Source organism: Micromonospora sp. NPDC051300, assembly GCF_044455315.1.
GTDB lineage: Bacteria > Actinomycetota > Actinomycetes > Mycobacteriales > Micromonosporaceae > Micromonospora > Micromonospora robiginosa.
This window is the reverse complement of the sequence record NZ_JBITEP010000014.1, coordinates 53,785-107,690: the sequence shown is the minus strand read 5'-3', so window position 1 is coordinate 107,690 and position 53,906 is coordinate 53,785. Positions and strand designations below refer to the sequence as shown.

The 53,906-nt window shown below is 73.6% G+C and carries 59 protein-coding genes and 1 riboswitch (1 of these 60 running past the window's edge); of the genes, 34 read left to right on the top strand and 25 right to left on the bottom strand.

The genetic code is table 11. The features are described 5' to 3' along the window. Positions 1 to 135 precede the first annotated feature (135 nt). Positions 136 to 1,242, bottom strand: coding sequence for a citrate synthase 2 (locus tag ACIA5A_RS17705; RefSeq protein ID WP_396762972.1), 1,107 nt, complete (start codon positions 1,240 to 1,242; stop codon positions 136 to 138). Positions 1,243 to 1,461: 219 nt separating this feature from the next. Here ACIA5A_RS17705 and pdxH point away from each other — a divergent pair, with 219 nt between their 5' ends. The 7 genes from pdxH to ACIA5A_RS17670 all read left to right on the top strand — a co-directional run bounded on the left by pdxH (position 1,462) and on the right by ACIA5A_RS17670 (position 7,400). Then, the gene (gene pdxH / locus ACIA5A_RS17700; protein ID WP_396762969.1) at positions 1,462 to 2,145 is read left to right on the top strand and encodes a pyridoxamine 5'-phosphate oxidase; all 684 of its coding nucleotides are present in this window, start codon (positions 1,462 to 1,464) and stop codon (positions 2,143 to 2,145) included. After that, positions 2,142 to 3,434 carry an MFS transporter gene (locus ACIA5A_RS17695; RefSeq protein WP_396762966.1) on the top strand — a complete coding sequence of 431 codons (1,293 nt, stop codon included), beginning with the start codon at positions 2,142 to 2,144 and terminating at the stop codon, positions 3,432 to 3,434. The genes pdxH and ACIA5A_RS17695 overlap by 4 nt, the downstream gene beginning before the upstream one ends. A gap of 15 nt (positions 3,435 to 3,449) precedes the next feature. Further along, complete coding sequence (locus ACIA5A_RS17690) at positions 3,450 to 4,376, top strand: aldose 1-epimerase family protein (protein WP_396762963.1); 927 nt, start codon at positions 3,450 to 3,452, stop codon at positions 4,374 to 4,376. 2 nt (positions 4,377 to 4,378) lie between these two features. Beyond that, positions 4,379 to 4,981, top strand: a complete 603-nt coding sequence (locus ACIA5A_RS17685) for a nitroreductase family protein (protein WP_181571418.1) — start codon at positions 4,379 to 4,381, stop codon at positions 4,979 to 4,981. A 54-nt stretch (positions 4,982 to 5,035) separates the two neighbouring features. Further along, positions 5,036 to 5,341 (top strand): type II toxin-antitoxin system VapB family antitoxin, encoded by a 306-nt coding sequence (locus ACIA5A_RS17680; protein ID WP_091062625.1) that lies wholly within the window; start codon positions 5,036 to 5,038, stop codon positions 5,339 to 5,341. A gap of 31 nt (positions 5,342 to 5,372) precedes the next feature. Continuing rightward, positions 5,373 to 6,533, top strand: a complete 1,161-nt coding sequence (locus ACIA5A_RS17675) for an acyl-CoA dehydrogenase family protein (RefSeq protein WP_396762959.1) — start codon at positions 5,373 to 5,375, stop codon at positions 6,531 to 6,533. Between the two features lie 99 nt (positions 6,534 to 6,632). Then, complete coding sequence (locus ACIA5A_RS17670) at positions 6,633 to 7,400, top strand: DUF4230 domain-containing protein (RefSeq protein ID WP_396762956.1); 768 nt, start codon at positions 6,633 to 6,635, stop codon at positions 7,398 to 7,400. A gap of 54 nt (positions 7,401 to 7,454) precedes the next feature. Here ACIA5A_RS17670 and ACIA5A_RS17665 read toward each other — a convergent pair whose 3' ends face one another. Both ACIA5A_RS17665 and ACIA5A_RS17660 read right to left on the bottom strand, forming a co-directional pair. Then, positions 7,455 to 7,658, bottom strand: a complete 204-nt coding sequence (locus ACIA5A_RS17665) for a PspC domain-containing protein (RefSeq protein WP_181571422.1) — start codon at positions 7,656 to 7,658, stop codon at positions 7,455 to 7,457. A 166-nt stretch (positions 7,659 to 7,824) separates the two neighbouring features. Beyond that, on the bottom strand, positions 7,825 to 8,754 hold the full coding sequence (locus ACIA5A_RS17660) for an alpha/beta hydrolase (protein WP_396762953.1): 930 nt from the start codon (positions 8,752 to 8,754) through the stop codon (positions 7,825 to 7,827). 106 nt (positions 8,755 to 8,860) lie between these two features. Between ACIA5A_RS17660 and ACIA5A_RS17655 the strand changes: the two genes are divergently transcribed. From ACIA5A_RS17655 to ACIA5A_RS17625, 7 genes are all read left to right on the top strand, one after another. Beyond that, positions 8,861 to 9,274 carry a MarR family winged helix-turn-helix transcriptional regulator gene (locus tag ACIA5A_RS17655; protein WP_396762951.1) on the top strand — a complete coding sequence of 138 codons (414 nt, stop codon included), beginning with the start codon at positions 8,861 to 8,863 and terminating at the stop codon, positions 9,272 to 9,274. 172 nt (positions 9,275 to 9,446) lie between these two features. Beyond that, positions 9,447 to 10,817 carry an L-serine ammonia-lyase gene (locus ACIA5A_RS17650; protein ID WP_396762948.1) on the top strand — a complete coding sequence of 457 codons (1,371 nt, stop codon included), beginning with the start codon at positions 9,447 to 9,449 and terminating at the stop codon, positions 10,815 to 10,817. 66 nt (positions 10,818 to 10,883) lie between these two features. Beyond that, positions 10,884 to 11,711 (top strand): ABC transporter permease, encoded by an 828-nt coding sequence (locus tag ACIA5A_RS17645; RefSeq protein WP_396762945.1) that lies wholly within the window; start codon positions 10,884 to 10,886, stop codon positions 11,709 to 11,711. Then, positions 11,712 to 12,455 carry an ABC transporter ATP-binding protein gene (locus ACIA5A_RS17640; protein ID WP_396762942.1) on the top strand — a complete coding sequence of 248 codons (744 nt, stop codon included), beginning with the start codon at positions 11,712 to 11,714 and terminating at the stop codon, positions 12,453 to 12,455. 113 nt (positions 12,456 to 12,568) lie between these two features. Further along, a complete protein-coding gene (locus ACIA5A_RS17635; RefSeq protein ID WP_396763098.1) occupies positions 12,569 to 14,416 on the top strand; it encodes a DUF5941 domain-containing protein in 1,848 nt (615 codons plus the stop codon). 16 nt (positions 14,417 to 14,432) lie between these two features. Beyond that, a complete protein-coding gene (locus ACIA5A_RS17630) occupies positions 14,433 to 16,616 on the top strand; it encodes a CDP-glycerol glycerophosphotransferase family protein (RefSeq protein ID WP_396762939.1) in 2,184 nt (727 codons plus the stop codon). Positions 16,617 to 16,772: 156 nt separating this feature from the next. Beyond that, positions 16,773 to 18,095 (top strand): ABC transporter ATP-binding protein, encoded by a 1,323-nt coding sequence (locus ACIA5A_RS17625; protein ID WP_396762936.1) that lies wholly within the window; start codon positions 16,773 to 16,775, stop codon positions 18,093 to 18,095. A 47-nt stretch (positions 18,096 to 18,142) separates the two neighbouring features. Here ACIA5A_RS17625 and ACIA5A_RS17620 read toward each other — a convergent pair whose 3' ends face one another. Further along, on the bottom strand, positions 18,143 to 18,475 hold the full coding sequence (locus ACIA5A_RS17620; RefSeq protein WP_396762933.1) for a hypothetical protein: 333 nt from the start codon (positions 18,473 to 18,475) through the stop codon (positions 18,143 to 18,145). Between the two features lie 158 nt (positions 18,476 to 18,633). Between ACIA5A_RS17620 and ACIA5A_RS17615 the strand changes: the two genes are divergently transcribed. Continuing rightward, entirely contained in the window at positions 18,634 to 19,434 is an 801-nt protein-coding gene (locus ACIA5A_RS17615) for a Scr1 family TA system antitoxin-like transcriptional regulator (protein ID WP_396762932.1), read from the top strand. Continuing rightward, positions 19,425 to 19,613, top strand: coding sequence for a DUF397 domain-containing protein (locus ACIA5A_RS17610; RefSeq protein WP_396762929.1), 189 nt, complete (start codon positions 19,425 to 19,427; stop codon positions 19,611 to 19,613). The genes ACIA5A_RS17615 and ACIA5A_RS17610 overlap by 10 nt, the downstream gene beginning before the upstream one ends. A gap of 282 nt (positions 19,614 to 19,895) precedes the next feature. Here ACIA5A_RS17610 and ACIA5A_RS17605 read toward each other — a convergent pair whose 3' ends face one another. Together ACIA5A_RS17605 and ACIA5A_RS17600 are read right to left on the bottom strand one after the other, a co-directional pair. Continuing rightward, positions 19,896 to 20,225, bottom strand: coding sequence for a hypothetical protein (locus ACIA5A_RS17605; RefSeq protein ID WP_396762926.1), 330 nt, complete (start codon positions 20,223 to 20,225; stop codon positions 19,896 to 19,898). Between the two features lie 84 nt (positions 20,226 to 20,309). Beyond that, entirely contained in the window at positions 20,310 to 20,834 is a 525-nt protein-coding gene (locus ACIA5A_RS17600; RefSeq protein WP_396762924.1) for a hypothetical protein, read from the bottom strand. An 82-nt stretch (positions 20,835 to 20,916) separates the two neighbouring features. On the opposite strand from ACIA5A_RS17600, the gene ACIA5A_RS17595 reads away from it, so the two are divergent. Genes ACIA5A_RS17595 through ACIA5A_RS17585 form a run of 3 tightly spaced genes read left to right on the top strand, consistent with a single transcriptional unit; the run spans position 20,917 to position 24,553 of the window. After that, the gene (locus ACIA5A_RS17595) at positions 20,917 to 21,384 is read left to right on the top strand and encodes a DUF4442 domain-containing protein (protein ID WP_396762921.1); all 468 of its coding nucleotides are present in this window, start codon (positions 20,917 to 20,919) and stop codon (positions 21,382 to 21,384) included. A 47-nt stretch (positions 21,385 to 21,431) separates the two neighbouring features. Then, positions 21,432 to 22,184: a beta-phosphoglucomutase family hydrolase gene (locus tag ACIA5A_RS17590; protein WP_396762919.1), complete on the top strand. Its 753-nt coding sequence runs from the start codon at positions 21,432 to 21,434 to the stop codon at positions 22,182 to 22,184. Next, positions 22,181 to 24,553: a glycoside hydrolase family 65 protein gene (locus ACIA5A_RS17585; protein ID WP_396762916.1), complete on the top strand. Its 2,373-nt coding sequence runs from the start codon at positions 22,181 to 22,183 to the stop codon at positions 24,551 to 24,553. The genes ACIA5A_RS17590 and ACIA5A_RS17585 overlap by 4 nt, the downstream gene beginning before the upstream one ends. Positions 24,554 to 24,601: 48 nt before the next feature. On the opposite strand, the gene ACIA5A_RS17580 is transcribed toward ACIA5A_RS17585, so the two are convergent. The 3 genes from ACIA5A_RS17580 to ACIA5A_RS17570 form a co-directional block, all read right to left on the bottom strand. Continuing rightward, complete coding sequence (locus ACIA5A_RS17580) at positions 24,602 to 24,781, bottom strand: hypothetical protein (protein ID WP_091062591.1); 180 nt, start codon at positions 24,779 to 24,781, stop codon at positions 24,602 to 24,604. Between the two features lie 64 nt (positions 24,782 to 24,845). Next, entirely contained in the window at positions 24,846 to 25,193 is a 348-nt protein-coding gene (locus ACIA5A_RS17575) for a thioredoxin family protein (RefSeq protein WP_396762913.1), read from the bottom strand. Continuing rightward, on the bottom strand, positions 25,163 to 25,555 hold the full coding sequence (locus ACIA5A_RS17570) for a MerR family transcriptional regulator (protein WP_278108135.1): 393 nt from the start codon (positions 25,553 to 25,555) through the stop codon (positions 25,163 to 25,165). The genes ACIA5A_RS17575 and ACIA5A_RS17570 overlap by 31 nt, the downstream gene beginning before the upstream one ends. A gap of 147 nt (positions 25,556 to 25,702) precedes the next feature. Here ACIA5A_RS17570 and ACIA5A_RS17565 point away from each other — a divergent pair, with 147 nt between their 5' ends. Beyond that, the gene (locus tag ACIA5A_RS17565; RefSeq protein ID WP_396762910.1) at positions 25,703 to 26,401 is read left to right on the top strand and encodes a dienelactone hydrolase family protein; all 699 of its coding nucleotides are present in this window, start codon (positions 25,703 to 25,705) and stop codon (positions 26,399 to 26,401) included. A gap of 11 nt (positions 26,402 to 26,412) precedes the next feature. Here the strand turns inward: ACIA5A_RS17565 and ACIA5A_RS17560 are convergent, their stop codons facing one another. Next, positions 26,413 to 27,642: an AI-2E family transporter gene (locus ACIA5A_RS17560; RefSeq protein WP_396762908.1), complete on the bottom strand. Its 1,230-nt coding sequence runs from the start codon at positions 27,640 to 27,642 to the stop codon at positions 26,413 to 26,415. Between the two features lie 129 nt (positions 27,643 to 27,771). On the opposite strand from ACIA5A_RS17560, the gene ACIA5A_RS17555 reads away from it, so the two are divergent. Continuing rightward, a complete protein-coding gene (locus ACIA5A_RS17555) occupies positions 27,772 to 27,954 on the top strand; it encodes an antitoxin (protein ID WP_396762905.1) in 183 nt (60 codons plus the stop codon). A 58-nt stretch (positions 27,955 to 28,012) separates the two neighbouring features. On the opposite strand, the gene ACIA5A_RS17550 is transcribed toward ACIA5A_RS17555, so the two are convergent. The 5 genes from ACIA5A_RS17550 to ACIA5A_RS17530 all read right to left on the bottom strand — a co-directional run bounded on the left by ACIA5A_RS17550 (position 28,013) and on the right by ACIA5A_RS17530 (position 30,981). Continuing rightward, positions 28,013 to 28,624, bottom strand: coding sequence for a C39 family peptidase (locus ACIA5A_RS17550; protein ID WP_396762902.1), 612 nt, complete (start codon positions 28,622 to 28,624; stop codon positions 28,013 to 28,015). 144 nt (positions 28,625 to 28,768) lie between these two features. Then, entirely contained in the window at positions 28,769 to 29,182 is a 414-nt protein-coding gene (locus ACIA5A_RS17545; RefSeq protein WP_396762900.1) for a pyridoxamine 5'-phosphate oxidase family protein, read from the bottom strand. A gap of 43 nt (positions 29,183 to 29,225) precedes the next feature. Beyond that, entirely contained in the window at positions 29,226 to 29,570 is a 345-nt protein-coding gene (locus ACIA5A_RS17540; RefSeq protein WP_396762897.1) for a hypothetical protein, read from the bottom strand. A 40-nt stretch (positions 29,571 to 29,610) separates the two neighbouring features. After that, complete coding sequence (locus tag ACIA5A_RS17535) at positions 29,611 to 30,435, bottom strand: hypothetical protein (protein ID WP_396762891.1); 825 nt, start codon at positions 30,433 to 30,435, stop codon at positions 29,611 to 29,613. A 138-nt stretch (positions 30,436 to 30,573) separates the two neighbouring features. Further along, the gene (locus ACIA5A_RS17530; protein ID WP_396762882.1) at positions 30,574 to 30,981 is read right to left on the bottom strand and encodes a hypothetical protein; all 408 of its coding nucleotides are present in this window, start codon (positions 30,979 to 30,981) and stop codon (positions 30,574 to 30,576) included. 205 nt (positions 30,982 to 31,186) lie between these two features. On the opposite strand from ACIA5A_RS17530, the gene ACIA5A_RS17525 reads away from it, so the two are divergent. Beyond that, positions 31,187 to 31,789 carry a lipocalin family protein gene (locus ACIA5A_RS17525; protein WP_396762879.1) on the top strand — a complete coding sequence of 201 codons (603 nt, stop codon included), beginning with the start codon at positions 31,187 to 31,189 and terminating at the stop codon, positions 31,787 to 31,789. 66 nt (positions 31,790 to 31,855) lie between these two features. Here the strand turns inward: ACIA5A_RS17525 and ACIA5A_RS17520 are convergent, their stop codons facing one another. From ACIA5A_RS17520 to eccB, 3 genes are all read right to left on the bottom strand, one after another. Further along, positions 31,856 to 33,139, bottom strand: a complete 1,284-nt coding sequence (locus tag ACIA5A_RS17520) for a WXG100 family type VII secretion target (RefSeq protein WP_396762876.1) — start codon at positions 33,137 to 33,139, stop codon at positions 31,856 to 31,858. After that, positions 33,132 to 33,503: a hypothetical protein gene (locus tag ACIA5A_RS17515; protein ID WP_396762874.1), complete on the bottom strand. Its 372-nt coding sequence runs from the start codon at positions 33,501 to 33,503 to the stop codon at positions 33,132 to 33,134. The genes ACIA5A_RS17520 and ACIA5A_RS17515 overlap by 8 nt, the downstream gene beginning before the upstream one ends. A 118-nt stretch (positions 33,504 to 33,621) precedes the next feature. Beyond that, positions 33,622 to 35,091 carry a type VII secretion protein EccB gene (eccB, locus tag ACIA5A_RS17510; RefSeq protein ID WP_396762872.1) on the bottom strand — a complete coding sequence of 490 codons (1,470 nt, stop codon included), beginning with the start codon at positions 35,089 to 35,091 and terminating at the stop codon, positions 33,622 to 33,624. A 160-nt stretch (positions 35,092 to 35,251) separates the two neighbouring features. Here eccB and ACIA5A_RS17505 point away from each other — a divergent pair, with 160 nt between their 5' ends. Next, entirely contained in the window at positions 35,252 to 36,427 is a 1,176-nt protein-coding gene (locus tag ACIA5A_RS17505; protein WP_396762870.1) for a type VII secretion protein EccE, read from the top strand. Here ACIA5A_RS17505 and eccD read toward each other — a convergent pair. Then, positions 36,411 to 37,808: a type VII secretion integral membrane protein EccD gene (gene eccD / locus ACIA5A_RS17500; RefSeq protein WP_396762868.1), complete on the bottom strand. Its 1,398-nt coding sequence runs from the start codon at positions 37,806 to 37,808 to the stop codon at positions 36,411 to 36,413. The genes ACIA5A_RS17505 and eccD overlap by 17 nt on opposite strands. Positions 37,809 to 37,963: 155 nt before the next feature. Between eccD and eccCa the strand changes: the two genes are divergently transcribed. The 3 genes from eccCa (at position 37,964) to ACIA5A_RS17485 (ending at position 42,752) form a co-directional block, all read left to right on the top strand. Next, complete coding sequence (gene eccCa / locus ACIA5A_RS17495) at positions 37,964 to 41,929, top strand: type VII secretion protein EccCa (RefSeq protein ID WP_396762865.1); 3,966 nt, start codon at positions 37,964 to 37,966, stop codon at positions 41,927 to 41,929. Between the two features lie 204 nt (positions 41,930 to 42,133). Further along, positions 42,134 to 42,442, top strand: coding sequence for a WXG100 family type VII secretion target (locus ACIA5A_RS17490; protein ID WP_396762862.1), 309 nt, complete (start codon positions 42,134 to 42,136; stop codon positions 42,440 to 42,442). Between the two features lie 28 nt (positions 42,443 to 42,470). After that, complete coding sequence (locus tag ACIA5A_RS17485) at positions 42,471 to 42,752, top strand: WXG100 family type VII secretion target (RefSeq protein WP_396762859.1); 282 nt, start codon at positions 42,471 to 42,473, stop codon at positions 42,750 to 42,752. A gap of 88 nt (positions 42,753 to 42,840) precedes the next feature. Here the strand turns inward: ACIA5A_RS17485 and mycP are convergent, their stop codons facing one another. After that, entirely contained in the window at positions 42,841 to 44,079 is a 1,239-nt protein-coding gene (gene mycP / locus ACIA5A_RS17480; protein WP_396762856.1) for a type VII secretion-associated serine protease mycosin, read from the bottom strand. Positions 44,080 to 44,135: 56 nt separating this feature from the next. Next, on the bottom strand, positions 44,136 to 44,474 hold the full coding sequence (locus ACIA5A_RS17475) for a helix-turn-helix transcriptional regulator (RefSeq protein ID WP_396762853.1): 339 nt from the start codon (positions 44,472 to 44,474) through the stop codon (positions 44,136 to 44,138). A gap of 171 nt (positions 44,475 to 44,645) precedes the next feature. Here ACIA5A_RS17475 and ACIA5A_RS17470 point away from each other — a divergent pair, with 171 nt between their 5' ends. After that, positions 44,646 to 45,299 carry a carbonic anhydrase gene (locus ACIA5A_RS17470; RefSeq protein WP_396762850.1) on the top strand — a complete coding sequence of 218 codons (654 nt, stop codon included), beginning with the start codon at positions 44,646 to 44,648 and terminating at the stop codon, positions 45,297 to 45,299. Between the two features lie 63 nt (positions 45,300 to 45,362). Here the strand turns inward: ACIA5A_RS17470 and ACIA5A_RS17465 are convergent, their stop codons facing one another. From ACIA5A_RS17465 to ACIA5A_RS17450, 4 genes are all read right to left on the bottom strand, one after another. Then, positions 45,363 to 46,388: a coiled-coil domain-containing protein gene (locus ACIA5A_RS17465; protein ID WP_396762846.1), complete on the bottom strand. Its 1,026-nt coding sequence runs from the start codon at positions 46,386 to 46,388 to the stop codon at positions 45,363 to 45,365. Between the two features lie 4 nt (positions 46,389 to 46,392). Then, positions 46,393 to 46,523, bottom strand: a riboswitch (cyclic di-AMP (ydaO/yuaA leader). 154 nt (positions 46,524 to 46,677) lie between these two features. Further along, complete coding sequence (locus ACIA5A_RS17460) at positions 46,678 to 47,946, bottom strand: YibE/F family protein (RefSeq protein WP_396762844.1); 1,269 nt, start codon at positions 47,944 to 47,946, stop codon at positions 46,678 to 46,680. A gap of 205 nt (positions 47,947 to 48,151) precedes the next feature. Further along, entirely contained in the window at positions 48,152 to 48,274 is a 123-nt protein-coding gene (locus tag ACIA5A_RS17455; RefSeq protein ID WP_396762842.1) for a hypothetical protein, read from the bottom strand. Positions 48,275 to 48,429: 155 nt separating this feature from the next. Continuing rightward, a complete protein-coding gene (locus ACIA5A_RS17450; RefSeq protein ID WP_396762839.1) occupies positions 48,430 to 48,729 on the bottom strand; it encodes a metal-sensitive transcriptional regulator in 300 nt (99 codons plus the stop codon). A gap of 79 nt (positions 48,730 to 48,808) precedes the next feature. On the opposite strand from ACIA5A_RS17450, the gene ACIA5A_RS17445 reads away from it, so the two are divergent. The 7 genes from ACIA5A_RS17445 to ACIA5A_RS17415 all read left to right on the top strand — a co-directional run. After that, on the top strand, positions 48,809 to 49,015 hold the full coding sequence (locus ACIA5A_RS17445; RefSeq protein WP_396762836.1) for a heavy-metal-associated domain-containing protein: 207 nt from the start codon (positions 48,809 to 48,811) through the stop codon (positions 49,013 to 49,015). 34 nt (positions 49,016 to 49,049) lie between these two features. Further along, positions 49,050 to 50,024: a hypothetical protein gene (locus ACIA5A_RS17440; protein ID WP_396762833.1), complete on the top strand. Its 975-nt coding sequence runs from the start codon at positions 49,050 to 49,052 to the stop codon at positions 50,022 to 50,024. Positions 50,025 to 50,040: 16 nt separating this feature from the next. Next, positions 50,041 to 52,296, top strand: a complete 2,256-nt coding sequence (locus ACIA5A_RS17435) for a heavy metal translocating P-type ATPase (protein WP_396762830.1) — start codon at positions 50,041 to 50,043, stop codon at positions 52,294 to 52,296. A 69-nt stretch (positions 52,297 to 52,365) separates the two neighbouring features. After that, positions 52,366 to 52,539, top strand: coding sequence for a CsbD family protein (locus ACIA5A_RS17430; RefSeq protein WP_013283784.1), 174 nt, complete (start codon positions 52,366 to 52,368; stop codon positions 52,537 to 52,539). 160 nt (positions 52,540 to 52,699) lie between these two features. After that, positions 52,700 to 53,125, top strand: a complete 426-nt coding sequence (locus ACIA5A_RS17425) for a YbaB/EbfC family nucleoid-associated protein (RefSeq protein ID WP_396762827.1) — start codon at positions 52,700 to 52,702, stop codon at positions 53,123 to 53,125. Beyond that, on the top strand, positions 53,125 to 53,448 hold the full coding sequence (locus tag ACIA5A_RS17420) for a hypothetical protein (protein WP_396762824.1): 324 nt from the start codon (positions 53,125 to 53,127) through the stop codon (positions 53,446 to 53,448). Before ACIA5A_RS17425 ends, ACIA5A_RS17420 begins: the two co-directional genes overlap by 1 nt. Positions 53,449 to 53,451: 3 nt before the next feature. Beyond that, positions 53,452 to 53,906, top strand: partial view of a hypothetical protein gene (locus tag ACIA5A_RS17415; RefSeq protein ID WP_396762821.1) — the 5' portion only. It continues 40 nt past the right edge of the window; the window shows 455 of its 495 coding nt (coding positions 1-455); the start codon lies at positions 53,452 to 53,454; its stop codon lies off the right edge, out of view.

Below are 53,906 nucleotides of genomic sequence, written 5' to 3'. Positions count from 1 at the left end.
CCCCCATCCTCGCACCCACCGGACCGGACCCACCCGCTGGTCCCACGCCGGCCGCTGAGGCGTACGCCACAGAGCGGGTGTTAAAAGGGGCCCCCGCCTATGCGGAATGCGTTAAGCGGGGGCCCTTCCTTACTCTCAGACGCCGTGCGGGATGGCGTCCCAGCCCTCGACCTGCTGCGGCTTGCGGGTGCCCGGGCCGACGTAGGTGGCGGACGGGCGGACCAGCCGCTGGAGCTTCTTCTGCTCCAGGATGTGCGCGGACCAGCCGCCCATCCGGGCGCAGGTGAACATCGAGGTGAACATGTGCGCCGGCACCTCGGCGAAGTCCAGCACCACGGCCGACCAGAACTCGACGTTCGTGGCGAGCACGCGGTCCGGGCGGCGGGCCTGCAGCTCGGCCAGCGCGGCCTTCTCCAGCGCCTCGGCGACCTCGAAACGCGGCGCGCCCAGCTCCTTGGCGGTGCGCCGCAGCACGCGGGCGCGCGGGTCCTCGGCCCGGTAGACCCGGTGCCCGAAGCCCATCAGCCGCTCGCCCCGGTCGAGCACGCCCTTGACGTAGCCCTCGGCGTCGCCGCTGCGCTCGACCGCCTCCAGCATGGTGAGCACCCGCGACGGCGCGCCGCCGTGCAGCGGGCCGGAGAGGGCGCCGATGCCGGAGGAGATGCAGGCCGCGGCGTCTGCGCCGGTGGAGGCGACGATCCGGGCGGTGAAGGTGGAGGCGTTCAGGCCGTGCTCGGCGGCCGAGATGAAGTACGCGTCGACGGCCTTGACGTGCCGCGGGTCGGGCTCGCCGCGCCAGCGCTTCATGAACCGCTCGACGATGGTCTCCGCCTTGTCGATCTCCTTCTGCGGCACGGCCGGCAGGCCCAGACCGCGCGCCGACTGGGCGACGAAGGAGAGCGCGGTCACCGACACCCGGGCCAGGTCCTCGCGGGCCTGCTCGTCGGAGATGTCCAGGAGCTGGCTGAGGCCCCAGTAGGGGGCCAGCATGGCGACCGCGGACTGCACGTCGACGCGGATGTCGCCGGAGTGCACCGGCACCGGGAACGGCTCGGCCGGCGGCAGGCCCGGGCCGAACCGGCCGTCGACCAGCAGCGCCCAGACGTTGCCGAAGGAGACCTGGCCGATCAGATCCTCGATGTCCACGCCCCGGTAGCGCAGCGAACCGCCCGCGCGGTCGGGCTCGGCGATCTGGGTCTCGAAGGCTACGACGCCCTCCAGGCCCGGCTTGAAATCGGACATGTCGTCTCCTGGCTTCCGGCTCGGTGCGCCCGGTGGGACCGATCCGGCCCCGCAGCTCAGGCGACCATCAGGGATGTGGTTCGTGACATCTTGCCCGGTGAGTAACCACGCGCGCGACCCGCGGCCACTGTGCGCCACACGACATCCCCGCCGGTGGACGCCGGTGTGGGTGGGGGAAGACTGGGTAGCGGGGCCTGGCCAGCGTCGGGGGACGCCGGCATGCCCGGGAGAGGAACGGCGAGAGTGACAGGCGACACACCCGCCCCGGCCGGCATGCGTAACGAGTACGCGGCCGACCTGGGCCTGACCGAGGCGGACCTGGCAGCGGACTGGCACACGCAGTTCGCCAGGTGGTTCGCCGACGCGGTGGCCCACCCGCTGCCCGAGCCGAACGCGATGGTGGTCGGCACCGCCGACGCCCGGGGGCGGCCCAGCGGCCGCACCGTGCTGCTCAAGGGGTACGACGCGGACGGCTTCGTCTTCTACACCAACCACCTGTCGCGCAAGGGCGCCGAGCTGACCGCCAACCCGTGGGCCAGCCTGGTCTTCCCCTGGTTCCCGATGCAGCGGCAGGTGACCGTCACCGGCCGGGTGGAACAGGTCACCCGGGCGGAGACCGAGGCATACTTCGCGGTCCGGCCGCGCGGCTCGCAGCTCGGGGCGTGGGCCAGCACCCAGTCCGCGGTGGTGCCGGAGCGGGCCGCGCTGGACGCGGAGTACCGGGCGGCGGCCGACCGGTTCGCCGGCGTCGAGGGGGTGCCCGCCCCCCCGCACTGGGGCGGGTTCCGGGTCCGCCCGGAGACGGTGGAGTTCTGGCAGGGCCGGGCCGGCCGGCTGCACGACCGGCTGCGGTTCCGGCTGGCGGACGACGGCGGCTGGGTCGTCGAGCGGCTCGCGCCGTGACGCAGGTCAAGCAGGCCCGGCCGGGTGGACCCCGCCGCTGGGCGATCGACCTGCGCCCGCTGGGCGTGCCCGCGTACCGGCGGGTGTGGCTCGGCAACGCGGTGGCGATGTTCGGCTTCCAGTTCACCGCCGTCGCGGTGCCGGTGGAGATGTTCGACCTCACCGGCGGCTCGTTCTGGGTCGGGCTGCTCGGCGTCGCCGGGTTCGTACCGCTGCTGATCTTCGGCCTCTGGGGCGGCGCGGTCGCCGACGCGCGGGACCGGCGGCGGGTGCTGCTCGCGGCCGGCACGCTGCTCTGGGCCGCGACGCTCGGGCTGCTGGTGCAGTCGCTGGCCGGGGCGCGCAGCCCGGTGCTGCTCCTGCTGCTGGTGGGCGTGCAGGCGGTGGCGTTCGCGATCACCTCGCCGGCCCGCAGCGCGATCCTGCCCCGGCTGGTGCCGGCCGACCTGGTGCCGGCGGCCACCACGCTGAACTACACCACGTTCACCGCCGCGGCGGTGTTCGGGCCGCTGGCCGCCGGGCTGATCTTCGCCGCCTGGCGCGTCGACACCGCGCTGCCCGTCGCGTACGGGCTGGACGCGCTGCTGTTCACCGTCTCGCTCTGGGCGACGCTGCGGCTGCCGGCGATGCCACCGGAGCCGGACCCGGGCGGCGGCGTCCGCAGGGCCGGGCTGGGCAGCATCGTCGACGGCTTCCGCTATCTGGCCACCACGCCGGTGCTGCTGCTCTCCTTCGCCATCGACCTGATCGCGATGATCCTGGCCATGCCGCGGGCGCTCTTCCCGGAGCTGGCGCAGGAACGCTTCGGCGGCGGCGCGGCGGTCGGCTGGCTCTACAGCTCCATCGCGATCGGCGCGATGCTGGGCGGGCTCACCTCCGGCTGGATCGGCCGGGTCCGCCGGCAGGGGCTGGCGCTGGCCGTGGCGGTCGTCGGGTGGGGCGTGGCGATCGCGCTCGCCGGGCTGGCCGGCCGGCTCTGGCTGGCGGTGCTGCTGCTCGGCGTGGCCGGCGCCGCCGACCTGGTCAGCGCGACCCTGCGGCAGTCGATGCTGCTGGTGTACGCGCCGGACCGGATGCGCGGCCGGCTCCAGGGTGTGAACACGGTGGTGGTGGCCGGCGGCCCGCGCCTGGGTGACCTGCGGGCCGGCGCCACGGCCGCCGGGTTCGGCACCGGTGTCGCCATGGTGGGTGGTGGGATCGCCGCCGCCGTGCTGGCGACGCTGCTGGTGGTGGCGTTCCCCGCGCTGGTGCGCTATCGCGCCACCAGCGCCGCCGAAGACCGTCGGTGACGGTAGGGTCGCCGAATGGGGAAAGACGTGCGGGCACCCTCGGGTACACAGTGGACCATCTCGGCCGACGGCCACGAGGCCGTCGTGGTGCAGGTCGGCGGCGGGCTGCGGGCCTACCGGCACGACGGCGTGGACTACCTCGACGGGTACGCCGAGGACGAGCTGAGCCCCGGCTCGGCCGGGCACGTGCTGGCGCCCTGGCCGAACCGGATCCGGGACGGCCAGTACGCGTTCGGCGACCGTTCGCTCCAGCTCGACCTGACCGAGCCGGAGCGGCACAACGCCCTGCACGGCCTGGTCAACTGGGTCCGGTGGGAGCTGGTCGAGCAGTCGGCGGACAGCGTGACGATCGGCTACGACCTGCCGCCCACCCCCGGCTACCCGTGGGCGTTGCGGCTGCGCGGCAGGTGGAGCGTCGGCGCGGACGGCCTGCGCGCCGAGCACGAGGTGACGAACCTGGCCACCGAGCCGGCGCCGTTCGGCTTCTCCGTGCACCCCTACTTCCAGTTGCCCAAGGTCGCCGTGGACGACCTGCTGCTGGGCGTGCCGGGGCGCAACCGGGTGCTGACGGACAGCCGGCTGCTGCCGGTGGCGGCCACCGACGTGACCGGCACCGAGTACGACTTCACCTCGCCCCGCCCGATCGGCGACCTGGTGCTCGACCTGGCCTTCGGCGACGTGCGGCGGGACGCCGACGGCGGCTCGGCGGTGACGCTCGGCGCGCCGGACGGCGGGTCCGGGCTGCGGATCTGGGCCGACCGCGAGTTCGGCTGGTGGCAGGTGTTCACCGGGGACACGCTCGGCGGGGAACGGCACCGCCGTTCGGTCGCGGTGGAGCCGATGACCTGCCCGCCGGACGCGTTCCGCTCCGGCAAGGACCTGATCGTCCTCGACCCGGGGCAGACCTGGCGCGGCGCCTGGGGCGTCCGGCCGGCGGTCTGAGCGTGGAGTTCGCCGACGTCGTCAGGCGTCGCCGGATGGTCCGCAACTACGACCCGGATCGTCCGGTGCCGCCGGAGACGGTGGACCGGTTGCTCGACCACGCGGTCCGTGCCCCGTCGGCCGGGTTCGCGCAGGGCTGGGGCTTCCTGGTGTTGGAGGAGCCGGCCGACCGCGAGCGGTTCTGGGCGGCGACCACACCCGAGGGCGGTGGCCGGGAACGCTGGCTGGCCGGGATGCGCCGGGCCCCGCTGATCGTGGTGCCGCACGCCAACCGGGACGCCTACCTGGACCGCTACGCCGAGCCGGACAAGGGCTGGGCGGACCGCGCCGAGGAACGCTGGCCGGTGCCCTACTGGTATGTGGACACCGGCTTCGCCGCGCTGCTGATGCTGCTCACCGCCGTGGACGAGGGGCTGGGCGCCTGCTTCTTCGGCATTCCGCCGCAGCGGACCGACGCGTACCGGGAGGCGTTCGGGGTGCCGCCGGCACTCCAGCCGATCGGCGCCGTCACCATCGGTTACCGTGCCGTCGACCACAGGTCACCATCGCTGCGCCGGGGGCGGCGTCCGGTGGATGATGTGGTGCGGCGGGGGCGGTGGAGCTGAGCCGCTAGGCTGGCACCCACATCGTCAGCCGGGCCTGGGGGAGGAGAACGCGCCGTGATCTTCAGGGCGGTCCGGGACGGGCGTCCCTACCCGGAGCACAACTACACGCTGAAGCAGTGGGCCGAGATCCCACCGCGTCCACTGCGGCTGGCCGAGCTCATCACCACCAAGCGGGAGCTGGCGCTGGACAAGCTGCTCGCGGAGGACTCCACCTTCTACGGCGACCTCTTCCCGCACGTGGTGCAGTGGAACGGCGGCCTCTACCTGGAGGACGGGCTGCACCGCGCGCTGCGCGCCGCCCTGCAACAGCGCAACCAGATCCACGCCCGGGTGCTGGTCCTCGGCGAACAGGGCGAGTGACGCCCTCCTGAGTCTTGGTTAAGGTGACGCCATGACTCCTCTCGACCTGCTCGACCTCGACGCGTCGCTGAGCGAGGAGGAGCGCCAGATCCGGGCCGTCGTGCGCCAGCTCGTCACCGACCGGGTCCGCCCGCACGTCGCCGGCTGGTACGAGGACGGCGAGGTGCCGGCCCGGGAGTTGGCCCGCGAGTTCGGCAAGCTGGGACTGCTCGGCATGCACCTGACCGGCTACGGCTGCGCCGGCGCGTCCGCGGTCGCGTACGGGCTGGCGTGCCTGGAGCTGGAGGCCGGCGACTCCGGCGTCCGCTCGCTCGTCTCGGTGCAGGGCTCGCTTGCCATGTACGCCATCTGGCGTTTCGGCAGCGAGGAGCAGAAGCAGCGCTGGCTGCCGGCGATGGCGACCGGCGAGGCGATCGGCTGCTTCGGGCTGACCGAGCCGGACCACGGCTCCGACCCGGCGTCCATGGCCACCCGGGCCCGCCGCGACGGCGACGACTGGATCCTCGACGGCGGCAAGATGTGGATCACCAACGCGCCGATCGCCGACGTCGCGGTGATCTGGGCCCGCACCGACTCCGGCGTGCGCGGTTTTGTGGTACCCATGGCAACCCCCGGGGTGGGCGCGCGAGAAATTCGTCGGAAGATGTCCCTCCGTGCCTCACTGACCGGCGAGATCGCGCTCGACGACGTCCGGCTGCCGGCGGACGCCCAACTCCCCGAGGCGGTCGGTCTGAAGGCGCCGCTGAGCTGCCTGACCGAGGCCCGGCACGGCATCGTCTGGGGCGCGCTCGGGGCGGCCCGCGACTGCCTGGAGACCGCCCTGGAGTACGCGACGACGCGCACCCAGTTCGGCCGGCCGCTCGCCGGTTTCCAGCTCACCCAGGCGAAGCTCGCCGACATGGCGGTGGAGTGGAACAAGGGACTGCTGCTGGCGCTGCACCTGGGCCGGCTCGCCGACGCCGGGACGCTGCGCCCCGAGCAGGTGAGCGTGGGCAAGCTGAACAACGTCCGGGAGGCGCTGGCCATCGCCCGGCAGTGCCGCACCATCCTCGGCGCGAACGGCGTCTCCGGTGACTACCCGGTGATGCGGCACGCCAACAACCTGGAGAGCGTGCTCACCTACGAGGGCACCTCGGAAATCCACCAGCTCGTCATCGGGCAGCGGCTGACCGGGCTCTCCGCGTTCGCCTGACCTGCCCTTTTACTCGATCGTGGCACTCGGCGAGCGAGTGTCGCACGGTGCCCGTACCGTCATTGTCAGTCGATGTGTCGGACGAGGACGGTGAGGGCGATGGCCCGCGACGGTGACACCCAGCAGCCCACCAGGGAGTTCCCGGAATACCCGACCAGCGAGTCCCTGCACGACCGGGCGGACTACCGGCACGACCCGGAGCCCGGTGTGCCCGCGCCGGCCGGCGGCGGGCCGGGCCGCGGTCTGCTCTGGGTGCTCGGCGCTGCCGCGCTGGTGGTGGTGGCGCTGCTCGGGGTGCAGGCGACCGGCCTGCTGCCCGACTTCCGCAACCCGTTCGCCAAGGAGCAGACCGACCGCAGTCAGCCGCCGCTGCTCCAGTCGATCCGCGACCTGAGCCGCTACGTGGCGGCGGAAGGCAACTTCCAGGTGGTGGTCGACGTGCAGAAGGACCGGCGCAACGTGCCCGACTTCCTGCTCAACGAGCGCACGCTCTTCGTCGGGGCGGGCCGGGTCGAGGCGTACGTGGACTTCGCCAAGATCGGTGACGGGGCGGTGGTGGTCTCCGACGACGGCAAGTCCGCCGAGATCAAGCTCCCCGCGCCGCAGCTCGGCGAGACCGACCTGAACATGGACAAGAGCTACGTCTTCGCCGAGGAGCGGGGCCTGATCAACAGGCTCAACGACCTGGTGGCCGGCGACCCCAACCGGCAGCAGCAGATCTACAAGCTGGCCGAGGACCGGATCACCTCGGCCGCCCGGGACAGCGGGCTCACCGCCCGCGCCCAGGAGAACACCCGCAAGATGCTGGAGGGGCTGCTGCGCTCCCTCGGCTACCAGAAGGTGACGGTCACCTACACGGCGCCCTGACTCCGCGCGACGCGCCCGCCCTCGCCAGGGGGCGGGCGCGTCGTCGGGTGCGGGTCAGCGGGTGGCGAGGTAGCGGTCCTCGTTCGGCATCAGCACCCACAGGATCAGGTAGACGATCACCTGGGTGCCGGGCAGCAGCAGCGACAGCAGGAACAGCAGCCGGACCATGCCTGCGGACATGCCGAACCGCTTGGCGAGGCCGGCGCAGACACCGGCGAGCATGCGCCCCTCACGGGGCCGGACCAGTTTGCGACTCATCGTCGTCTCCCACTTCTGCGGCGATCCGCCGCGCTGATTCCACGGTAGAGAGGGGTGCGCGTCGCGCCCTCGGCCCCGAGGAGGATCGGCGACCCGGGCACCCGTAGGTGCTTACCCCGGAGCACCCGCACCGACGCACCCGCGTGGGGTCGCCGGCTCGGATGCCCTACAGGTTGTTCGTGTAGAAGCTGGTGAGGCGGTCGACGGCGGCGTCGACGTATTCGGGTTCGTCGTACATCTCGTAGTGGCCGGCGCCGTCGATCACCATGAGGTCGACCGGGTTGGGGGCCAGCTTCCACAGCCGCATGCCGGCGTCGTGGGAGCCGGTGTTGCCGACGCGTCCGGCGAGGATGACCTGGAGTGGCTGGGTCATGAGCCGATCGGCCAGGTGGAACGCGTCGTAGCCCAGCAGGAGGGAGTCGCTGCGCAGGAGGCGCCGGTTCGTGGAGTGTTCGCTACGGCCGCGCCCGGTGCGGTAGTAGGTGACGGCCTGAATGGTGTCGATGTCGGTCAGGCCCGCTGCGGCGGCGTCCTCCAGAGTGTCGGGCAGGAGAGTGTCGGGCAGCCAGTTCACGCGGGTCGTCTCGCCGGAGCGGGCCTCTTCGGTCCGCGCGTCCGCGAGGGCGTCGAGCGCCGCGGCCGGCCCGTCGGGGGTGAAGCCGCGGAACGCCGTGCCGATGTCGACGGGGACGACCGTGCCGACCGCCTTGATCCGGTGGTCCGTGCGGGCGGTGTGCACGGCGTAGCCGCCACCGGCACAGATGCCGAGGACGCCGACGCGCCGCGGGTCGATGCCGGGGGTCGTGGTGAGCACGTCCAGGGCGTAGGAGATGTCCTCACCTCGGCGGTAGGGGTCTTCGAGGTCGCGGGGCTCGCCCTCGCTCCGGCCCTGGTGGGCGGGGTCGAGGACGAGCGCGGCGATGCCGCCGGCGGCGAGACGGGAGGCGTAGTTGGCGCCGATCTGCTCCTTCACGCTGCTGCCCGGGGTGGAGAGCACCACGGCGCGCAGCGGTGCGCCGCTGTCGGCGTCGTCGGGCAGGTGCAGGTCCGCGGCGAGGCTGATGGGACCGCGCGGGATGGTGAGGTGCGTGAGCATGCCTGGCTTCCTCCGTGAGATTATGTTCCATAGGAGTCCAGTACAAGACGACATGTTGTACGAGATGGAACTAGTACGAAACTGTACCACGTGACGGAGGGGTGGCATGTCGGTCGACGGGGCGCAGCTGTGGACGCTGAACCAGCGGCTGCTGGGCGTGGTGATGGATGCCTGCACGGGGGAGCTGGCCGAGGCCGGGTTGGAGACGAAGGAGTTCTTCGTCCTGGCCGAGGTGGAGGCGTCGCCGTACCCGGCCGAGATCGCGACGGCACTGCTGCTGCCCAAGGCGAGCGTGACGGTCTACGTCCGCAACCTCGTCGCCAAGGGGTTCATCCGGCGCGAGATCGACGACGCGGACCTGCGGCGTCACCGGCTCGTGCTGACCGCTGAGGGCACCGCGGCGCGGGATCGTGCACTCGCCGCCCTCGCGGCGGAGTACGACCGCCGGCTGGCGAGGATCACCCCGCGGGACCGCACCGAGCTGCGGCGCATCCTTCAGGAGATGCTCACGCCCGCATGAGTCACCGGGAGCCGGGCGTGGGGCGGGGTCGGGGCGGGTATTGAGCTGGGCGGGTAGGCTCGCCGGTCGGCGCCTCCACCCTTGGCGCCGGCCGTCCGACCCTGGACAGGGGGCGCGGCATCGCACCGGTTCGGAACCGCACAACGGGGACGACGGCGAGGAAAGTGCAGCCATGATCAGTGTTTTCGACCTCTTCAGCGTCGGTATCGGGCCGTCCAGCTCGCACACCGTCGGGCCGATGCGGGCCGCCCGTACGTTCGTGGGTGGCCTGAAGGCCGACGGGCAGCTCGCCGACGTGGCCCGGGTGCAGGCGGAGCTGTTCGGCTCGCTGGGTGCGACCGGGCACGGCCACGGCAGCGACCGGGCGGTGCTGTTGGGGCTGGAGGGCGAGGCCCCGGAGACGGTCGACACCGACGGCGTCGGGTCACGGGTGGCGCGGATCCGGGACGAGCGGCGACTCCGCCTGCTCGGCAGCCAGGAGATCGACTTCGACCCGGACCGTGACCTGGTGCTGCACCGTCGCCGCTCGTTGCCGTACCACCCGAACGGGATGACGTTCGCGGCCTTCGACGCGGCCGGTAACGAGGTACGCACGCGCACCTACTACTCGGTCGGCGGCGGGTTCGTGGTGGACGAGGCGGCGGCCGGGGCGGACCGGATCAAGCCGGACGCCACCCGGGTCCGGTATCCGTTCCTGACCGGCGCGGACCTGCTCCGGGTCACCACGGAGACCGGGCTGTCGATCAGCGAGGTGATGCTCGCCAACGAGCTGTCCTGGCGCAGCGAGGCGGACGTGCGGGCGGGGCTGCTGCACATCTGGCAGGTGATGCGGGAGTGCGTGGAGAACGGCTGCACCCGCGACGGCGTACTCCCGGGTGGGTTGAAGGTCCGCCGCCGCGCGGCCGAGCTGCGCCGCGGCCTGGAGGCGGAGAACGGCGCGGACGACCCGCTGCGCGCGATGGACTGGGTGACGCTGTTCGCGCTGGCGGTCAACGAGGAGAACGCGGCCGGCGGGCGGGTGGTCACCGCGCCGACCAACGGGGCCGCCGGGATCATCCCGGCCGTGCTGCACTACTACACGCGGTTCGTGCCGGGCGCCTCCGACGAGGGGGTGGTCCGGTTCCTGCTGGCGGCCGGCGCGATCGGGGTGCTGTTCAAGGAGAACGCCTCGATCTCCGGGGCCGAGGTCGGCTGCCAGGGCGAGGTCGGTTCGGCGTGCTCGATGGCGGCGGCCGGGCTGGCGGAGGCGCTGGGCGGCATGCCGGAGCAGGTGGAGAACGCCGCCGAGATCGGCATGGAGCACAACCTGGGGCTCACCTGCGACCCGGTGGGCGGGCTGGTGCAGATCCCGTGCATCGAGCGCAACGCGGTGGCGAGCATCAAGGCGATCACCGCGGCGCGGCTGGCGTTGCGCGGCGACGGGGTGCACCACGTGTCGCTGGACAAGGTCATCAAGACCATGCGGGAGACCGGCGCGGACATGAAGGTCAAGTACAAGGAGACGGCGCGGGGCGGCCTCGCGGTCAACGTGATCGAGTGCTGACCCCGTTGGGGTGATCCGCCGGCCGTCGGCCGCCGCACCCGGTGGGCACGGGGCCACGATGGTGCGGTGACGTCCGGCGTCGCGGCGCTCTGGTCGGCCCGCACCTCGCTGCGCATCCTCATCCGGCGGGATCTCGCGGTGAAGTACCAGCAGTCGGTGCTGGGCTACCTCTGGTCGCTCATCGAACCCCTCGGCATGGGCCTGATCTACTGGTTCGTCTTCGGGGTGCTCTACTCCGGGGCGACCCGGCGGCACCTGGGCGAGGCGGCCGGCTCGTACCCGCTGTTCCTGATCACCGGGATCTTCGCCTGGATGTGGGCCAGTTCGGCGTTGACCGAGGCGGCCGGCGCGCTCACCGGGCAGGCCCGGCTGATCACCACGATGAACCTGCCCCGGCCGATCTTCCCGATCGGTCGGGTCGCCGGCCGCTTCGCCGAGTATCTGGCCGGCCTGCCGATCCTGGCCGCCATCGCGGCGCTCTACGCGGCCCAGGGGAAGATCCACCCGGGGTGGAGCCTGCTCGCCCTGCCGCTGGCCGTGACCGTGCAGTTCGTGCTGCTGGTGGGCCTGGCACTGCTGCTGTCGGCGGGCAACGTGCTGATGCGCGACATCGAGCGGATCATGCGGTTGGCGATCCGGCTGCTGTTCTACGCGACCCCGATCATCTATCCGTTCAACCTGGTCCGGGACTCCGGGATGCCGGGCTGGCTCAAGGTCGCGTACGAGCTGAACCCGTTGGTGGGGATCTTCCAGTTGCACCACGCGGTCTGGTATCCGGACGAGTTCCCGGACGCCCGGCTGCTCACCATCACAGTGCTGGGCAGCCTGCTGGTGCTGGCGTTCGGCTGGTGGTCGTTCCGCCGCCTCGAACCGTCCGTGCTGAAGGAACTCTGAGTGGCGCCGATCATCGAGGCGGACGGGCTGGGCATCCGGTTCGTCCGGAACCGGCGTCGGCAGCTCCGGCTGCGGGAGCTGATCGTGCACCGGGGTGCGCGGGACCCGGACGCCGGCCGGTTCTGGCCGCTGCGCGACCTGTCGTTCCGGATCGAGCCGGGCGAGACGGTGGGCGTGGTGGGGCGCAACGGCACCGGCAAGAGCACGCTGCTGCGGCTGATCGCCGGCGTGCTCATTCCGGACGAGGGCACCATCTCGGTGCACGGGCGGGTGGCGCCGCTGCTGGAGCTGTCCGCCGGGTTCTCCGGGGATCTGACCGGCCGGGAGAACCTCTATCTGGTGGGCGGGCTGCACGGGCTCTCCTCCGGCTACCTGCGCCGGCACTTCGACGAGATCGTCTCGTTCGCCGGTGAGCAGGTGGAACGCGCCATCGACACGTCGGTGCGGCACTACTCGTCGGGGATGAAGGTGCGCCTGGGGTTCGCGGTGATCGCGCACCTGCCGCACCCGGTGCTGTTGGTGGACGAGGTGACCGCGGTCGGGGACGCGGAGTTCCGTGCGAAGTGCTATGCGACCATCGAGCGACTTCTCGCGGAAGGGCGCACGCTGGTGCTGGTGTCACACAACGACAAGGACCTCACCCGGTTCTGTCGTCGGGGGCTCTACCTCGACGCCGGACGGTTGACGGTCGACGGGACGATCGACGAGGCACTGCGGGCCTACGCCGACGCGGCGCAGCGGTGACGCTCGCGATCGTGCTCGCCGCCGGGCCGGCGGCGGGCCGGCTCACCGAGCCGTCGAGCACGCCGGCCGAGCCGGCTCCGGGTCGACCCGACGGGGAATCGCCCACCGAACGCCTGGCCGCGCAGTGGCGCCGGGCCGGGGCGGACGACGTGCGCGTCGCCGCCGACCTGGCCGAGCTGGCCGACCTGGTGGCCGGCGCGACCGGCCCGGTGCTGGTCAGCGGCGTCGACCTGGTGGCGCACACGGCCGTACTCCGGCATCTCGCGACCAGCCCGGTGGGGCCGACGGTGGCGCTGGTGCTCACCGATCCGCCGGCCGCCGGGCAGGCGACGGTGCGGGAGGAGCGCGGCCAGGTGGTCGCGGTCGGCGACGACGCGGACGCGACAGGCGTGTTCGGCGGCGCGCTGCGGGTCGGCGCGGCCGACCTGCCGGCCCTCGCCGACGCCGCCCGCGCGGCAGCGGCCGAGGGGCAGCTCGGCGCGGTGGACCGGCTGGTCGCCGAACTCGCCGCCCGGGGGCCGCTGATCTTCGCCCATCGGGTACGCCTGCTGGTGGCGCACCGGGTCGGTGACGCGGCCGGGCGGGCCGCCGCCGAGGCGGCGGTGGCGGCGGTCGACGAGGACCGGGCCGAGCTGCGGCTGTCGGTGAAGGAGCGGGACGACTTCTTCACCACGTTCTTCGTCAGCACCTGGTCCCCGCACGTCGCGAAGGCCGCCGCCCGGATCGGGTTGGGCCCGAGCGGGGTGACGCTGTTCTCGGTGCTGTTCGCGGTGGCGGCGGCGGTGCTGTTCGGCGTCGGCGGCCGGCCCGCGCTGGTGGCCGGCGCGGTGCTGCTCTACCTGGGTTTCGTGCTCGACTGCGTGGACGGGCAGGTGGCCCGCTACACCAGGCACTTCAGCGCCTGGGGCGGCTGGCTGGACACGATGGCGGACCGGTTCAAGGAGTACGTCGTCTACGCCGGGCTCGGCTTCGGGGCGACGCACGCCGGGTTCCGCTACGGGTGGGCGCTGGCGTTGGCCGCGATGACGTTGCAGACCGTGCGGCACATGACCGACACCTGGTACGGCGCGCTGCACGACGAGGCCGCGCGCCGGCCGAAGGTGGTCACCGGCGACGCGGGCGGGCTGGGCGGCAGGCTGAACGCCGCCTCGACGCGGGTGCAGGCGGACACCGGCTCGGTGTCGTACTGGCTGAAGCGGACCGTGGTGTTCCCGATCGGCGAGCGGTGGGCGTTGATCGCGGTGGCCGCCGCGCTGTTCGGGCCGCTGGTGGCGCTCTGCGCGGTGCTGGTCTGGGGCACGTTGGCGTTCGCGTACACCGGGGCGTTGCGGACGCTGCGGGCCCGCTGGATGCGGGTGCCGGTGCTGACCACTGTCGACGCCGGCCTGCACCGCGACGACGGCCTGCTGACCGGGACGCTGCCGACGACCCGCCGGCCGCTGGTGACGGCGCTGGTGGGCGCGCTCGCGGCGGCGGGGCTGCTGGTCTGGGCGCTGTTAGCCGTGCACGGCGGGCGTGAGCTGCCCGGCTGGGGCGTGATCGTCGCGATGGTGCTGCTGCTGGGCGCGGCGCAGGGTTCCCGGGCGCCGCACGCGGGGGCGCTGGACTGGCTGGTGCCGGCCGCGTTGCGGGCCGCCGAGTATCTGTTCGCCATCGCGGTCGGGGTGGCCGGGCGGGCGCCGGCCTGGCTGATCTTCGCCTACGTGCTGGTGCTGACGCTGCACCACTACGACCTGACCGCGCGGCTGGAGAAGCGGCAGGCGGCCCCGCCGCTGCACGCCGCCACGCTGGGCTGGGAGGGGCGTTCCCTGCTGCTGGCAATCGGGCTGGTCGCCGGAATTGTGAGTATCACTCTGGCTACACTCGGTGCGTACCTTTTTGTGGTTTTCGTCGCGAGCGTGATCCTCGCCTGGGTGGTCCTGCCGGCCCGCGCCCGTGGGGGTGCCACCTCGCCGGGCTGACGGAGGGCGGGCCGGGATGACGCTGATCAGCTTCGTCGTGCCGGCCTACCGGGTGCAGGGTTACCTGCGGGAATGCCTCGACTCGATCCTCGACCAGCCGTTCGGCGACGTCGAGGTGATCGGGGTGGACGACGCCTCGCCGGACGACAGCGGCGAGATCCTGGCCGAGTACGCGGCGCGCGACAGCCGGGTCCGCCCGGTCCGGCTCGCCGAGAACGTCGGGCTCGGTCCGGCCCGCAACATCGGGCTGGACCGGGCCGTCGGCGAGTACGTGTGGTTCGTCGACGGCGACGACTGGCTGGTGCCCGGCTGCCTGCCGCACGTCGCGGACCGGCTCCGGGACACCCGCCCGGACGTGCTGATCGTGGACCACGTCCGGGCGCACTGGAACAACGTCGGCACCCGCAGCGCCATGCGCGACGTGTTCCCCCGCCCACCCGGCCCGGAGACGTTCGCGCTGCGGGACCGGCCGGAGACGCTGAAGCTGCTGCACACCGCCTGGAACCGGGTGATCCGCCGGGAGTTCCTGGCCGAGCACGGGCTCCGCTTCGCGCCGGGCTGGTACGAGGACGTCTCGTTCAGCTATCCGGCGCTGATGGCGGCCGACCGGATCGGCGTGCTGGACCGGGTGTGCCTCAACTACCGGCAGCGCCGCACCGGGGCGATCACCCGGACCCGGGGCGACAGGCACTTCGAGGTCTTCGCCCAGTGGCACCGGGTGTTCCGGCTGATGGACCGGTGGGGCGCGGACGGGCTGCGACCGGCGGTCTTCGAGCGGATGATCTGGCACTACCTGACCGTGCTCGGCAACGGCGAGCGGATCGCGCCGGAGCTGCGGGCGCCGTTCTTCGCCCAGATGCACGCCGACTACGTGCACTTCCTGCCGCCCGGCGGCTACCCGGTCCCGCCCGGCGCGGAGGGGGTGAAGCACCGGCTGGTGGCGGCCGGCCGGTGGCGGACGTTCAGCGCGTTGCGCGAGGTCCACCAGGTGCGGGACGCCGCGCGGGGGACGGCCGGGCGGGTCCGGCGGCGGGCGGCGCCGGCGGTGCGGCGGACCGCCCGGCGGGCCCGGGACACCCTGCTGCACGAGTACTACCGGGCCGAGCTGCACCGCCCGATCGACCCGACGCTGGCGGTCTACGCGGCCTACTGGTACCGGGGCTACTCCTGCAACCCGGCCGCGATCTACGAGGCCGCCCGCCGGCTCGCCCCGCAGGTGCGCGGCGTCTGGATCGTCCGCCGCGACCGGGTGGCCACGCTGCCGCCGGGCGTGGAGTACGTCGTCGCCGGTACCCGCGAGTACCACCGGGTGCTGGCCCGCGCGCACTGGCTGGTCAACAACGTGAACTTCCCGGACTTCGTGCGCAAGCGCCCCGGCTCGGTGCACGTGCAGACCCACCACGGCACGCCGGTGAAGGTGATGGGGCTGGACCAGCAGCGCTACCCGGTGGGCGCGATGGGGATGAACTTCGCCGCGCTGCTGCGCCGGGTGGACCGCTGGGACTACAGCATCACCTCGAACAGCTTCTCCACCCAGATGTGGGAGCGGGCGTACCCGGCCGACCACACCACGCTGGAGGTCGGCTATCCGCGTAACGACCGGCTGGCCCGGGCCACCGCCGACGAGGGCCGCCAGGTCCGCGCCGCGCTGGGCATCGGGCCCGACGAGTACGTGGTGCTCTACGCGCCGACGCACCGGGAGCACCTGCCCGGCTGGCGACCCCCGTTCGACCCGGACCGGATGCGCGCCGCGTTGGGCCCGGCCGGGCGGTTGCTGATGCGCAGCCACTACTTCCACGACCGGGACCGCCGGCCACGCGGGCCGGCGGCCGGCGGCGTGTTGGACGTCAGCGCGTACGACCGGGTGGAGGACCTCTATCTCGCCGCGGACGTGCTGGTCACCGACTATTCCTCGGCGATGTTCGACTACGGGGTGCTGGACCGGCCGATCGTCGTCTACGCGCCGGACTGGGACGCCTATCGGGTGGCCCGGGGCGTCTACCTCGACCTGTTGGCGGAGCCGCCGGGGGCGGTGGCGGTGGACTTCCCCGGCCTGCTCGACCTGTTCCGCTCCGGTGCGGTGGACGACGAGGCGGCCGGGCGGGCGCGTGCCGCGTTCCGGGCCCGCTTCTGCGCGCTGGACGACGGGTACGCCGCCGAGCGGGTGGTGCGCCGGGTGTTCCTCGGCGAAAACCCCTAAAAGTGGTTACTGGTTGGTCACTTAACCGTGGAGCCCGGCGAATACCGCTTAATAGGACTGTCACGAGCCGAACATGGCACGTTTACCCGATGTGCGAATCGAATGATCCTGGTCACAGTCATTCCCGGGTTCGGGCGAGCGACTGGGGAGGTGACGGTGACCACCGTCGCGCTCAAGGATGTCACCAAGGTGTTCCAGGACGGAACGATCGCGGTCGACACCATCAATCTGGACGTCAACGACGGCGAGTTCATGGTCCTGCTGGGCCCCTCGGGGTGCGGCAAGTCGACCGTGCTGCGGATGGTGGCCGGGCTGGAGGATCCGACCTCCGGCGCGGTCATGCTCGGCGGTGAGCTGGCCAACGACCTGCCGCCGAGGGACCGGAAGATCGCCATGGTCTTCCAGGACTTCGCGCTCTATCCGCACATGACCGTCGGCGACAACATCGGGTTCCCGCTGCGACTCTCCGGCATCGAGCCCGGGCCGCGCGGCGAGCGCATCCAGGACGTGGCCGGCGCGCTCGGCATCGGCGACGTGCTGGCGCGCAAGCCGAGCCAGCTCTCCGGCGGCCAGCGGCAGCGGGTCGCCATGGGGCGGGCGATAGTCCGCCGGCCCGGCCTGTTCCTGATGGACGAGCCGCTCTCCAACCTGGACAGCGGGCTGCGCGCCGAGCTGCGGGCGGAGATCTCCGCGCTCACCCGGGAGCTGGGCGTCACCACCATCTACGTCACCCACGACCAGGCCGAGGCGCTGACCATGGCCGACCGGGTGGCCATCATGCGCAAGGGCGTGCTCCAGGACGTAGGCACCCCCACCCAGGTGTACGGGCGGCCGGCCACGCTCTACGTCGCCGCGTTCCTGGGCAGCCCCCGGATGAACCTGCTGGAGGCGTCGGTCTACGTCCACCTCGACCGCTACGTCGCGCTGAACCTCGGCGAGCAGGCGCTCTACCTGCCCTGGGACGACATCCGCAGCCGCGCGGTGGCGCACTACCACGGCGAGCGGATCGTGGTCGGGCTGCGCGCCGAGGCGCTCACCCCGGTCGCTCCGGACACCGCCGGCGACGTGCTGCACGGCCGGATCCGCTACCTGGAGCACCACGGCCACGAGTCGCTGGCCTTCCTCGACATCGGCGCCACCGCGATCGTGGTCGACGAGATGGGCACCCCGGTCGAGCGGACCGCCCCCGGCCAGCGCAGCCTGCGCCGCTTCGGCCAGGTGGTGCAGCGGCTCACCGGCCGCTCCGGCTCGCCCGAGGCGGCCGCCGCGCCGTCGTCGAACGGTAACGGTGGCGGCGGCAACCGCACCAGCGTGCTGCCCGACCCGGGCCGGCACCACCGCCGCCCGGCCGAGCTGGCGGTGCGACTGGCGCCCTATCCGCAGGTGGCGTCCGGGCACCCGCTCGCGGTGCAGGTGCGAATGGACGCGCTGCACTTCTTCGACGAGCGCGGCGACCGCATCGACGTCGGCTGGAGATGAAAGGCGGGGCCCCCTGTTAACGCATTCCGCATAGGAGGGGGCCCCTGTTAACGCTCGTCGGGCGGTGACGCGACAGGTGGCCGGCGGTACGGCCCCCACGCGACGAAGCGGGTGAACATGTCGGTGGGGGAGGGCGCGCCGGCCGGGTTCAGCCGATAGAGGTCGCGCGTCGCCTCGTAGAGCAGCCCGCACAGGTAGATGGACAGGCTGACCGGGTTGTCCTCGTACTCGGTGCGGAGCAGGAGGCGGGCGGTCGAGCAGGGCCACGGCTGGCCGCACGCCCGGCAGCACCACATCGGACGCAGCGGCGTGTGCGGCGCGGCGTGCAGCGGGTACGGCCGTGGGCGGTCCGCCGTCGGTCCGTCCGGCGGTTGGCTCATCACGGGTGCTCCTGTCCTTGGCGGGTTACGGACGAATTCGGCTTCGTTGCGTGACAGTGTCGTCACGGCGTGGCTAGGGTCGGAAGGCGTTCCGCCCCCACCGTCCGGGCCGTCCGACCGGCCGACGTCCGTGTGCAGCCGTGTGCAGAGGTGTGCAGATGATCCGTGTGCCGTTGTGGGAACTCTTCGCCGGTGAGCTGCGGCGACTCCGCACCGAGGCGGGGCTGACCCAGGAGGCGCTTGCCGAGCGGGTGAGCTATTCGGCCTCGCTGGTGGCGGCCGTCGAGCAGTGCCGCCGCGCGCCGCGCGCCGAGTTCACCGAGCGCTGCGACGAGGTGCTCGACGGCGGCGGCCTGCTGGTCCGCATCCGCGACGCGCTGGTGCAGGAGGCGCTGATGCCGTGGTTCCGCGAGTGGGTGGCCATCGAGCAGGAGGCAGCCGCGCTCCGCAGCTACCAGCCGCTGGTGGTCCCCGGCCTCTTGCAGACCGAGGAGTACGTCCGCGCGCTGCACGAGGGCGCGAGCCCGCTCGTCGGTGAGGCGCTGGAACAGCAGGTGGGTGCCCGGCTCGCCCGGCAGGCGGTGCTGGACCGGCCCGCACCGCCGCAGTTCGTGGCGGTGCTCGACCACTCGGTGCTGACCCGTCCGGTCGGCGGACCGAAGGTGATGCGGGAGCAGTTGGCGCACCTGATCGAGGTGGGCCGGCGGCCTCGGGTGCACCTGCATCTAGTGCCGGAAACGGTGGGTGCCTATCCGGGGCTCAACGGCGCGTTCGTGCTCGCCACCCCGGCAGACGGTGACGACGTGGGCTATCTCGACAACCAGTTGCACGGCTCCATCGTGGAGCGGACAGCGGACGTAAACTCGCTGCGGCAGACCTGGGAGTCCGTCCGCGCGGAGGCGATGCCGCACGGGGCGACCCTGGCGGCGATCTCGGAGGCGGCGAAACGATGGAGCTGACCGGCGCGACCTGGCGCAAGAGCACCCGCAGCAGCGGCAACTCCGGCGACTGCGTCGAGGTGGCGGACAACCTGCCCGGCGTGGTCGGGGTCCGCGACAGCAAGGACCGGCAGGGGCCGGCGCTGACGTTCACGCCGGCGAGCTGGGCGGCGTTCGTCGCGCACACCAAGCGCTCCTGACCACCGGTCGAGCCGTCGCTCGGCCATGCCAGCCCCGCCCGACGCCAGGAGTGAGCGCGACCGCCAAGGCGGCAACTCGCGTCCTCGCTCTACGCACGCATGACCGGCCGGGTCATGCGTTCACCGGGCCGTCGTCGGCGGAGCTGGGCCCTGGAGCCACGATCAATGGCGTGTCGCGCCGCCAGAGGGCCTCAGTTTTCCGCGGTATACCTCAGAGGCATGATTATGACCGGGAGGTATAACGCCGAAAAGTGGTCCCTTCGCCGGCAGGTGTCACGGACGTCAGCAGGAGCCCACCCGGTCGACGGGCATGATCAGGCTCGCGCTCACCGCCATCGCCAGCACGGAGGCTGCGAGCCACGGCCAGGGGTTCCGGGACCGGCCCGATCCACCTGTCAGGGCGAGGGCGAGGGACAGCACCGCCGCCAGAAGCATCGCCACGAGCAGCCAGAAGGTGAGGATCCTCGCCTGTTGGAAGTGATCGGCCGACTCGTTCGGGCAGGGCGCCGTCGGCGCCGCGAACGGCAGGAAACCGGCGCAGGCGAAGAGGACGAGCAGTGCCGACAGCACGGTGACCAGCACCGTCGCCGCCCTGGCCGTACGGGATCGCATCAACCGGAGCGTAGGGATCGGAGATCTCCGCTGTGACACGGCCACGCAACGGCCTGGTGCCGGCGCCTCCGGCCTCGGCCCGGGTCACGCGCCGCGGCGCAGCTCACGCAGCACGCCGTGCCGGCGCAGCGCCCAGGCGAGACGCCGGGCGCTCGGATGCCGCACGAACAGCACCACCCCACGACGGATCATGCCGAACCGGTTCTCGCTCATCTGGTCGTCGACCGCCCGCCAGATCAACCCGCGCACGTCGGCGCTGTCGAGCGCGGCCCGCACTTCACGGCGTACCTCCGGGTCCTCGGTCGCCGAGGTGATCGCGGCGGCCCGGCCCGGGCGGTCCGCGAGTGGTTCCACCGCCGCCGCGACGAGTGGCCGGCGTACCGCGTCCCGCTCCAGCAGCAGCAACACGGCCTCCCGGATCTCGACCGTGTCCAGGCCGGACCGCAGCAGGTCCAGCAGGCTGCGTTCGACCTCGCGTTCGTGATCCGGGTCGGCCAGCGTGGCCAGGAGCACCGTTATCTCGTCGAGGTCGATGAGGTGTCGCAGCCCGTCACGGAACTCCGGCGACTCCCACGCCACCCGCAGACCGGTGACGAGATTGCGGTTCATGAGCCGTCCGCTACCCGGAGGCGAGGGCCGGCGAAACGCCCGGCCGCTTGCCCCGGAAGTTACCGGCGAGTAGCGTTCGGGCATGTCCATCGACTCTCGGCAGGTGGCGGCCGGTCTCCTCGAAGCGGTGCCGTTCGCCCGTACCCTCGGAATCGACGTCGTGGAGGTCGCGCCGGAAGCCGCCGGCGGCGTCCGGGCCGTGGTCCGGCTCCCCGACGACCCGGCGCACCACAACCACGTGGGCGGGCCGCACGCCGGCGCCATGTTCACGTTGGGCGAGACCGCCTCCGGCGCGGTGGTGCTGGCCGCGTTCGGGCAGGTGCTCGACCGGGCCGTACCGCTGGCCGTGACCGCGACCATCGGCTACCGCAGGGTGGCGATGGGGCCGGTGCTGGCCACCGCCCGGCTCGGCCGCCCGCCGGCCGACGTGCTGGCCGAGCTGGACGCCGGGCAGCGGCCCGAGTTCCCGGTCGAGGTGGAGATCGGCACCGAGGACGGCACCGTCACCTCGACACTCACCGTCACCTGGACGCTGCGCCCGAACCGCTGAGACCCGAATCGGGTTTGCCCGGTGACCCGCCTGGATAGATTCAGGCAATGCTGGGCCTACCCGCGCACGTGACCGCGTGTCTCTTCGATCTGGACGGCGTGCTCACGCAGACCGCCAAGGTGCACAACGCGGCCTGGGCGGAGACGTTCGACGCGTTCCTGCGACGCCGGTCGACCGAGACCGGCGAGCCGTTCCGCCCGTTCGACCCCGGACCGGACTACAACCGGTACGTGGACGGAAAACCACGCGCCGACGGGGTGCGCTCGTTCCTCGCCTCGCGCGGCATCACGCTGCCCGAGGGCACCCCCGACGACCCGCCGGACGCGGACACCGTCAACGGCGTCGGCAACCGCAAGAACGTCGTCCTGCTCCAACGGATCGAACACGACGGGGTCGAGGTCTACGACGGCTCGGTGCGCTACCTGGAGGCCGCCACCCGGGCCGGGCTGCGCCGGGCGGTGGTGTCGGCAAGCGCCAACTGCGAGGCCGTGGTGCACGCCGCCGGGCTGGACCGCTGGCTGGAGGCCCGCGTCGACGGCGTGGTCGCCCGCAAGCGCGGGTTGCAGGGCAAGCCGCACCCGGACACGTTCCTGGAGGGCGCCCGGATGCTCGGCGTCGAACCGGCGAACGCCGCCGTCTTCGAGGACGCGCTCGCCGGGGTGGCCGCCGGGAAGGCCGGCGGCTTCGGCTACGTGATCGGCGTCGACCGGGTCGGCCAGGCCGACGAGCTGCGCGCGCACGGCGCCGACGTGGTGGTCACCGACCTGGACGACCTGCTGACCACGGAGCCGGCCGCATGATCCGGGAACGGTCCTATCCGGTCGAGCCGTGGCACGTCCGCGAGGTGCGACTCGACATGGACGTGCTGGCCCAGTCCGAGTCGGTCTTCGCGCTGTCCAACGGCCACATCGGGCTGCGCGGCAACCTCGACGAGGGTGAGCCGCACGGCCTGCCCGGCACCTACCTGAACTCGTTCTACGAGCTGCGCCCGCTGCCGTACGCGGAGGCCGGCTTCGGTTTCCCCGAGTCCGGGCAGACCATCGTCAACGTCACCAACGGCAAGCTGATCCGGCTGCTCGTCGACGACGAACCGCTCGACGTCCGCTACGGCGAGCTGATCGACCACGAGCGGGTCCTCGACCTGCGCGCCGGCACGCTCCAGCGGGAGGTGCACTGGCGGTCCCCGGCCGGCCGCGAGGTCAAGGTCCGCAGCACCCGGCTGGTGTCGTTCACCCACCGCTCGGTCGCGATGATCAACTACGAGGTGGAGGCGGTCGACGGACCCATTCGGCTGATCCTCCAGTCCGAGCTGGTGGCGAACGAGTCGCTGCCGCCGCAGAGCCGCGACCCCCGCGTCGCCGCCGTCCTCGAATCGCCGCTGCTCGCCGAGGAGGAGCTGACCACCGACGACGGCGGCCTGCTCATCCACCGCACCAAGGTCAGCGGCCTGCGGGTCGCCGCCGCGATGGGCCACGACGTGCACGGCCCGGAACGCACCACCATCGAGTCCGAGGGCTACCAGGACTGGGTCCGCACCACCATCGGCTGCGTGCTCAAGCCCGGCGAGAAGCTGCGGGTGGTCAAGTACCTGACGTACGGCTGGTCCAGCCGCCGGTCGCTGCCGGCGCTGCGCGACCAGGTCGGCGCCGCGCTGTCCTCCGCTCGCCTCGACGGCTGGGACGGCATGCGCCGCGCGCAACGCGAATACCTGGACACCTTCTGGGACGCCGCAGACGTGCGCGTCGAGGGCGACCCGGAGGTGCAGCAGGCGGTCCGGTTCGGCCTCTACCACGTGCTCCAGGCCGGCGCCCGCGCGGAACGGCGGCCCATCTCCGCCAAGGGCCTCACCGGCCCCGGGTACGACGGGCACGCGTTCTGGGACACCGAGATGTTCGTCCTGCCGGTGCTCACCTACACCCAGCCCGGCGCGGTGAAGGACGCCCTCCAGTGGCGCTACGACACCCTGGCCCAGGCGCAGGAACGGGCCCGCACCCTCAACCTGGAGGGCGCCGCGTTCCCGTGGCGCACCATCGAGGGACCCGAGTCGTCGGCATACTGGCCGGCCGGCACCGCCGCGTTCCACATCGCCGCCGACATCGCCGACGCGCTGCGCCGCTACGTGCTGGTCACCGGCGACGAGGCGCTGGAGCGGGAGATCGGGCTGGAACTGCTCGTCGAGACCGCCCGGCTGTGGCGCTCGCTCGGCCACCACGACCGCGCCGGCCGGTTCCACATCGACGGGGTGACCGGCCCCGACGAATACACCGCGGTGAAGAACGACAACGTCTACACCAACCTGATGGCGCAGCGGAACCTGTTCACCGCCGCCGACCTCGCGATGCGCTACCGCGACCAGGCGTTCGACCTCGGCGTCACCGAGGAGGAGGCGGCCGCCTGGCGGGACGCCGCACAGGACATGCACGTCCCGTACGACTCCGAGATCGACGTGCACGAGCAGGTGGAGGGCTTCACCCGGTTGCAGGAGTGGGACTTCGAGCACACGCCGCCGGAGAAGTACCCGCTGCTGCTGCACTACCCGTACTTCGACCTGTATCGCAAGCAGGTGGTGAAGCAGGCCGACCTGGTGCTCGCCATGCACTGGCGCGGGGACGCGTTCAGCGCCGCCGAGAAGCTGCGCAACTTCACCTACTACGAGCGGCGTACCGTCCGCGACTCGTCGCTGAGCGCCTGCACCCAGGCGGTGCTCGCGGCCGAGGTGGGCTTCCCCGAGCTGGCCCACCGCTATCTGCGCGAGGCCGCGCTGATGGACCTGCACGACCTCAACGAGAACACCCGCGACGGTGTGCACATGGCGTCGCTGGCCGGCGCGTGGATCGCGCTGGTCGCCGGCTTCGGCGGGCTGCGCGACCACGACGGGACGCTGTCCTTCGCGCCCCGGCTCTCCAGCCGGCTCAGCCGCCTGGAGTTCTCGTTGCAGTGGCGGTCGATGCGGTTGCGCGTCGACGTCCGGCCGCACCAGACGACGTACTCGCTGCGCAACGGCGGGCCGGACACGGTCCTGGACCTGCTGCACCACGGCGAGCCACTACGGGTCACCTGCGCGCAGCCGGTCACCGTGCCGGTGCCGCAGGCCCACCCGTCCGGGCCGCAGCCGGAGCAGCCGCCGGGCCGGGCACCGCTGATGCACCTGCCGGAGCACGCCGGCTGAGGCCGGGCGGTCCCGCCCCGGCGGGCGGGACCGCGCGGTCCGCGTACCTCAGAACTGGGGTCCGTTGGACGGACGTCCGCCCGGGTCGCGCGGCGCGACCGCCCGGGGGTCCTCGGGGGTACGCGCCGACGCGGCGCGGTCGGCCCAGTCCGGCGAGCGTTCCAACTCCTGTTCGCGCCGTTTCTGGTCGGTCGGTTCCTGCTCCCGCGTCCTGTCCTTCTTCGCCATCGTCAGAACCTCGCGATCGGTCGGGGTCCGTGGTCACCCCGCGCGTTCCCGTCGGAGATGGGGCTCAACCGTCCAGGTGGCCGGCGAAGCTCTGCCGCAGGTGGTTCTTGGGCCGCGAGCCGACGGTCGAGCCGACCACCGCGCCGCCCTTGAACACGAGCAGCGTCGGCGCGGACATGACCTGGTAGGCGCGGGTGGTCACCGGGTTCTCGTCGGTGTTCAGCGTGACGAAGCGGATCGCGTCGCCGAACTCCTCGGCCAGCTCGGTCAGGTGCTTCGACACCACCCGGCAGGGCGGGCACCACTCGGCCCAGAAGTCGACCACGACCGGCCGGCCGGCGGCCAGCACCTCGGCCGCGAACGTGGCGTCGGTGACCGGGCTCAGCGTGCCGGTCCGCGTGTCCTGAGGCATGTTTCCTCCCGTTGGGCGATCGCGCGGGCGAGTTGGTCGTGCAGCCGGCGGCGGACCGAGCCGAGGCGGTCCAGGTAGTCGTCCACCTCGGCGAGCTTGCGCCGCAGCACCGCCACCGAGTCGGGGCAGACGTCGCCGGAGTCGTGCCCGGCCCGCAGGCAGGCGACGAACGGGCGGATGTCGTCCAGCCCGAAGCCGATCGCCAGCAGTGAGCGGATCTCGTGCACGACGCGGAGTTCCGCCTCGTCGTAGACCCGGTAGCCGTTGGCGGACCGACCCGGCCGGACCAGCCCGTGGGTCTCGTAGTAGCGCAGTGTCCGGGTGCTCGTGCCGGCCCGCCGCGCCAACTCCCCGATCCGCATCCCCGCCTCCCGCCCCCGTCCCTGTCCCACGCCCGACGCTAAACCTTGCCGCCGACGTCAACGCAACCCCGCGCCCTCCCTGCGCCCCTTTCTGCGTCGATCATGAAGTTGGCTTGCTGGGGGAGCGCTCTCCCGGCAGTCAACTTCATGATCGAGGGGGTGGTGGGTATGCGGGCGGCGGAGGTAAGGGGCGTGCGTGAGGTTTCGGTGCCGGTGGTGGACGGCGGGCTGGTCGGGGACGTGGTCGTGCCGTCGGGGGCGGTCGGGGTGGTGTTGTTCGCGCACGGGAGCGGCAGCTCGCGGCACAGCCCGCGAAACGTGGCCGTGGCACGCGCGCTCGGCGCGCGGGGACTGGGCACCGTGCTCGTCGACCTGCTGACCGTCGACGAGGAGGCGCGCGACGAGGTCACCGCCGAGCTGCGCTTCGACATCGCGATGCTTGCCGAGCGGCTCGCCGGCATCGTCGACTGGATGGCCGCCGACCCGGAGCTGGGCCGGTTGCCGGTCGGCCTCTTCGGCGCCAGCACCGGCGCGGCCGCCGCGCTTGTCGCCGCCGCGACCCGACCCGAGCGGGTGGGCGCGGTGGTGTCCCGGGGCGGGCGTCCGGACCTGGCCGGCAGCTCACTGACGGCGGTACGCGCACCGACGCTGCTGCTCGTCGGCGGCCTGGACGAGCAGGTGATCACGCTGAACCAGCAGGCCGCCGACGCGCTGGGCGAGGTGGCGGACCTGCGGATCGTGCCCGGCGCCACCCACCTGTTCGAGGAGCCCGGCACCCTGGAACAGGTGGCCGACCAGGCCGGCGCCTGGTTCGTCAGCCACCTGCGCCAGCCGCATCCCGCCTGAGCGCGGGCGGCTCAGGCGGCCTCGGCGGGGGAGGCGGTCTGGTGTCGCTGCACGGTGTCCAGCACCCGCCAGAGCACCGCCGCGATCGGCACCGAGACGAACGCGCCGGCGACGCCGGCCACCAGCGTGCCGGCGGTGACCACGACCAGGATGACGGCCGGGTGGAGCTGCACCTGGCGGCGCATCACCAGCGGCTCCAGGAGATTGCCCTCGATCTGCTGCACGGCGATCACCGCGGCCAGCGTGAGCAGCGCGGTGGTGGGGCCGTTGGCGGCCAGCGCGACGAGCACCGCCACCGCCCCGGCGACGGTGGCGCCGATGATCGGCACGAACCCGCCGAGGAACGTGATCAGGGCGAGCGGCAGGGCCAGCGGAACACGCAGCACGACAAGCGCCAACCCGATGCCGATGGCGTCGATCGCCGCGATGATCATCGTGCCCCGGCTGTACGCGCCGAGCGTCCGCCAGCCCGCCCGGCCCGCCGCGGCGGTCACGTCGCGACGCGGCCCGGTCAGCCGCCGCAGCACCCAGTGCCACATCGACCGGCCGTCCTTGAGCAGGAAGAAGAGCAGCACCAGGCCGAGCAGGAGCGCGCCGGCCACCTCGGCGGCCTTCTGCGCGCCGGCCACCGGGTCGGGCGCGCTGCCGCTGAACCCCTGGCGGATCTGCTCCACCAGCTTGTCGAGCTGCTGGTCGGTCACCGGCAGGGTGGAGGTGACGAACTCGCGGCTGCGTTGCAGGCCCTCGTCGAGCTGCTGGCTCAACTCACCGAACTGGCTCGCGGTGAGATTCCAGACCAGCACCCCGGCACCGACAAGCACCCCGAGCAGCAGCAGGACGGTGAGCAACGCGGCGAGCGCGGCCGGCACCCGGAGCCGGCGCAACCGCACCAGCACCGGATCGAGCAGCGCGGTGAGGAACAGCGTGCCGGCCAGCGCCACGGCCAGCGGGGCCAACAGCACCGCCACCTGCCCGAGCAGCCACAGCCCGGCGGCCACCACCAGCAGGCACGCGCTCCAGGTGACCGCCGTACGCACCGGCCAGGGCAGCCCCGCCCAGGTCTGCCGGGGCCCCGGATGCGCCACCGTGCCGGTCCGCGCGTCCGGCAACGCGGCGTCCGACCGCGCCTCACCGGGCCGCGCGTCGTCGGGCCCTGCCTCGGTGGGCCGTGCGTCGTCCGGTCGCGCCGGATCGCGCCCCGCCGCGTCGTCTCGGGCCGGGTCGGGCCTGCCAGCGTCCACGTCGCCTCCTCGATCGTGGCCGTTGGTACCCGACGCGGGGGAATCCGACACCCGGGCCGTCATCGCCCGCCCGGTGTTTGCGCCCCCGGCCGTAGGGAAGGCTTTCAACGTACCGAAGGGAGATGCGACATGGGTGACTTCATGGACAAGGCCAAGGACTTCGCGGACAAGCACGACGAGCAGGTCGACAAGGGTCTCGACAAGGCCGGCGACATGGCCGACCAGCGCACCGGCGGCAAGTACGACAACCAGATCGACAAGGGCGTCGACATGGCGCAGCAACGCACCGGCGAGGGCGACACCGCCCGCTGACCTCCGCACGCCGACGGGCCGGCCCCTCGGTGGGGGCCGGCCCGTCCGGTTAGGTGGGTCAGGAACTGTAGCCGCGACCGGCGATCCAGTTGGCCAGCTCGGTCACGCTCATCCAGTACGTCGGCTCGTCCGGCCGGGCCGGGTCGGCGATCAGCACCCGGTTGCCGTCGTCCTGGTAGCGCACCACGGTCAGGTAGTGGCCGGGGTAGTAGTGCTCCACCCCGTCGACGTCCCGGGCGCCGCCCAGGATGTTCGCCACCACCGGCCGGTCGGCGTCCACGGCGGCGCGGACGTCCGCCCGCAGCCGCTCCACCTGCGCACGGGTGGCCACCTCGTCGCGGATCTCGGTGGTCTTGTACTTGCCGCCGGTGTACTCGTTGAGCACCCGGGTGACGTCGATCGCCGAGTCGGTGCCGCTCTCGGTGGTGCCCAGCTTGGCGGCCAACTCGTCCTGGCTGACGTCCTTGCCCTCGGCCGAGAGCGCGATCCGGGTCGAGGCCGGCCCGCAGTAGAAGAAGTTCGGCTGCGCCTGGTACTCGTAGTCGGCGCTGCGGTCACCCTTGCCCTTGACCGGCGCGGCGTGGGCGGCCACGGCCGGCCCGGCGACGGTGCTGCCGGCGGCGGCCAGGCCGGCGACGGAGAGCAGGCACCTACGGATGATCGGGTTCATGCGGGGCTCCATTCGGGGGTCGGCGCTCCGTGCGGAGACGCGGCACCTTCACTGGCGCTCGGCGTGCTCCAGGGTGCAACCGCCCTGCTGGTGGGCCCATTCCGGGGGTGAGCGGCACCACCGCCAGGGAACCGGACAGACGGCTCAGTCGGGCAGATTGCCCAGCAGGCGACTCACCGCGATCTCCAGGACCACCCGCTCCGGGTTCGGGCGCGGCGGGCGGTAACGGGCGGCGTACCACCGCTCGGCCTCGGCCACCGACTCGGGGTCGCGGCGCACCACCGCCAGGCCCTCCACGGTCAGCCACCAGCGGCCGTCGACCTGGCACACCGCGACAGGCGTGCCCGCCGGCCCGGCGGCGGCCACGTGCCGGGCCTTCGCCGACCCACCCGAGGTGATCACACGGGCCAGCCCCGCCTCCGGGTCGAAGGTCACCCCGACCGGCACCACGTGCGGGGTGCCGTCGGCGCGCACCGTGGTCAGCGTGGCCAGGTGCCGGTCGGCGAAGAAGCGGGCCACCCGCCCGTCGCGCAGGTCCAACCGGTGATCGCCGGGCATGCCGTCTCCTCGCTCGCCGTGCGGCTGTCGCGCTGATGATCCGTCATCGACGGGGCGCGCCACCCGGCGGGGCGGCGGGCAGGGACGTGGCCGGGGTGTCCCGGGTGAGGCGTTGCGCCGCCCGGTGCTTGGCGGCCAGCCGACCCAGGTAGAACAAGGCGCCGGCCAGCACGCCCATGTCGTCCAGGTAGATCGGGTCGGGCAGCAGGTCCACCGGCAGGATCGTGTAGATCAGCGCGCCGTAGAACGCGACCTTGCCGCCGGCGCCGAGCGCGCCGAGCATCCGCCGGGTGCGGACCACACGGATCGCGAGCAGCACCGCCCCGACCAGCGTCGCCACCGCGACGACGGCGGCGAGACCGACGAGCAACCAGGATTCACGGGACACGGCACCACGCTAGCCGAGCCCGGCCATCGCCGCCGGACGATCAGTAGGCCGCCACGGCGGCCCGGCCGCGGGCCACCGGCGCCAGCTCGCGGGTGATCTCGCCGGTCGGCAGCTCCCGGGTGTGCTCCGGGCCGGCGAAGCCCACGATGGAGAGCGCCGCCTGCGGCTCGGCCACCGGGTGCAGCGCCGCGAACGCCTCCTCGCGCAGGCTCCGCGCCGCCGCCGCGGCCGTCTCGGCGGCCCGCCACGCGGCCTGCTCCCGCTCCGACGCGGCATGCTGGCGGGCGCGCAGATTGTCCCGCACCAGCCGGCGCAGCAGCAGTTCCTGCTCCACCGGGTGCCGGCTCGGGTCCCAGCCGCGCCCACCGAGGATGTCGCTGAGCTGCTGCACGGTGATCTCCTTGCGCCACTGGGCGTCCAGCGCCGCCCGGTGCAGCCAGCGCTCCCGGTCCGCGTACTCGGCCGGGGTCCGGGCGGTGCGGGGCAGCGGCAACGCCGCGGCGGCCGCCAGCCGCCGGACGTCCTCCTCCGCCGCCTGGCAGACGCGCCACGCCTCCTCGGCCTCGTCCTGGGCGGCGAGCCACTCGGTCCGGCTCCGCTCGGCGGTCACGGTCGCCCGGGACGCCGCCACGGCGACCTCGTCCGCGTAGCGGCGGCGCTCCCGGGCCTGCTCGCGCGACTGCTCGGCCAGGTCGATGCTGCTCGGCCGGGCGGCCTCGCTGATCCGTTCGCCGAACACCGAACGGAACCGGGTCGGGCGGACGATCAGCGCGGCGACCGCGATCGCCGCCAGGGCGAGCAGGGCCAGCCAGATCACGGCGGCGGCGGGCACGTCCGGCAGGACGGTGGAGAAGACGGTCTGCATCTGCGGCACCTCACGGTGGAACGAGTGTCGAGCAACGATGGGGCCCGGGCGGCGGGCGGTGTGCGCGGCGGGCGCGACGGGATGCGCGGCGGGGCGGCGACAGGAGGTCGCGCCGGGGCGTACCGGAAAGGTGGCCCGTCAGGCGCGCGGCGGCCCGCGTCGGGCGATGGCCGCCCGGGTCGGGTCGGTGACCGCCGGGACGGTGGCCGGCGCGGCCTCGACGTCACCGGTCGGGACGGCGACGGCCGGGCCGCCGGTCACCGGCGCGACGGCGGGGGCCGTGGTCGGCGCGACGGCGGTCGAGCCGGTGGTGAAGAACGCCCGGACCGGCGAGGCGTGCGTGCCGCCGGTGGTCGTCGGGGACGCCGCGCCGACGTCGACTGTCGCGACCGCCGCGGCGGGGCGCGTCGTCGCCACGGAGGCGTCGGCGGACGGTGCGGCCAGGCCCTGCAGGCCGGCGACAAGCGCGAGGGTGGCCACGGCGGTGCGGGTGATCCGACGCAGCATCGCCGTCCAGGTGGACGAGGCGATCGCTACGGGCAGCACCACATCAACCTATCGGTCAGCGGCCGATCCCGCAGCTTGACGATCTTGCCGGTTGCGTGAGCCGCCCCACGGATCGTTGTGGACGGACCAGGTATTCGCTCCCGGCAACGTCGGCGGATGCATCGACGGCGATGAGATTGTCGACAGTTTCCGGTAGGCGCGGCCGGGCACTGCTGCCCTCGACCCCCGACCACGAGGAGAAGCCATGGGAGCACGCCGCACCGCCACCGCGCTGGTCGCCGCGCTGACCGCCGCCACCGTCCTGGGCGCCACCCCCGCCCACGCCGCGACCGCCACGGTCGACACCGGGCCGCTGCGCCCGGTCGCCGACGTCGACGTCGACCGGTACGCCGGCGACTGGTACCAGGTCGCGGCGATCCCGCAGTGGTTCGAGATCCAGTGCTTCAAGAACGTCAAGGCCCGGTACGACGTCCAGCCCGACGGCACGGTCGGCGTGCGCAACACCTGCCGGACCATCGTCGGCACCACCAGCACCGTGACCGGGCGCGCCCGCAGCGAGAACCCGCCCGCCGACTCGGCGCTGACCGTCTCCTTCGTCAACCTCGGCGGCCGGTGGATCTACCTGGGCGGCCCGAACTACGTGGTGATCGGGCTCGACCCGGACTACCGCTGGGCGGTCGTCGGCGACCCGGACCGCAGCAGCGGCTTCGTGCTCTCCCGCGAGGCGGCGCTGGACCCGGCGCAGCTCGCCGACGTGAAGGCGACGCTCACCGACAACGGCTACGACCTCTGCGACTTCCGCACCACCCGGCAGGACGGCGGCGCCAGGGCCGGCGCGTTCTGCTGACCGACCCCGGCGACGACAACGGCGCGGCACCCGACATGGGTGCCGCGCCGTCGACGTCGAACCGGGTCAGTTGCCGCCGAGCACCGGCGGTGGCACGGCTCCGCCGTCGCCCCAGACCATCTCGTCCTCGGTGAGCCAGGTCAGCCGGCCCTCCGACTCGTCGTCGTCAGAGGTGCCACGCCCGCCCAGCACGCCGTTGCGGCCGGCCATCGCGGGACGCCCGGTGGCGCCGCCACGGCCGGTCGACCTGCCCTCCGCCCCGGCGGCCGCGCCCCGGCCGGAGGTGAGCCGCCCGGTGCCGGCCGCCGAGCGGCTCTCCGCGCCGGGCACGCCACCCAGCCGGGCCGAGGACGCCGCGTTGGGACCGGTGCCGGCGAGCGAGCCGGTGCTGAGCACGCCGGGGCCGCCGAAGAGACCGGCCCCGCCCCCGCCCGCCGTCAGCGTCGACGGGTTGCCGCCGCCCGGGCCGAAGCCCGCGCCGCCACCGACCGTCGGGACGCCCGTGGCGTTGGGCAGCGGGCCGGCGCCGGCCAGCGAGGTGCCGGTCGGGTCGACGGTGCCGCCGGTGGTGACCGAACCGGGGCCGCCGGCGCCGGTCTGGCTGCCCGGGTTGCCGCCGCCCGGGCCGCCGTCGCCAGGCGTGCCGCTGGTCGGGGCCGTGTGGTGCACGCCCGACGTGGTCGCGGTGCCGCTCGCCCCGGGACCGAAGCCGCCCAGGCCCGGGCCGGCCGACGGCGTCTTGACCGACGGGCCGTCGTGCAGCGTCGGGCCGCCGCGGTCGTTGTGGCCGGGCAACTCGCTCTCGGGCGGCTCCGGCACCACGATCCGGCCGTACGCCGAGAAGTCGTAACCCTCGGCCAGCTTCGCCACCACCTGCACCATCCGCTGGTGCGCCTTCTCCTGCTCGGCCTCGTCCTGCTGGTGGCCGATGATGCCGCCGATGACCGCGCCCGGCGCGCCACCGAGCAGGAAGCCCTTGCCGGCGCCGGAGAGCAGCTTGTCGTTGTCGTCGGTCTTCTCCGGGCTCTCCGCAGTGGTCTGGGCGGCGCGCAGGTCGCCGGCCATCATGTCGAGCGCCTGCCGGATGCCGGTCATGCCCTCGGCCAGGTTGCCGGCATAGCCGGAGACCATGGTGAGCCGGCGCTGGAACTCGCGCGCGGCGTCACCGGTCCAGGTCTTCGTCAGCCCGTCCAGGTCGGCGGCGAGGTCGCGGGTGAGGTCGTCGAGCGTGCCCTTGAGGGACGTCCACTGGGCGCTCAGGCCCTCGATCTGCGCCGGGTCGCCGGCGTTGACGCCCTGGTAGAGCTCCTCGTGGCTGACGTGCTGATAGCGCTGGGTGTATTCAGACACGAGGATCCTCCTTCGGCTGCTTCATCGCGTCGTTCAGCCCGGAGAGGGCGGCCGCGATGTCGGCCGCCGCGGCGGCGTTGCGGGCCTCGGCGGTCTTGTAGTTCGTCATGATCGTGTGAGTCGCCTCGCGGGCGGCCAGGACCGCCCGGCGCAGCCGGTCGACGTGGTCGACGTAGCTCTGGTGGATCTCGGAGTAGCGACGCGAGTTGTCGGTCGCGTCGGTGAACGTGCCGAGCGCGGGCGGCCGGCACTGCATCTCGGTGTTGAGCTTGCGCAGCACCGACTCCGCCTCGTGCAGACGCCGCTCAAGCCGCTTGTGGAAGTCCTCCAAGGACAGTACGTCCACTGTCGTGCGCCCGGTCATGGCTGAATCCCCGTTGTCATCGTCGAGAGCATCTGGAGCCACACTCAGGTTAGTCGAATCGCGCCAGCCCGGGCGACCCGTCACCACGCCGCTCCACTTCGGACCCCCCGTCGGTGGGTCAACCGCCCTGGACCTGGGCGGCTTCGCCCCCGGAGGTGGGCGGGGCGGTGCCCGCCGGCACCGCCCCCGCATCGAAGTACGCCAGTGCGTCGCCGCGCGCCAGGGTCGGCCCGGTCGGCACCAGCGCCAGCAGCGAGGCGGGCACCGCGACCGGCGTGACGTCGCCGTAGCCGAGCGCGCTCCGGGCGTCGCCGCCGTCGGTGCCGAGCGGGTAGCGGATCCCCTGCGCGGTGATCAGGTAGACCGTGGCGCCGGCCGCCGGCTTGCCGCTCTCACCGGCAGTGGCCTGCACCAGCACGCCCTTGCCGCCGGGCAGCAACACGCTCTCGGCGGTGCGGACCGCGTCCCGGTCGCCCTGCCGCGCCGGCACCGCGGTCGACGCGGTCAGATCCGCCGGCGGCGAGTCGAAGACCTCCAGCGTGGTGGTCGGCGGCTCACCGGCCGGACCGGACCGGTAGGTGGCGCAGAGCACCGTGCGCCCGGCCCGCACCTCGTGCAGCGTCGGCATCCGGGCCGGCAGCCCCTCCGGCTCCAGCCGCTGGTCGGTGTAGAGCCGGCCGGCCTCGTCCGGGGTGATGTCGATCGCCTCCCCGCCGCCGCCGAGCAGCAGCAGCGCGGTCACCTCACGGATCGTGGCCAGGCCCTGCCGGGTGAGGACGTAGTGCTGGCCGGCGGCCTGGTAGACCTGCCCGATCCGGGCCGGCCGGTCGCCCACGGTGAGCCCGCTCGGCCGGCCGTCGGAGTCGATCGTGGGCTTGCGCAGCACCGGGCCCACCGGCACCGCGTTGAGCAACTGCTGCCCGACGCCGAGGTTCGTCGCGCCGGTCATCCGCAACGCGGCGAGCGCCTGCTCGTCGCCGGCGATGCGCAGCCGTGCCCCGCCGGTGAGCAGGAAGTGGGCGTCGTTCGTGCGGACCAGCACGGCCTGGTCGGTGAGCGGCGTGCCGCCGGCCAGCGGCCGGTCGACGAGCAGCCGGGTGGTCGAGCGCTGCGGGTCGTTCGGGTCCGGCACGTCGCAGACCGACCAGGGGAGACCGACAAGCGACCTGCGGTCCGGCAGGTCGTCCGGCGCGCCCACGATGCCGACCATCCGGCCGCGCGGCCGGTCCTTGATCGACGCCTGGGACATGGTGCGGACCTCGGCCCCGGCGTCGTTGACCACGAGCCGGGCCGACGCGTAGTTGAGCGTCGGGTGCAGCACCTGGTCGTCGCCGAAGTAGTAGGTGGCGCCGGTCTCCCGCTCGATCACCACGGTGTTCGCCTCGAGCGGGGCGGAGTTGCTGGTGAGCTGCCCGTACGCGCCGACGCCGCCGAGCACCACGGCCGCCGCGAGGACGCTGCCGAACACCGCCATGCCGAGGCGGCGCATCGGCAGGTCGTTGGTCTCCGGGTCGCCGGAGAGCAGCGCGGAGACGATGCGGCGGGTGACGAAGCGGTACGCCTGCACCTGATCGCGGCGGGTCCGCATGACTAACCTCCGGCGGGGGTGGGTCCGCGACGATCAGGTCCGAACAGCGTCGCGGGCTTCCCTACGATAAGGGGCCGTCGGGGGTGCGCCGGACCCCGTCCACCTCGCGACGACGCACCCGCCGGCGGATGCCCAGGATGTCCAGAAGGGACGCTCACCGATGACGCAGCTCCAGGCGCCACCCGGTCGTACGGCCACCGCCCCCGCCGCCGCGCCGGCGGACCGGCCGGTCACCCCGGCCGACAAGCGCCGGCGCGGGCGGCTCGGCCCGGTCGTCGTCGGCCAGCTCGTCGTGGTCGAGTGCGCCGCGCTCGCCGTCTGGTTCGCCACCGCCGGCCCGGTCTGGGTGCTCGCCACCGTCGCGACGCCGGCGCTGCTGGCGGTGGGGGCGGCGTTCGCCCGCCGGGGCGGCCGCTGGTGGTACGAGGACCTGATGCTCCGCCGCCGGCTGCGTCGTCGCCGGGAGCGGGCCCGGGGCGCGGTGCCCGGCGGCGACCCCCGGCTGGCCGCGCTCGCCCCCGAGCTGACCGTGGTGGAGCTGACCGAGCGCGGCACCCGGCTCGGCATCGGCCAGGACGACCGCGGCTGGTTCGCCGCGGTGGCGCTGACCGGCCGGCCCGGCGCGCCCGCCGGATCGATCGAGGCGGCGACCGTCGACCGGGCGCTCGCGGTGCTCGCCGACTTCGCCGGCCCGGTCACCCAGACCCAGGTCGTCTCGCACACCCTCGTCTGGTACCCCGCGCCCGGCGCGCCGCCCGCGGCGCACCGCACGGTGTGGGTGGCGCTGCGCCTGTCGGTGGGCGACGCCCGCACCGAGACGGTGACCCGCGGCGGCGGCGTGCGCGGCGTGCACCGGACGGTGGCGGCCGGGGTGGGCCGGCTCGGCAAGGCGCTCAACGCGGCCGGGCTCGCCCACCGGGTGCTCGGCCGCGACGAGCTGCACGCGGCGGTGGTCTCCGGCGCCGGGCTGGACCTGGCCCCGGAGTCGCCGACGGAGACCTGGACCAGCCTGCGCGGCGGCGGCTGGACGCAGCGCTGCCTGGCGCTGCGGCTGCGCCCCACCGGCTCGCTGGGCGCGCTGGTGGACGCGGTCACCTCCACCTCCGCGCCGTCGCACACGGTCGCCGCGGTGGTGCTCCCCGGTGGCCGGCGGATCCCGCCGCTGCTGCGGGTGGCGGCCATGGACGGGCACGCCGAGGCGCTGGTGAAGGTCGTGCGCGAGACGGCCCGGCGGGCCGGTGTGCCGGCCCGCCCGCTGGACGGCCAGCACGGCCCCGGCGTCTACGCCACCGCGCCGGTCGGCACCGCGATGGGCACCGTCACGGTCGAAGGTTGACGATCCAGCCGTACAGGCCGCAGACCCAGACGGCCAGCGGCACCAGCGCGATGATCAGCAGGATCTCGACGATGTCCAGGGTGCGGCCCCAGACCGGGGAGATCCGCTTGCCGGCCACGGTCAGGCCGTAGACCAGGCTGATCACCGCCACCACGGTCAGGCCGCCCAGGATCAGCCCCAGCCGGACCGCCAGCGACCCGGCCCCGAACACCGTCCAGGCGGTCAGCCCCAGGCCGACGGTGCCGGCGAGCAGCACCGGGACGCGCTGGCCCCGGCCGAGGAACGGGCGGGCCCGCAGCAGCGACAGCAGCGCCAGCACCAGGCAGAGCAGGACCGCCGGCAGCCGGCCGTCGACGGCGAGCACCACCTCGCCGCCGAGCACCAGCAGCGAGACCGTCCAGAGCAGGCCGGTGAGGAACGCGTCGGCGCGCTCGCTGTTGCGCAGCACCGACGGCCCGTCCACCGACTCGGTGTCGGTCTTCAGGTCCTCCGGTCCGGTGGGGATCGACGGCACCGGCAGCCGGGCGAGGCGGTAGGCGAGCATCGGCAGCGCCGGCAGCGCGCCGAACGCCACCGCCGCCACCACCGCCGCCGACGCGGCCGCGTCGATGCCGAACGCCAGGCTGAGCACCGCGCCGAAGCCGACCGCCGCGCCCACGCCGACGGCGCCGAGGAAGAGCGGCAGCCGGTCGCCGACGGCGAGCGCGGCGAGCGCGGCGAAGAGCACCACAGCGGTGCCGGCGAGCAGCACGTGCGGGCTGGCCAGCCCGCCGAGCGGCCGGTCCCCGGCGAGCACCAGCAGGCCGCCGACCCCCGCATAGCCGACCCCGACCAGGGCCAGCACCGCACCGGTGCGGCTGTCGCCGGCGGCCCGGGACAGCACCGCGGCGCCGACCAGCAGGGCGACCGCGACCACCAGCGCGGCCACCGCGCCGGGCAGGTGCGGCGGGCCGGTGAACAGCGCCGCGACCGCGCCGGCGGCAAGCGCCGTCGAGGCGAGGAGGACCGCGTACGCCCGGGTGGTGCCCACCTGCCACGCGCCGGCCCGCTGGGTGGTGGAGGTCGCCACGGCGTCCACCACGTCGTCGAAGACGATCTCGGGGGCGGTGGCGGCGCGGGGGTTGAAGTAGAGCACCTCGCCGTCGCGGACCCCGAGCTGCGCGGCGGTGCGACCGCCGTCGAGCGGCTGCCCGCCCAGCCGGGACAGGCTCCACCCGCCGTGCCGCACACCCTCGTCGGCGAGGTCCTCCCCGGCGTAGCGCAGCAACGTCGGCAGCAGGTCGGCCAGCGGCACGTCGGACGGCAACGCCAGATCCATCCTGGTGCGCGGCGCCACGATGGTGATCCGGCTCAACCCGCCGGTCGCCGTCTTCGTCGCCACAGTGGCCTCCTCGTGCTCGCCTACGCTCCACCCGGCCGTCGGCGTCGCCCCCACGGGTCCACGACGCCTCCGGGAGATTACCTACGATGGCGGTCGCACAGGTTGCCCACCCGACGCTCGCCGCCGGTGGCAGACCTTCTGGGGAGGGGAGAGCCGTGAGTACGGTGGTGTTCCGCCGACTGCCGCGTCAACCGGGGCCGGCGCTGCCACGCGGCGAGGTGCTGCTGGAGTCCCCGCCCGAGCTGCCGGAGCCGCAGGCCAAGGGCATGGGGCAGGTGCTGATGATCCTGCCGATGCTCTGCGGCGTCGGCGCGATGGCCTTCCTCTACGCCGGCCGGGGCGGCGGCATGATGACCTATGTGGCCGGTGGCCTGTTCGGCGTGTCGATGCTGGGCATGGCGCTCGGCACGCTCGGCAACGGCGGCAACGACAAGGCCGAGCTGAACGCCCAGCGGCGCGACTACATGCGCTACCTGGCGCAGATGCGCAAGCGCACCCGGCGGGCGGCCGAGCAGCAGCGCGCCGCGATGACCTGGCGGCACCCGGAGCCGGACGCGCTCTGGTCGATCGCCGCCTCGCGCCGGCTGTGGGAGCGGCGGATCACCGAGGACGACTTCGGCGAGGTGCGGATCGCGCTCGGCCCGCAGCGGCTGGCGGTGGAGATCGTGCCGCCGGAGACCAAGCCTGTCGAGGACCTGGAGCCGATGAGCGCGATCGCGCTGCGCCGGTTCGTCCGGGCCCACTCCAGCGTGCCGGAGCTGCCGACCGCGCTGTCGCTGCGCGCGTTCAGCCGGATCGCGCTGCGCGGCGACCGGGACGCGGTGCTCGACCTGGCCCGGGCCGCGCTGGGCCAGTTGGTCACCTTCCACGCGCCGGAGGACCTGCTGGTGGTCGTGGTGGCCGCGCCGGACCGGCAACCGGCCTGGGACTGGGTCAAGTGGCTGCCGCACGCCCAGCACCCGGGGCGGACGGACGCGGCCGGCGCGCGCCGGATGGTCTTCGCCGGGCTCGGCGAGGCGGAGTCGGCGCTCGCCAACGAGCTGGGCGGGCGTCCCCGGTTCGCCCCCGAGGCGAAGCCGCTCACCACCGCGCCGCACGTGGTGGTGGTGCTCGACGGCGGCGAGGTCTCGGCCACCTGCGCGCTGACCGGGCCGGGGCTGCTCGGCACGACGGTGGTGGACCTGTCCGGCGCGGTGCCGCGCGACGCCGGCCGCTGGCTGCTCTGCCTGGACGCGGGGGACGGCAGCGGCCTCGACCTGGTGCGGGGCGCCACGTCGTCGCGGCTGGGTCGGCCGGACCGGCTGACCCTGACCGCGGCCGAGGGGCTGGCCCGGCAGATCGCCCCGTTCCGGCTCTCCCAGCAGCAGGGCGCCAGCACCGACGAGCCGCTGGCCCGCAGCATGGAGCTGCCCGACCTGCTCGGCGTCGGCGACGCGGCCACCGTGGACACCCGGCAGACGTGGCGCCCGCGCAGCCAGCGGGACCGGCTGCGGATCCCGCTCGGCCTGGGGCCGGACGGCAACGTGGTCGAGTTGGACTTCAAGGAGTCCGCGCACGAGGGCATGGGCCCGCACGGCCTGGTCATCGGCGCGACCGGCTCCGGCAAGAGCGAGCTGCTGCGGACCGTGGTGGGCGCGCTGGCGGTGACGCACTCCTCGGAGGAGCTGAACTTCGTCCTGGTCGACTTCAAGGGTGGCGCCACGTTCGCCTCGCTGGACGCGTTGCCGCACACCAGTGCGGTGATCACCAACCTGTCGGACGAGCTGCCGCTCGTCGACCGGATGCGCGACGCGCTGGCCGGCGAGATGAACCGCCGGCAGGAGGTGCTGCGGGCGGCCGGCAACTACGTCTCCCGCTACGACTACGAGAAGGCGCGGGCGGCCGGCGAGCCGCTGGAGCCGATGCCGAGCCTGCTCATCATCTGTGACGAGTTCTCCGAGCTGTTGGCCGCCAAGCCGGACTTCATCGACCTGTTCGTGATGATCGGCCGGCTCGGCCGGTCGCTCGGCGTGCACCTGCTGCTCGCCTCGCAGCGCCTGGAGGAGGGCAAGCTGCGCGGGCTGGACACGCACCTGTCGTACCGGATCGGCCTGCGCACCTTCTCGGCGGTGGAGAGCCGGATCGTGCTCGGCGTGCCTGACGCGTACGAGCTGCCCAGCGCGCCGGGCCACGGCTACCTGAAGACCGACACGGCAACCATGCTGCGATTCCGCGCCGCCTACGTCTCCGGCCCGTACCGGGCGCCGGGGCAGGTGCAGCGCTCGACGCGGGCGCAGGTGCAGCGTCGGATCGTGCCGTACGGCATCGACTACGTGCCGGTGCCGGCGCTGCCCACGCCGACGGAGGCCACCCCGGAGCCGGACCAGGCCGGCGACGGCAAGGCGCAGTCCATGTTGGACGTGCTGATCGGGCAGCTCAAGGGCCGGGGTCGGCCGGCGCACCAGGTCTGGCTGCCGCCGCTGGCCGAGCCGTCCGGGCTGGCCGAGCTGCTGCCGCCGTTGAGCGTGCACCCGACGTTCGGCCTGACCACCGCCGACTGGCCGGGTCGTGGCCGGTTGGCGGTCCCGGTGGGCATCGTGGACCGGCCGTACGAGCAGCGCCGGGACCCGATGATGGTCGACCTCGCCGGGGCCGGCGGCAACGTGGTGATCGTGGGCGCCTCGCTGAGCGGCAAGAGCACCATGCTGCGGTCGATGCTTGCCTCGCTGGCGCTCACCCACACCCCCCGCGAGGTGCAATTCTTCTGCCTCGACTTCGGCGGTGGCGCGCTGCGCAGCCTGGACGGGTTGCCGCACACCGCCGGGGTGGCCGGCCGGCGGGACGTCGAGGCGGTCCGGCGGACCGTGGCCGAGGTGGTCGCCGTGATCGACGAGCGGGAGACCCGGTTCACCCAGCACGGCATCGACTCGGTGGCCAGCTACCGGCGGCGGCGGGCGGCCGGGGAGTTCGCCGACGACCCGTTCGGCGACGTCTTCCTCGTGGTGGACGGCTGGAACACCCTGCGCCAGGAGTACGAGGAACTGGAGCAGACCATCACCAACCTGGCCAACCGGGGCCTGGGTTTCGGCGTGCACGTGGTGATCACGGCGGTGCGCTGGGCGGAGATCCGGATCAACATGCGGGACCTGCTCGGCACCAAGCTGGAGCTGCGGCTCGGCGACCCGTCCGAGTCGGAGATCGACAGGCGGGCCGCGCAGAACGTGCCGGTCGGCGCGCCCGGCCGTGGTCTGACCCGGGACAAGCTGCACTTCCTGACCGCGATCTCGCGGATCGACGGCAAGCGCGACATCGAGGACCTGACCGAGGCGTCGGTCGCGCTGGCCGGGCACGTGGCGACGAACTGGCCGGGCCGGCCGGCGCCGAAGGTGCGGCTGCTGCCGCGCCGGCTCACGGTCGGCGAGCTGGCCCGGGTGGTCGACCGGGCGGCGCCGGGCATCCCGGTCGGGGTGAACGAGTCGGCGCTCGCCCCGGTCTACCTGGACCTGGCGAGCGAGCCGCACCTGACCGTCTTCGGTGACGCCGAGTGCGGCAAGACCAACCTGCTGCGGCTGATCGCCCGGGGCATCGCCGAGCGCTACACGCCGGCGCAGGCGCGGCTGGTCATCGCCGACTACCGCCGGGGCCTGCTGGGCGCGGTCGAGGGCGACCACCTGCTCGACTACGCCCCGTCCAACCAGGTGTTCAGCCAGGGCCTCGGGTCGATCCGCAGCGCCCTGCAGAACCGGCTGCCGGGCCCGGACGTGACCACCGCGCAACTGCGCGACCGGAGCTGGTGGAAGGGGCCGGAGCTCTACATCCTGGTGGACGACTACGACCTGGTCGCCTCCGGCGGCAACAACCCGCTCAGCGCGCTGCACGAGCTGCTGCCCCAGGCGCGGGACATCGGCCTGCACCTGATCGTCACGCGGCGGGTGGGTGGCGTGGCCCGGGCCCTCTACGAGCCGGTGCTGCAACGCCTGCGCGAGCTGGACTCGCCGGGCCTGCTGATGTCCGGCAGCCGGGAGGAGGGCGCGGTCTTCGGCAACCTGCGGCCCAGCCCGCAGCCGCCGGGGCGGGGCACGCTGGTCCGGCGGCGCGACGGCCAGCAGCTGATCCAGACCGCGTGGACCGAGCCGAGCTGATCCCGGGGGGCACCGTCCAACTCGTACGGTCCGGGTCGGATCGCGTTGTCCTGTCGGAATTCGACGATGGGACGGCAGGGCTGCGCGGGTTGGACGTCGTCCGCTACGGTTCGGATGAAGTGTCCGTCGGTGGGGTGTGTTCGCCTGCCGCGGGGGAGGGGCGCGGCGGATCCGCCGCCACAAGATGACGGAAGGGTGTGAAGCATGGCGTTCGAGGTCACTGCAGCGAGTCTGCACACCGCCGCGAGTGACGTGCGGTCCACGCGCAGCGATGTCGACGGCGAGCTCAAGAAGCTGTGGAACGTGGTCGACGACCTGGCCATGGCCTGGAAGGGTCAGGCCTCCACGGGCTTCCAGAGCCTGATGAATCGCTGGAACGAGGACACGGCCAAGCTGCTGACCGCGATGGACAACATCGCGGACCTGCTTGACAAGTCCGGCACGACCCACCAGGTCAACGACGAAGAGCAGCAGCAGATGCTGGACAAGTTCCACGCTGCGCTCAACCCGTGATCCGCGTAGACAGGCAGAGGAGGAATCGATGAGCATCAAGGTTGACTACGCTGTCCTCGAAAGCAGCAACCAGCAGATGCAGGCCATCTCGCGGACCATCGACGAGAAGCTGGACACGCTGCGGGCCATGCTGACGAAGCTGGAGTGGGAGGGCCAGGACCGGGCCGCCTACCAGCAGCACCAAGCCCAGTGGGACGCCGCCGTCCGGGACATCAACAAGGTCCTGAACGAGATCGGCGGCGCGGTGGGTGTCGCCCGCGAGAACTACATGACCACGGAGATGAGCAACTCCAAGGTCTGGGGCAACTGACCCTCGACCGGTCCACCGCGGCTCCGCTCCGGCTCGCGCCGGGCGGGGCCGCGATGCGTTTCCGGCGGGGTGTCCGCCCGTCGCGCGGTCAGGCGTCCTGCGGCACGTCGCGCCGGCCGGGCCGCCAGCCGCGCCGCCGCCCGCGCACCAGGATCGGCCGCAGCGCCAGCAGGACGCCGGCCAGCAGCGCGCCGACGACGGCGACCCAGATCGCGACCGTACGCTGCCAGTCCAGCGGGTCGGTGTGCGGCGCGGGCGCCGGCATCGCGCCCAGCGGCGGGTCCGTCCGCGTGCCCAGCAGGCCGGTCACCGCCCGGTAGGGATTGACCATCCCGTAGCCGACCTGGGCGTTGTGCCCGTCGGGCGGGTTGTCGGCGGTGCGGGTCAGCCGGTAGGCCACCTCCTCCGGGCTGATGTCCGGGTGGGCGGCCCGCACCAGCGCGGCGGCGCCGGAGACGTACGCGGTGGCGAAGCTCGTCCCGCCCTGCGGCTCGGCGCGGTAGCCGGCTCCCTGCGGCGCGGGACCGACGATGTCCAGGCCGGGGCCGGCGATGTCCACGTAGTCGGCGCTGACCGAGCTGCCGACGTGACCGCCCTGCTCGTCGATGCCGGCGACCGCGACGACACCCGGGTAGGCCGCCGGATAGGCCGGCCGGTCCTCCCGGTTCTCCTGCCGGTTGCCGGCGGAGGCGACAAGCACCACGCCCTTGCCGAGCGCGTAGTCGACCGCCGACTTCAGCGCCGGGTCGTCCAGCGTGACCAGGGACAGGTTGATCACGTCGGCGTCGTGGTCGACAGCCCAGCGGATGGCCCGCCCGATCTCGCCCGGCACGTCCGGGTCGAGGTTCTCCTTGTTCTCGGCGAGCACCCGCAGCGGCAGGATCCGGGCCTCCGGGGCGATGCCGCTGTACGGCGAGCCGGTGCCCTCCCGGCCGGCGATGATGCCCGCCACCATGGTGCCGTGGCCGACCAGGTCGCACTGCCCCTTGAGGTGGACGAGCTGGTTGAAGTCCTCGCCGGGCAGCACCCGGCCGCGCAGCAGCGGGTGGCTCGGTGAGACGCCGGAGTCGACGACCGCGACCGTGACGCCCGCGCCCCTGCCGACCCGCCAGGCGGCGGCCGGGTCGAGCCGGCTCAGCGCCCAGGGCGTCTCGGTGGGGGCGGGACCGCCGGTGGGCCCGCAGGCCGGGGCCGCCCGGGCGGGCGAGGGCACCGCCAGCGCGCCACCGAGCAGCATCGTGGCCGCCGCTCCGGAGAGGACGGACCTGATCCGGTGCCCGGTGGGGACCCGCCCCGTCGTCCCGTCCGGCCGCAAGCTGTCGCGCACGCGCTGAGATTACCGTCGCGCGCGCGGTCGCGCGGGCACGGGCGGGCCCTCGGCGGTCACGGCTCGGTGGTGTCCGCGACCGGCTCGGCGGCGAAGAGGTCGAGCAGCGCGCCCACCTGCTGGTCGGCCTCGGCCGGGTGCCGGAAGCGGCCGCTGGGGTTGATCGTGTATTCGTTGCGGCGACCCACCCGGGTGCGGTGGAGGTAGCCGCCGCTCTCCAGGTCGGCCACGATGGCCTGGGCCGCCCGCTCGGTGACGCCCACCTCGTCGGCGACGTCCCGCAGGCGCGCGGTGGGGTTGCGCGCGATGGCCAGCAGGACGTGGCCGTGGTTGGTGAGGAAGGTCCAGTTGCGGCGGCTACCGTCCTCGGATGGTGTGGTCGCCATGGTGGTCATCGTATGGCGTCGGTGGCCCGGACTCCGACCCGGCGCGGGGTGGAACGGTGACGTATGAAATGCGGATCACGAAATCTTGACGTGGTGTCGGTCGCGTGTGACGGTGGGTCGCGAGGCCGACACCGCCGCCGGCCGGCCTGGTCGTGCCCTGTGAGGACGAGGTGAGCAGCGATGATCCCGACCACCCCCGACGAGGCACTCGCCGAACTGCGGGCCGGTAACCAGCGGTTCGTCACCGGTGTGCCGCAGCATCCGAATCAGGACGCCGGGCGTCGGGCCGCGGTCGCCGACGGCCAGCACCCGTTCGCGGTGATCGTCGGCTGCTCCGACTCCCGCCTCGCCGCCGAGATCATCTTCGACCAGGGTCTCGGCGACCTCTTCGTGGTACGCACCGCCGGCCACACCGCCGGCCCGGAGGTGCTCGGCAGCGTGGAGTACGCGGTCACCGTGCTCGGCACGCCGCTCGTGGTGGTGCTCGGCCACGACTCGTGCGGCGCGGTGCAGGCGGCCCGCGAGGCGGTCCGCACCGGCTCCGCCCCGGCCGGACACCTGGGCGCGGTGGTGGACGCCGTCTCGCCCAGCCTGCTGCGCGCCGCCCGGGAGGGGATCGAGGACCTTGACGGCATCGTCGACGTCCACATCGCGCAGATCGTGGAGACGCTGCTGGCCCGGTCGACGGTGCTCGCCGAGCGGGTGGCCGGCGGCGCGTGCGCGGTGGTCGGCATGTCGTACCGGCTCAGCGGTGGCGGGGTGCGGACGGTGGCGCAGTCCCCGGACCCGCTGCCCGCCCCGGCCGCGCCGGTGGACCCGGCGCTCGCCGGCTGAGCCACGCCCGGAAAGCCGGAAGGGGCCGCCCGCGGGCGGCCCCTTCTCCGTGTGTCCGTCGCGTCAGAGCAGCGACATGTGCACGTGGTCGGTGTGGTTGGACGGTCCGCTGTAGGAACTCCAACCCGTGGCCGGGAACCAGATCTGCCGGTTCCAGATCACGTAGTAGATGCCGAGCCGGTCCGCGTTGCGGATGAGGAAGGCGGCGACCTCGTTGCCGTACCTGCGGGTGTCGTTGTTGTGCCACGGCGAGAAGCCGCTGTTCTGCAGGGACCAGTCGCAGGCCTTGCCCTTGGGGTGCTCCCAGGGCCCGCCCGGTCGGTAGCAACCCACGAAGCGGTTGAAGCCGGCGCGCTTGACCTCCTTGTACGCGTGCAGCGTGCGCGGCGTGACGCAGCCGGAGGTGGTCGGGTCGTCCTCGCTGCACGACTCCGACTTCCAGCCGCCGTCGGCGGTCCGGCCGGGGCCGATCTTGGCGACCGGCGAGGTGGCCGAGACCAGACCGCCGGTGAAGCCCAGGCCGCCGACCAGCTTCAGCGCCTTCTGTGCCTCGGTCCGCTCGCGGGCCATCGCGTTCGTCTGCTTCTCCTGCTCGCGCACCTCGGCGTCGGCGGCGATCTTGGCCTGCTCGGCGCGGTTCCTGGCGTCGTTGACGGCGGCGAGCCGCTGCGCGTTGAAGAGGTTCAGCTCGTCCAGGGCGCTGGCACGCTCGACGAACGAGTCGGGCGACCGGCTCTCCAGCAGCATGGCCATCGCGCCCATCCGGCCGGTCCGGTAGGACTGCGCGGCGATCTGGTTGACCTGCGGGCTGAGCGCCGCCAGCTCGGCCTCCGCCGCCGCCTTCTCGGCCGCCAGCCGCTTCTGGCGCTGCTGCGACGTGGTGAGCTTCGACTTGGCCTGCAGGTAGTTCCGGTTGGCGGAGTCGATCGCCTCGGTGATGAGCGGTGGCTCGTCGTCCTCCGAGTGCCCGGAGGGCTTGGGGGCGGCGGCGTGCGGGGCGGCCGTCGCCGCGGTCGGCCCGACCAGCACGGCGAGCGCGGCGAGCACGGCCACCACGGGTGTCGACCAGCGGCGCAGGGGTGCCGTCACAGTGTTCCCTTCCGTCGACCGCCGACCGGGTTAGCTGACGGGTTCGGGACGGAAGTGGCCCCTACCGCTCGCGCGGATTCACCCCATGTACCTGGTTCCCCGGTTCGCCCGGAGGCGATTGGGCGGCGGCACCGCAGGCGCCGGTGCGCGCCTTCGGCGGTGACCGGGGGCGAGGTTACCCGAGATCCCGACCGGGGATCTACGTCCGGAAGCCGACCAATCGCGAGATTTCGACATTGCCCAGCGTGAGCCGTGTCGCGTTTGACGTCGGTCGTCACGCTGCGGAGTGTCACCATGCGGCCTCCGTACTCCTCGGGCCGGCGGAGCGTCCGCCGCCGAGCGCCTCCAACGCCTCGTCCCGCCCGGCCGGCGGCCGGCCGGGGTCCGCCTCGCGGCGACCGGCGGTGGTGACCACCGCGGCCAGCGCGGTGGTCAGCGGCACGGCGGCGATCAGGCCGAGCGTGGCGACCGCGCTGCGGACGATCTCCTGGGCGAGGAACTCGCTGGTCAGGATCTGGCTCACCGGCCGGGAGTCGGCGACCAGCAGGAGCAGCAGCGGCAGCGAGGCGCCCGCGTACGCGAGGACGATGGTGTTCACGGTGGACGCGATGTGCGCCCGGCCGACCCGGGTGGCCGCCCGGTAGAGCTGCCGTCGGGACAGCCCCGGGTTGGCGCGGGCCAGCTCGGTGACGGTCGCCGACTGGGTGACCGTGACGTCGTCCAGCACGCCCAGCGAGCCGATGATGATGCCGGCCAGCAGCAGCCCGTGCAGGTCCACGTCGCCCTGGAACATGGACAGCGTGGTGGCGTCCTCGCTGCCGAAGCCGGTCAGGTGGGTGGCGCCGGTGGCCAGCGTGCCGAGCACGCCGGTGACCACCAGGCTGCCGAGCGTGCCGAGCACCGCCACCGAGGTCTGCGCGCTGATCCCGTGGGTCAGGTAGAGCACCACGAACATGATCAGCGCGGCGCCGACGATCGCCACCGGCAGCGGGGAGCGGCCGGCGCCGATCCCGGGCAGCACGAAGCCGAGCAGGATGGCGAAGCTGGCCACCAGCCCGCCGAGCGCGGCCAGCCCGCGCCAGCGGCCGAACGCGACGATCGCGGCGGCGAAGAGCGCCACGAGCCACACCAGCGGCGTGCCGCGCTGGTGCTCGGCGATGTTGTAGACCTTCACCGTCGGGTCGGCCGGGTCGGTCAGCTCGACCAGGATGACCTTGTCGCCGACCTCGACCCGGGGCGCGCCGGGTCCGGCGGGGACCGGCGTCTCGACCTGCCGGCCCGCGTCCGGGCCCTGCTCGGCGGCGACGGTCACGGTGCCGCAGGGGCCGTCCTCGCCGGTCGGCGACTCCGGGGTGGGCGGGCAGGGCTCGGTCACCACCCGGGTCACCGTGCCCTGGTGGCGCGGCACGTCGGGGCCGCCTGTCGGTTCCGGGCCCTGCCGGGGCCAGAGCGCCAGCGCCGCGATCACGGTGAGCACGAAGAGCGGCACCACTGTGGCGAGGAGCAGCCGGCGTACGCGCGGCGGCGCGGGGGCGGGACGGCTGTGGTCGGCGCCCACGGCGTCTCCCAACTGTTCACGGCGCGACCCGGTCACCGGTCCGGCCGGTGCGGGCGCGTGCGGACCACGCCCGGTCGTCGCCGGGCCATGGTAGCCAGGCCGGCCGTGCCGCCCGGTGGGCCGCCGTCGGGCATCCGGTGGCCGGCGGTCAGCTCAGCGCGGCGCGCCGCCGCCGGTAGTCGTCCTCGTCGATCTCGCCGCGCGCTTACCGCTCGTCGAGGATGCGCCGGGCGGCGCCCGGCGTCGCGGCGCCCGCGCCGGTCAGCCTGACCGCCAGCCAGACCAGCCCGGCCAGCACCCCGAGGGTCAGCAGGGGCCAGAGCCACATCCCGCCCATCATCGGGCCCGACCACATCATCGCGCCGCCTCCGTCCGTCCGGGCGGGTCGGCCCGACGCCGACCCGGTCGCCACCTCGACGGTACGTCCGCAGCCGGCCGGCGGAGCCGGGCCACGCGGCTCGTCTTCCGGGTCGGAAGTCCTGGTCAGCCGCGCTTCATGAGGCGGCCGACGGCGGCCATCATCTCGGTCGCCATCTCGTCGGCCCGGCCCTCGGCGGCGCCCTCGTGCATGCAGTGCCGGGCGTGGCCGTCGAGCAGGCCCAGGGCCACCTTGTCCAGCGCGGCCTGGATGGCCGAGATCTGGGTCAGCACGTCGATGCAGTAGCGGTCGTCCTCGACCATCTTCTCGATGCCGCGGACCTGGCCCTCGACGCGACGGAGCCGGGCGAGGAGCTGGTCCTTGCTGGCGGTGTAGCCCCGGGTCGGGGTGGTCGGCGTGGTCATACGTCGAGGATAGCGTACCCCTCGGGGGTATGCTAACGTTCGCGTTGTACCCCCAGGGGGTATTCGAATGGAGGGCGAGATGGACACCACCTACCAGGTGAACGGCATGACCTGCGGCCACTGCGTCAACGCCGTCAGCACCGAGCTGACCGCGCTGCCCGGCGTCACCGACGTCCAGGTCGACCTGGCCACCGGCCGGGTCACCGTCACCAGCGAGGGCCCGCTGGACGACACCGCGGTACGCGCCGCCGTCGACGAGGCCGGCTACGACCTCGCCGAGGCGTGACGGGCCCACCGATCCGTCAACCGGAGGAGGCACCATGAACACGGCGACGAAGCTGAGCGGCTTCGCCCTCGGCCTCGCGGCGATGTTCGGCGGGGCGTTCGGGATCGGTCACCTGACCGGTCCCGTCGCCCCGGCCGCCGAGACCAGCCACGACACCACCGACACCGACCACGGGGCCGGCGCCGCCGGGCACGGCGACACGGGCGCGACCGACGCGGCGCACCTGCCCGGCGGGCTGCTCGTCTCGGAGCGCGGCTACACGTTCCAGCCGGTCGCCGCCCCGACCGGCGAGTTCGCGTTCCGGATCACCGGACCGGACGGCCGGCCGGTCACCCGCTACGAGGTGGCCCACGACAAGCGCATGCACCTGATCGTCGCCCGGCGTGACCTGTCCGGCTTCCGCCACGTCCACCCCGACCTGGCCGACGACGGCACCTGGCGGGTCGCCTCGCCGCTCGCCGGGCCGGGTGTGTGGCGGGCGTTCGCCGACTTCACCCCCACCGGCGGCGCGGCGCTGACGCTCGGCGTCGACGTCACCGTGCCCGGCGCGCTCGCCACCCGGCCGCTGCCCGCGCCGGCCACCAGCGCCACCGTCGACGGCTACACCGTCACGCTCGCCGGCACGCCGGAGCCGGGCCGCACCAGCCGCCTCACGCTCACCGTCAGCCGGGACGGCCGCCCGGTCACCGACCTGCAGCCCCACCTCGGGGCGTACGGGCACCTGGTGGCGCTGCGCCAGGGCGACCTGGCCTACCTGCACGTGCACCCGGAGGGGGAACCCGGCGACGGGCGGACCCCGGCCGGACCGGCGGTCACGTTCGCCGCCGAGGTGCCCTCGGCCGGGGCGTACCGTCTCTACCTGGACTTCCGGCACGGCGACACGGTGCACACCGCCGAGTTCACCGTCCTGGCCGGCGACCAGACCGCGCCCGCGCCCACCGCGCCGGCGACCACCACCGCACCGACCCCGGACGCCGAACACGGCACCCCGGGGCACGGGCACAGTTGATCCGGGAGGTGCCGCGATGACCACCACGGGAAAGGCGCTGCCGACCGCGCCGAACCTGATCGAGCTCAAGATCGGCGGGATGACCTGCGCGTCCTGCGCCGCCCGGATCGAGAAGAAGCTCAACCGGATGGACGGCGTCGAGGCCACGGTGAACTACGCCACCGAGAAGGCCACCGTCCGGTACGCCGACGAGGTCGCGCCGGACGACCTGATCGCCACCGTGGAGAAGACCGGCTACACGGCAGTGGTGCCGCCCCCGCCCGCCCGGGCCGAGGCGACCACCGCCGCCGAGCCGGTGGACGAGCTGCGCGGCGCGCGTACCCGGTTGTGGGTCTCCGCCGTGCTGACCCTGCCGGTGATCGTGCTGGCCATGGTGCCGGCCTGGCAGTTCGACTACTGGCAGTGGGCCTCGCTCACCCTGGCCGCCCCGGTGGTGGTCTGGGGCGGGCTGCCGTTCCACCGGGCCGCGCTGGTCAACCTGCGGCACGGCGCGGCGAGCATGGACACCCTGGTCTCACTCGGCACGCTCGCCGCGTTCGGCTGGTCGCTCTGGGCGCTCTTCCTCGGCGACGCCGGGATGCCCGGGATGACGCACCCGTTCCGGTTCGACATCACCCGGGGCGACGGGGCCGGCGACATCTACCTGGAGGCCGCCGCCGGCGTGACGGTCTTCATCCTGGCCGGACGCTACTTCGAGGCCCGCGCCAAGCGCACCGCCGGCTCGGCCCTGCGCGCGCTGCTCGAACTGGGCGCGAAGGACGTGGCGGTGCGGCGCGGCGGGCAGGAGGTCCGGATCCCGGTCGACCAGCTCGCGGTCGGCGACCGGTTCGTGGTCCGGCCGGGAGAGAAGATCGCCACCGACGGCGTGGTCGAGGAGGGCACGTCGGCGGTCGACGCGAGCATGCTCACCGGCGAGTCGGTGCCGGTCGAGGTGGGGCCGGGCGACGCCGTGGTGGGCGCGACCGTCAACGCCGGCGGCCGGCTCCTGGTGCGGGCCACCCGGATCGGCGGGGACACCCAGCTCGCCCAGATGGCGCGGCTGGTGGAGCAGGCGCAGACCGGCAAGGCGGCGGTGCAACGGCTCGCCGACCGGATCTCCGGCGTCTTCGTGCCGATCGTGATCGCGCTGGCCGCCGGCACGCTGGGCTGGTGGCTCGGCGCCGGCGCCGGGCCGACCGCCGCGTTCACCGCCGCCGTGGCCGTCCTGATCATTGCCTGCCCGTGCGCGCTGGGCCTGGCCACGCCGACCGCGCTGCTGGTCGGCACCGGACGCGGCGCGCAGCTCGGCGTGCTGATCAAGGGGCCGGAGGTGCTGGAGTCCACCCGCCGGGTCGACACCGTGGTGCTGGACAAGACCGGCACCGTCACCACCGGCCGGATGGCGCTGGCCGAGGTGCTGCCCGCGACCGGGGAGGACGCCGACGACCTGCTCCGGCTGGCCGGTGCGCTGGAGGCGGCCTCCGAGCACCCGATCGCGCGGGCGGTGGCCGAGGCGGCGACCGCTGCCGGCCCGCTGCCGGCGGTCACCGACTTCGCCAACACCGAGGGGCTGGGCGTGACCGGCGCGGTCGACGGCCGGACCGTGGTGGTCGGGCGGCTCCGGCTGCTGCGGGAGCGCGGTCTCGACGTACCCGAGGAGGTCGCGCGGGCCGCGACCGGCGCGGAGGCGGCCGGCCGGACGGCGGTCCTGGCCGGCTGGGACGGGCGGGCGCGCGGCGTGCTCGCGGTGGCCGACGCGGTGAAGCCGACCAGCCGCGCAGCGGTCGACCGGCTGCGCGGCCTGGGGCTCACCCCGGTGCTGCTCACCGGCGACAACACCACGGTCGCGCGGGCGGTGGCCGCCGAGGTGGGCATCGACGAGGTGGTCGCCGAGGTGCTGCCGGCCGACAAGGTGGCGGTGGTCGAGCGGCTCCAGCGCGAGGGCCGGGTGGTGGCCATGGTCGGTGACGGCGTCAACGACGCGGCCGCGCTGGCCCGCGCCGACCTCGGGCTGGCCATGGGCACCGGCACCGACGTGGCGATCGAGGCCGCCGACCTGACCCTGGTCCGGGGCGACCTGCTGGCCGCGGCGGACGCCATCCGACTGTCCCGACGCACCCTGGCGATCATCAAGGGCAACCTGTTCTGGGCGTTCGCCTACAACGTGGCCGCGCTGCCGCTGGCCGCCGCCGGGCTGCTCAACCCGATGCTCGCCGGTGCGGCGATGGCGTTCTCGTCGGTCTTCGTGGTGGCGAACAGCCTCCGGCTGCGGCGATTTCGCCCGATCGGGTGACGCGTGATTGGGCCGAGGGCCACCGGGGTAACCAGTTGTCGTCACGCAACTGCTGAGGTGGAGGTTCCCATGGGTCTCGACGACAAGATCGACAACGCTTCCCAGGACACCGCGGGCAAGGTCAAGGAGGGCGTGGGCCGGGCGACCGACAACGAGCGCCTCGAGGCCGAGGGCCGCAACGACCAGGCCGGCGCCAAGCTCAAGCAGGCCGGCGAGAAGATCAAGGACGCCTTCAAGAGCTGACGTACGCCCCGCACGACCACCGGGCCGGCCTTCGGGCCGGCCCGGCGTGCTGTGTGCCGGGGTGGAGTGCCGACCGTCCACAGTCGCTCACCGGGGGTCACCACGGCCGGCGTCCGCTGCATAGGATGCGAGGCGACCTCGACCGCGGAGGAGCTTCGTGATGGCCCAGCCCGCCGACCCGTCCGGCCTCGGTCGGGTGCTGTCCGAGACCATGGCCGCGCTGCAACGGCACAACGCCGCCGGCCAGGGTGAACCGCCCGCGCCGCCGGAAGGCACCGGCGAGGCCGCGGACGGGCTGATCCGGGTCACCGCCGGCCCGCCGGGACGGGTCACCGGGCTGACCCTGGATCCCCGGGTCATGCGCATGCCCAGCGAGACCCTGGCCGAGCAGATCGAGGCGGCGGTCAACGCGGCGCTCGCCGACCTCCAGGAACGGGCCACCGCCGCCGTGCCGGGCGAGGTGGACCTCGGCTCCCTCGGCGAGCAACTGCGCCGCATCCAGGAGGACGCCGGCCGCCAGTTCACCGCGTTCACCGACGCGCTCGTCGCGGCGCAGGACCGGCTCTCCCAGTCGGGCGGTCGCTGATGCCTGTCGAGATCGATCCGGAAGCCCTCGGCGCCTCCGGGCGGGCACTGGGCGGCGCGGCGACCCGGTTCGGTCAGGCGCTCACCGCGTTCCAGGCCGAGTTGGCAGGCTTCGGCCGGCCCTGGGGCTCCGACGACATCGGCTCGCTGATCGGCGCCGCCCACGACGAGGTCTCCGCGTTCGCCTTCGAATGCTTCGACACCGCCCTCGACGAGATCGCCGCGGCCGGGGTCGACCTCGGCGAGATGGCCACCCGCTACGCCGAGACCGAGGCCGCGATCACCAAGGGCTTCGACGGGCTGCGCCGCTCGCTGGGAGGCTGACCGATGGGCCTGGAACTGCCCGGCGAGCTGCGCTCGTTGCTCGGCATCCTCGGCTACACCTGGCCGGAGGCCGACGAAGTGAAGCTCTTCGAGATGGGCAACGCCTGGATCCGCTTCTCCGGCACGCTCTCCGGCGTGGTCGCCGAGGCGAACACCGGGGCGGCGGCGGTCTGGACCCGGCAGACCGGCCAGGACATCACCGCGTTCCAGACCTGGTGGAACCAGGAGGACAGCCCCGCCGACAGCCTGCGCGACGGGGTCACCGCCGCGGTGCTCACCGGCACCGGCCTGATCATCTGCGCGGCGATCGTGCTCGCGCTCAAGGTCGCCGTCATCGTGCAACTGGTCATCCTGGCGATCGAGATCGCCCAGGCGATCGCCACCGCGGCGGTGACGTTCGGGGCCTCGTTGCTGGAGATCCCGGTCTTCCAGCAGTTGACCCGCACGATCGTCGGCAA

What these genes read in the sequence shown, in the direction of transcription:
- ACIA5A_RS17675 (WP_396762959.1), top strand. Translation starts at nt 5,373, where the DNA reads ATGACTCCTCTCGACCTGCTCGACCTCGACGCGTCGCTGAGCGAGGAG.
- ACIA5A_RS17430 (WP_013283784.1), top strand. Translation starts at nt 52,366, where the DNA reads ATGGGTCTCGACGACAAGATCGACAACGCTTCCCAGGACACCGCGGGC.
- ACIA5A_RS17705 (WP_396762972.1), bottom strand. Translation starts at nt 1,242, where the DNA reads ATGTCCGATTTCAAGCCGGGCCTGGAGGGCGTCGTAGCCTTCGAGACC.
- ACIA5A_RS17535 (WP_396762891.1), bottom strand. Translation starts at nt 30,435, where the DNA reads ATGCAGACCGTCTTCTCCACCGTCCTGCCGGACGTGCCCGCCGCCGCC.
- ACIA5A_RS17435 (WP_396762830.1), top strand. Translation starts at nt 50,041, where the DNA reads ATGACCACCACGGGAAAGGCGCTGCCGACCGCGCCGAACCTGATCGAG.
- ACIA5A_RS17455 (WP_396762842.1), bottom strand. Translation starts at nt 48,274, where the DNA reads ATGTGGCTCTGGCCCCTGCTGACCCTCGGGGTGCTGGCCGGGCTGGTC.
- ACIA5A_RS17620 (WP_396762933.1), bottom strand. Translation starts at nt 18,475, where the DNA reads ATGAGCCAACCGCCGGACGGACCGACGGCGGACCGCCCACGGCCGTAC.
- ACIA5A_RS17445 (WP_396762836.1), top strand. Translation starts at nt 48,809, where the DNA reads ATGGACACCACCTACCAGGTGAACGGCATGACCTGCGGCCACTGCGTC.
- ACIA5A_RS17605 (WP_396762926.1), bottom strand. Translation starts at nt 20,225, where the DNA reads ATGCGATCCCGTACGGCCAGGGCGGCGACGGTGCTGGTCACCGTGCTG.
- ACIA5A_RS17545 (WP_396762900.1), bottom strand. Translation starts at nt 29,182, where the DNA reads ATGCCCGGCGATCACCGGTTGGACCTGCGCGACGGGCGGGTGGCCCGC.
- ACIA5A_RS17580 (WP_091062591.1), bottom strand. Translation starts at nt 24,781, where the DNA reads ATGGCGAAGAAGGACAGGACGCGGGAGCAGGAACCGACCGACCAGAAA.
- ACIA5A_RS17505 (WP_396762870.1), top strand. Translation starts at nt 35,252, where the DNA reads ATGACGCAGCTCCAGGCGCCACCCGGTCGTACGGCCACCGCCCCCGCC.
- ACIA5A_RS17525 (WP_396762879.1), top strand. Translation starts at nt 31,187, where the DNA reads ATGGGAGCACGCCGCACCGCCACCGCGCTGGTCGCCGCGCTGACCGCC.
- ACIA5A_RS17420 (WP_396762824.1), top strand. Translation starts at nt 53,125, where the DNA reads ATGCCTGTCGAGATCGATCCGGAAGCCCTCGGCGCCTCCGGGCGGGCA.
- ACIA5A_RS17595 (WP_396762921.1), top strand. Translation starts at nt 20,917, where the DNA reads ATGTCCATCGACTCTCGGCAGGTGGCGGCCGGTCTCCTCGAAGCGGTG.
- ACIA5A_RS17630 (WP_396762939.1), top strand. Translation starts at nt 14,433, where the DNA reads ATGACGCTGATCAGCTTCGTCGTGCCGGCCTACCGGGTGCAGGGTTAC.
- ACIA5A_RS17565 (WP_396762910.1), top strand. Translation starts at nt 25,703, where the DNA reads ATGATCGAGGGGGTGGTGGGTATGCGGGCGGCGGAGGTAAGGGGCGTG.
- ACIA5A_RS17665 (WP_181571422.1), bottom strand. Translation starts at nt 7,658, where the DNA reads ATGAGTCGCAAACTGGTCCGGCCCCGTGAGGGGCGCATGCTCGCCGGT.
- ACIA5A_RS17670 (WP_396762956.1), top strand. Translation starts at nt 6,633, where the DNA reads ATGGCCCGCGACGGTGACACCCAGCAGCCCACCAGGGAGTTCCCGGAA.
- ACIA5A_RS17485 (WP_396762859.1), top strand. Translation starts at nt 42,471, where the DNA reads ATGAGCATCAAGGTTGACTACGCTGTCCTCGAAAGCAGCAACCAGCAG.
- pdxH (WP_396762969.1), top strand. Translation starts at nt 1,462, where the DNA reads ATGCCCGGGAGAGGAACGGCGAGAGTGACAGGCGACACACCCGCCCCG.
- ACIA5A_RS17475 (WP_396762853.1), bottom strand. Translation starts at nt 44,474, where the DNA reads ATGACCACCATGGCGACCACACCATCCGAGGACGGTAGCCGCCGCAAC.
- ACIA5A_RS17600 (WP_396762924.1), bottom strand. Translation starts at nt 20,834, where the DNA reads ATGAACCGCAATCTCGTCACCGGTCTGCGGGTGGCGTGGGAGTCGCCG.
- ACIA5A_RS17470 (WP_396762850.1), top strand. Translation starts at nt 44,646, where the DNA reads ATGATCCCGACCACCCCCGACGAGGCACTCGCCGAACTGCGGGCCGGT.
- ACIA5A_RS17490 (WP_396762862.1), top strand. Translation starts at nt 42,134, where the DNA reads ATGGCGTTCGAGGTCACTGCAGCGAGTCTGCACACCGCCGCGAGTGAC.
- ACIA5A_RS17575 (WP_396762913.1), bottom strand. Translation starts at nt 25,193, where the DNA reads ATGCCTCAGGACACGCGGACCGGCACGCTGAGCCCGGTCACCGACGCC.
- ACIA5A_RS17570 (WP_278108135.1), bottom strand. Translation starts at nt 25,555, where the DNA reads ATGCGGATCGGGGAGTTGGCGCGGCGGGCCGGCACGAGCACCCGGACA.
- ACIA5A_RS17440 (WP_396762833.1), top strand. Translation starts at nt 49,050, where the DNA reads ATGAACACGGCGACGAAGCTGAGCGGCTTCGCCCTCGGCCTCGCGGCG.
- ACIA5A_RS17660 (WP_396762953.1), bottom strand. Translation starts at nt 8,754, where the DNA reads ATGCTCACGCACCTCACCATCCCGCGCGGTCCCATCAGCCTCGCCGCG.
- ACIA5A_RS17585 (WP_396762916.1), top strand. Translation starts at nt 22,181, where the DNA reads ATGATCCGGGAACGGTCCTATCCGGTCGAGCCGTGGCACGTCCGCGAG.
- ACIA5A_RS17515 (WP_396762874.1), bottom strand. Translation starts at nt 33,503, where the DNA reads ATGACCGGGCGCACGACAGTGGACGTACTGTCCTTGGAGGACTTCCAC.
- ACIA5A_RS17590 (WP_396762919.1), top strand. Translation starts at nt 21,432, where the DNA reads ATGCTGGGCCTACCCGCGCACGTGACCGCGTGTCTCTTCGATCTGGAC.
- ACIA5A_RS17610 (WP_396762929.1), top strand. Translation starts at nt 19,425, where the DNA reads ATGGAGCTGACCGGCGCGACCTGGCGCAAGAGCACCCGCAGCAGCGGC.
- ACIA5A_RS17550 (WP_396762902.1), bottom strand. Translation starts at nt 28,624, where the DNA reads ATGAACCCGATCATCCGTAGGTGCCTGCTCTCCGTCGCCGGCCTGGCC.
- ACIA5A_RS17655 (WP_396762951.1), top strand. Translation starts at nt 8,861, where the DNA reads ATGTCGGTCGACGGGGCGCAGCTGTGGACGCTGAACCAGCGGCTGCTG.
- ACIA5A_RS17450 (WP_396762839.1), bottom strand. Translation starts at nt 48,729, where the DNA reads ATGACCACGCCGACCACCCCGACCCGGGGCTACACCGCCAGCAAGGAC.
- ACIA5A_RS17690 (WP_396762963.1), top strand. Translation starts at nt 3,450, where the DNA reads ATGGGGAAAGACGTGCGGGCACCCTCGGGTACACAGTGGACCATCTCG.
- ACIA5A_RS17650 (WP_396762948.1), top strand. Translation starts at nt 9,447, where the DNA reads ATGATCAGTGTTTTCGACCTCTTCAGCGTCGGTATCGGGCCGTCCAGC.
- ACIA5A_RS17615 (WP_396762932.1), top strand. Translation starts at nt 18,634, where the DNA reads ATGATCCGTGTGCCGTTGTGGGAACTCTTCGCCGGTGAGCTGCGGCGA.
- ACIA5A_RS17555 (WP_396762905.1), top strand. Translation starts at nt 27,772, where the DNA reads ATGGGTGACTTCATGGACAAGGCCAAGGACTTCGCGGACAAGCACGAC.
- eccB (WP_396762872.1), bottom strand. Translation starts at nt 35,091, where the DNA reads ATGCGGACCCGCCGCGATCAGGTGCAGGCGTACCGCTTCGTCACCCGC.
- ACIA5A_RS17425 (WP_396762827.1), top strand. Translation starts at nt 52,700, where the DNA reads ATGGCCCAGCCCGCCGACCCGTCCGGCCTCGGTCGGGTGCTGTCCGAG.